The organism is Chelativorans sp. YIM 93263, from assembly GCF_028767125.1.
GTDB lineage: Bacteria > Pseudomonadota > Alphaproteobacteria > Rhizobiales > Rhizobiaceae > Chelativorans.
Genome location: NZ_JAKCWP010000007.1, coordinates 115,034 through 172,704 on the forward strand (window position 1 = coordinate 115,034; position 57,671 = coordinate 172,704).

50 protein-coding genes and 1 pseudogene (2 of these 51 running past the window's edge) are annotated in these 57,671 nt (G+C 61.2%); 21 read left to right on the plus strand and 30 right to left on the minus strand.

Annotated elements, in window-relative coordinates; genetic code table 11:
• The 6 genes from LY631_RS14865 to LY631_RS14890 form a co-directional block, all read left to right on the plus strand.
• Positions 1-1,288, plus strand: partial view of an ABC transporter substrate-binding protein gene (locus LY631_RS14865; protein WP_445082896.1) — the 3' portion only. 344 nt of this gene lie to the left of the window's left edge; the window shows 1,288 of its 1,632 coding nt (coding positions 345-1,632); its start codon lies off the left edge, out of view; it ends in the stop codon at positions 1,286-1,288.
• 114 nt (positions 1,289-1,402) lie between these two features.
• Entirely contained in the window at positions 1,403-2,344 is a 942-nt protein-coding gene (locus LY631_RS14870) for an ABC transporter permease (protein ID WP_274426370.1), read from the plus strand.
• The gene (locus LY631_RS14875) at positions 2,344-3,228 is read left to right on the plus strand and encodes an ABC transporter permease (protein WP_274426371.1); all 885 of its coding nucleotides are present in this window, start codon (positions 2,344-2,346) and stop codon (positions 3,226-3,228) included. The genes LY631_RS14870 and LY631_RS14875 overlap by 1 nt, the downstream gene beginning before the upstream one ends.
• A gap of 2 nt (positions 3,229-3,230) precedes the next feature.
• Positions 3,231-4,892, plus strand: a complete 1,662-nt coding sequence (locus LY631_RS14880; RefSeq protein WP_274426372.1) for an ABC transporter ATP-binding protein — start codon at positions 3,231-3,233, stop codon at positions 4,890-4,892.
• A gap of 30 nt (positions 4,893-4,922) precedes the next feature.
• Positions 4,923-6,086 (plus strand): M20 aminoacylase family protein, encoded by a 1,164-nt coding sequence (locus tag LY631_RS14885; RefSeq protein WP_274426373.1) that lies wholly within the window; start codon positions 4,923-4,925, stop codon positions 6,084-6,086.
• 28 nt (positions 6,087-6,114) lie between these two features.
• Positions 6,115-7,245 carry a M20/M25/M40 family metallo-hydrolase gene (locus LY631_RS14890; RefSeq protein WP_274426374.1) on the plus strand — a complete coding sequence of 377 codons (1,131 nt, stop codon included), beginning with the start codon at positions 6,115-6,117 and terminating at the stop codon, positions 7,243-7,245.
• A gap of 75 nt (positions 7,246-7,320) precedes the next feature.
• On the opposite strand, the gene purU is transcribed toward LY631_RS14890, so the two are convergent.
• The gene (purU, locus tag LY631_RS14895; protein ID WP_274426375.1) at positions 7,321-8,169 is read right to left on the minus strand and encodes a formyltetrahydrofolate deformylase; all 849 of its coding nucleotides are present in this window, start codon (positions 8,167-8,169) and stop codon (positions 7,321-7,323) included.
• A 440-nt stretch (positions 8,170-8,609) separates the two neighbouring features.
• Here purU and LY631_RS14900 point away from each other — a divergent pair, with 440 nt between their 5' ends.
• The 6 genes from LY631_RS14900 (at position 8,610) to LY631_RS14925 (ending at position 15,079) form a co-directional block, all read left to right on the plus strand.
• The gene (locus tag LY631_RS14900; protein ID WP_274426376.1) at positions 8,610-9,950 is read left to right on the plus strand and encodes a substrate-binding protein; all 1,341 of its coding nucleotides are present in this window, start codon (positions 8,610-8,612) and stop codon (positions 9,948-9,950) included.
• Between the two features lie 105 nt (positions 9,951-10,055).
• On the plus strand, positions 10,056-11,081 hold the full coding sequence (locus tag LY631_RS14905; protein ID WP_274426377.1) for a branched-chain amino acid ABC transporter permease: 1,026 nt from the start codon (positions 10,056-10,058) through the stop codon (positions 11,079-11,081).
• 1 nt (position 11,082) lies between these two features.
• Positions 11,083-12,222 carry a branched-chain amino acid ABC transporter permease gene (locus LY631_RS14910; protein WP_445082893.1) on the plus strand — a complete coding sequence of 380 codons (1,140 nt, stop codon included), beginning with the start codon at positions 11,083-11,085 and terminating at the stop codon, positions 12,220-12,222.
• Between the two features lie 14 nt (positions 12,223-12,236).
• Entirely contained in the window at positions 12,237-12,995 is a 759-nt protein-coding gene (locus LY631_RS14915) for an ABC transporter ATP-binding protein (protein ID WP_274426378.1), read from the plus strand.
• The gene (locus LY631_RS14920) at positions 12,995-13,762 is read left to right on the plus strand and encodes an ABC transporter ATP-binding protein (RefSeq protein WP_274426379.1); all 768 of its coding nucleotides are present in this window, start codon (positions 12,995-12,997) and stop codon (positions 13,760-13,762) included. The genes LY631_RS14915 and LY631_RS14920 overlap by 1 nt, the downstream gene beginning before the upstream one ends.
• A 279-nt stretch (positions 13,763-14,041) precedes the next feature.
• Positions 14,042-15,079, plus strand: coding sequence for an SGNH/GDSL hydrolase family protein (locus LY631_RS14925; protein WP_274426380.1), 1,038 nt, complete (start codon positions 14,042-14,044; stop codon positions 15,077-15,079).
• Positions 15,080-15,117: 38 nt separating this feature from the next.
• Here LY631_RS14925 and LY631_RS14930 read toward each other — a convergent pair whose 3' ends face one another.
• Both LY631_RS14930 and LY631_RS14935 read right to left on the minus strand, forming a co-directional pair.
• Positions 15,118-16,437, minus strand: a complete 1,320-nt coding sequence (locus LY631_RS14930) for a sensor histidine kinase (RefSeq protein WP_274426381.1) — start codon at positions 16,435-16,437, stop codon at positions 15,118-15,120.
• On the minus strand, positions 16,434-16,979 hold the full coding sequence (locus LY631_RS14935; protein ID WP_274426382.1) for a molybdopterin-dependent oxidoreductase: 546 nt from the start codon (positions 16,977-16,979) through the stop codon (positions 16,434-16,436). The genes LY631_RS14930 and LY631_RS14935 overlap by 4 nt, the downstream gene beginning before the upstream one ends.
• 146 nt (positions 16,980-17,125) lie before the next feature.
• Between LY631_RS14935 and LY631_RS14940 the strand changes: the two genes are divergently transcribed.
• Positions 17,126-17,896: an SH3 domain-containing protein gene (locus LY631_RS14940; protein WP_274426383.1), complete on the plus strand. Its 771-nt coding sequence runs from the start codon at positions 17,126-17,128 to the stop codon at positions 17,894-17,896.
• Positions 17,897-17,949: 53 nt separating this feature from the next.
• On the opposite strand, the gene LY631_RS14945 is transcribed toward LY631_RS14940, so the two are convergent.
• Together LY631_RS14945 and LY631_RS14950 are read right to left on the minus strand one after the other, a co-directional pair.
• Positions 17,950-20,229, minus strand: coding sequence for a vWA domain-containing protein (locus tag LY631_RS14945; protein ID WP_274426384.1), 2,280 nt, complete (start codon positions 20,227-20,229; stop codon positions 17,950-17,952).
• A gap of 48 nt (positions 20,230-20,277) precedes the next feature.
• Positions 20,278-21,270, minus strand: coding sequence for a hypothetical protein (locus LY631_RS14950; RefSeq protein WP_274426385.1), 993 nt, complete (start codon positions 21,268-21,270; stop codon positions 20,278-20,280).
• Between the two features lie 179 nt (positions 21,271-21,449).
• Here LY631_RS14950 and LY631_RS14955 point away from each other — a divergent pair, with 179 nt between their 5' ends.
• The 4 genes from LY631_RS14955 to LY631_RS14970 all read left to right on the plus strand — a co-directional run bounded on the left by LY631_RS14955 (position 21,450) and on the right by LY631_RS14970 (position 26,104).
• A complete protein-coding gene (locus LY631_RS14955; protein WP_274426386.1) occupies positions 21,450-22,526 on the plus strand; it encodes a response regulator in 1,077 nt (358 codons plus the stop codon).
• Positions 22,527-22,829: 303 nt separating this feature from the next.
• Positions 22,830-23,333 carry a hypothetical protein gene (locus LY631_RS14960; protein ID WP_274426387.1) on the plus strand — a complete coding sequence of 168 codons (504 nt, stop codon included), beginning with the start codon at positions 22,830-22,832 and terminating at the stop codon, positions 23,331-23,333.
• 57 nt (positions 23,334-23,390) lie between these two features.
• Positions 23,391-24,395 (plus strand): hypothetical protein, encoded by a 1,005-nt coding sequence (locus LY631_RS14965; protein ID WP_274426388.1) that lies wholly within the window; start codon positions 23,391-23,393, stop codon positions 24,393-24,395.
• Between the two features lie 143 nt (positions 24,396-24,538).
• A complete protein-coding gene (locus LY631_RS14970) occupies positions 24,539-26,104 on the plus strand; it encodes a FumA C-terminus/TtdB family hydratase beta subunit (protein ID WP_274426389.1) in 1,566 nt (521 codons plus the stop codon).
• 29 nt (positions 26,105-26,133) lie between these two features.
• On the opposite strand, the gene LY631_RS14975 is transcribed toward LY631_RS14970, so the two are convergent.
• On the minus strand, positions 26,134-27,045 hold the full coding sequence (locus LY631_RS14975) for a LysR substrate-binding domain-containing protein (protein WP_274426390.1): 912 nt from the start codon (positions 27,043-27,045) through the stop codon (positions 26,134-26,136).
• Between the two features lie 240 nt (positions 27,046-27,285).
• On the opposite strand from LY631_RS14975, the gene LY631_RS14980 reads away from it, so the two are divergent.
• The gene (locus LY631_RS14980; RefSeq protein WP_274426391.1) at positions 27,286-28,455 is read left to right on the plus strand and encodes a mandelate racemase/muconate lactonizing enzyme family protein; all 1,170 of its coding nucleotides are present in this window, start codon (positions 27,286-27,288) and stop codon (positions 28,453-28,455) included.
• 24 nt (positions 28,456-28,479) lie between these two features.
• Here the strand turns inward: LY631_RS14980 and LY631_RS14985 are convergent, their stop codons facing one another.
• From LY631_RS14985 to LY631_RS15040, 12 genes are all read right to left on the minus strand, one after another.
• Positions 28,480-29,379: a DMT family transporter gene (locus LY631_RS14985; protein ID WP_274426392.1), complete on the minus strand. Its 900-nt coding sequence runs from the start codon at positions 29,377-29,379 to the stop codon at positions 28,480-28,482.
• A gap of 3 nt (positions 29,380-29,382) precedes the next feature.
• On the minus strand, positions 29,383-30,582 hold the full coding sequence (locus LY631_RS14990; protein WP_274426393.1) for a mandelate racemase/muconate lactonizing enzyme family protein: 1,200 nt from the start codon (positions 30,580-30,582) through the stop codon (positions 29,383-29,385).
• Positions 30,583-30,639: 57 nt separating this feature from the next.
• Positions 30,640-31,647, minus strand: coding sequence for a TRAP transporter substrate-binding protein (locus tag LY631_RS14995; protein WP_274426394.1), 1,008 nt, complete (start codon positions 31,645-31,647; stop codon positions 30,640-30,642).
• A gap of 47 nt (positions 31,648-31,694) precedes the next feature.
• Entirely contained in the window at positions 31,695-32,972 is a 1,278-nt protein-coding gene (locus tag LY631_RS15000; protein ID WP_274426395.1) for a TRAP transporter large permease, read from the minus strand.
• Complete coding sequence (locus LY631_RS15005; RefSeq protein WP_274426396.1) at positions 32,969-33,499, minus strand: TRAP transporter small permease; 531 nt, start codon at positions 33,497-33,499, stop codon at positions 32,969-32,971. Before LY631_RS15005 ends, LY631_RS15000 begins: the two co-directional genes overlap by 4 nt.
• A gap of 3 nt (positions 33,500-33,502) precedes the next feature.
• Complete coding sequence (locus LY631_RS15010; RefSeq protein ID WP_274426397.1) at positions 33,503-34,228, minus strand: FadR/GntR family transcriptional regulator; 726 nt, start codon at positions 34,226-34,228, stop codon at positions 33,503-33,505.
• Between the two features lie 120 nt (positions 34,229-34,348).
• Positions 34,349-35,656 carry a TRAP transporter large permease gene (locus LY631_RS15015; protein WP_274426398.1) on the minus strand — a complete coding sequence of 436 codons (1,308 nt, stop codon included), beginning with the start codon at positions 35,654-35,656 and terminating at the stop codon, positions 34,349-34,351.
• Positions 35,653-36,201 carry a TRAP transporter small permease gene (locus LY631_RS15020; protein ID WP_274426399.1) on the minus strand — a complete coding sequence of 183 codons (549 nt, stop codon included), beginning with the start codon at positions 36,199-36,201 and terminating at the stop codon, positions 35,653-35,655. The genes LY631_RS15015 and LY631_RS15020 overlap by 4 nt, the downstream gene beginning before the upstream one ends.
• A 59-nt stretch (positions 36,202-36,260) precedes the next feature.
• Positions 36,261-37,382 carry a C4-dicarboxylate TRAP transporter substrate-binding protein gene (locus LY631_RS15025; protein ID WP_274426400.1) on the minus strand — a complete coding sequence of 374 codons (1,122 nt, stop codon included), beginning with the start codon at positions 37,380-37,382 and terminating at the stop codon, positions 36,261-36,263.
• Between the two features lie 68 nt (positions 37,383-37,450).
• Positions 37,451-38,320, minus strand: coding sequence for an amidohydrolase family protein (locus LY631_RS15030; protein WP_274426401.1), 870 nt, complete (start codon positions 38,318-38,320; stop codon positions 37,451-37,453).
• Complete coding sequence (locus LY631_RS15035; RefSeq protein WP_274426402.1) at positions 38,313-38,819, minus strand: MarR family winged helix-turn-helix transcriptional regulator; 507 nt, start codon at positions 38,817-38,819, stop codon at positions 38,313-38,315. Before LY631_RS15035 ends, LY631_RS15030 begins: the two co-directional genes overlap by 8 nt.
• Complete coding sequence (locus LY631_RS15040) at positions 38,816-39,604, minus strand: crotonase/enoyl-CoA hydratase family protein (protein WP_274426403.1); 789 nt, start codon at positions 39,602-39,604, stop codon at positions 38,816-38,818. Before LY631_RS15040 ends, LY631_RS15035 begins: the two co-directional genes overlap by 4 nt.
• A 136-nt stretch (positions 39,605-39,740) precedes the next feature.
• Between LY631_RS15040 and LY631_RS15045 the strand changes: the two genes are divergently transcribed.
• Complete coding sequence (locus LY631_RS15045) at positions 39,741-41,591, plus strand: feruloyl-CoA synthase (RefSeq protein WP_274426404.1); 1,851 nt, start codon at positions 39,741-39,743, stop codon at positions 41,589-41,591.
• A gap of 27 nt (positions 41,592-41,618) precedes the next feature.
• The gene (locus LY631_RS15050) at positions 41,619-42,380 is read left to right on the plus strand and encodes an SDR family NAD(P)-dependent oxidoreductase (RefSeq protein ID WP_274426405.1); all 762 of its coding nucleotides are present in this window, start codon (positions 41,619-41,621) and stop codon (positions 42,378-42,380) included.
• A 24-nt stretch (positions 42,381-42,404) separates the two neighbouring features.
• Here LY631_RS15050 and LY631_RS15055 read toward each other — a convergent pair whose 3' ends face one another.
• From LY631_RS15055 to LY631_RS15070, 4 genes are all read right to left on the minus strand, one after another.
• The gene (locus LY631_RS15055; protein WP_274426406.1) at positions 42,405-43,718 is read right to left on the minus strand and encodes a TRAP transporter large permease; all 1,314 of its coding nucleotides are present in this window, start codon (positions 43,716-43,718) and stop codon (positions 42,405-42,407) included.
• 5 nt (positions 43,719-43,723) lie between these two features.
• Complete coding sequence (locus LY631_RS15060) at positions 43,724-44,248, minus strand: TRAP transporter small permease (RefSeq protein WP_274426407.1); 525 nt, start codon at positions 44,246-44,248, stop codon at positions 43,724-43,726.
• Between the two features lie 64 nt (positions 44,249-44,312).
• Positions 44,313-45,284, minus strand: a complete 972-nt coding sequence (locus LY631_RS15065) for a TRAP transporter substrate-binding protein (RefSeq protein WP_274426408.1) — start codon at positions 45,282-45,284, stop codon at positions 44,313-44,315.
• A gap of 60 nt (positions 45,285-45,344) precedes the next feature.
• Positions 45,345-46,619: an NAD(P)/FAD-dependent oxidoreductase gene (locus LY631_RS15070; RefSeq protein WP_274426409.1), complete on the minus strand. Its 1,275-nt coding sequence runs from the start codon at positions 46,617-46,619 to the stop codon at positions 45,345-45,347.
• 234 nt (positions 46,620-46,853) lie between these two features.
• Here LY631_RS15070 and LY631_RS15075 point away from each other — a divergent pair, with 234 nt between their 5' ends.
• On the plus strand, positions 46,854-47,567 hold the full coding sequence (locus LY631_RS15075) for an aspartate/glutamate racemase family protein (protein ID WP_274426410.1): 714 nt from the start codon (positions 46,854-46,856) through the stop codon (positions 47,565-47,567).
• Here LY631_RS15075 and cysG read toward each other — a convergent pair.
• The 8 genes and pseudogenes from cysG to LY631_RS15115 form a co-directional block, all read right to left on the minus strand.
• Complete coding sequence (cysG, locus tag LY631_RS15080) at positions 47,558-49,015, minus strand: siroheme synthase CysG (RefSeq protein ID WP_274426411.1); 1,458 nt, start codon at positions 49,013-49,015, stop codon at positions 47,558-47,560. The genes LY631_RS15075 and cysG overlap by 10 nt on opposite strands.
• Positions 48,984-51,695 (minus strand): nitrate reductase, encoded by a 2,712-nt coding sequence (locus LY631_RS15085; RefSeq protein WP_274426412.1) that lies wholly within the window; start codon positions 51,693-51,695, stop codon positions 48,984-48,986. Before LY631_RS15085 ends, cysG begins: the two co-directional genes overlap by 32 nt.
• Before the next feature lie 19 nt (positions 51,696-51,714).
• Positions 51,715-51,825, minus strand: a pseudogene (locus LY631_RS15090) (formate/nitrite transporter family protein); the annotation flags it as partial.
• Between the two features lie 55 nt (positions 51,826-51,880).
• Positions 51,881-52,216, minus strand: a complete 336-nt coding sequence (gene nirD, locus LY631_RS15095) for a nitrite reductase small subunit NirD (RefSeq protein ID WP_274426413.1) — start codon at positions 52,214-52,216, stop codon at positions 51,881-51,883.
• Between the two features lie 5 nt (positions 52,217-52,221).
• Positions 52,222-54,669 carry a nitrite reductase large subunit NirB gene (gene nirB, locus LY631_RS15100; protein ID WP_274426414.1) on the minus strand — a complete coding sequence of 816 codons (2,448 nt, stop codon included), beginning with the start codon at positions 54,667-54,669 and terminating at the stop codon, positions 52,222-52,224.
• A gap of 28 nt (positions 54,670-54,697) precedes the next feature.
• Complete coding sequence (locus tag LY631_RS15105; protein WP_274426415.1) at positions 54,698-55,975, minus strand: MFS transporter; 1,278 nt, start codon at positions 55,973-55,975, stop codon at positions 54,698-54,700.
• A gap of 384 nt (positions 55,976-56,359) precedes the next feature.
• Positions 56,360-57,592: a CmpA/NrtA family ABC transporter substrate-binding protein gene (locus LY631_RS15110; RefSeq protein ID WP_274426416.1), complete on the minus strand. Its 1,233-nt coding sequence runs from the start codon at positions 57,590-57,592 to the stop codon at positions 56,360-56,362.
• An 8-nt stretch (positions 57,593-57,600) separates the two neighbouring features.
• On the minus strand, positions 57,601-57,671 hold the 3' portion of the coding sequence (locus LY631_RS15115; protein ID WP_274426417.1) for an ANTAR domain-containing response regulator. Its footprint extends 520 nt past the window's final position; the window shows 71 of its 591 coding nt (coding positions 521-591); the start codon falls outside the window, past its right edge; it ends in the stop codon at positions 57,601-57,603.

Consider the following 57,671-nt stretch of genomic DNA (forward strand, 5'->3'; position numbering starts at 1 on the left):
CGATGGTGAGCCGGTGACAGCAGCGGATGCCGTGGCCTCGCTCAATCGCTGGGGCGAGCGCGATTCCGGCGGTCAGCTCATCTTCGATGTTACCGAAAGCCTTGAGGCGACCGACGACAAGACAATCGTCTGGACGCTGGAGAAGCCCTTCCCGGCTCTTCTCGATACAATCGGCAAGCAATCGGCGATCCCGCCCTTCATCATGCCCGAGCGTGTGGCGAGCGGTTCGGCGGACGAAGCGATCACCGACTACACCGGTTCCGGCCCCTTTGTCTTCGTCGAGGAAGAGTACGAACCCGGTGTCAGCGTCACCTACGAAAAGTTTGAGGACTATGTGCCGCGCGACGAAGAGCCGAGCTGGATGGCCGGTGGCAAGGACGTCAAGGTCGACCGCGTGGAATGGGTGACCATGCCCGACGCGCAAACGACGATCAACGCGCTGATTTCCGGCGAGATCGACTATATCGAGCAGGTGCAGGTCGACCTCCTTCCGCTTCTCGAAACCAGCCAGGACGTGGTCGTGGAGACGCGTGACGATCTTGGCTACCAGACGATAGGCCGGATGAACTTCCTCTACCCGCCCTTTGACGATGTGAAGATCCGTCAGGCAGCCATGATGGCCCTGAGCCAGGAAGACGTTCTGGGAACGCTGATCGGCAATCCCGAGTATTACACGACCTGCGGCGCAATCTTCGGCTGCGGTACGCCACTGGCCGACGAAACCGGCTCCGAAACGCTGACGAGCGGCGGCGACGTGGAAGGCGCCAAACAGCTTCTGGAGGAAGCCGGCTATGACAACACGCCAGTCGTGCTGATGCAGCCTACTGATGTCGTCAGCCTGACCGCCCAGCCGGTCGTCGCTGCACAGGCACTGCGGGAGGCCGGCTTCAACGTGGATATGCAGGCCATGGACTGGCAGACGCTGGTGACACGGCGCGCAAGCCAGGCCGAGCCCTCAGAAGGCGGCTGGAATCTCTTCTTCACCAACTGGATGGTGCCCGAGATCAACTCGCCGCTTATCAGCCCGATGCTCAATGGCCGCGGTGACGAGGCCTGGTTCGGCTGGCCGACAGACGAGAAGATCGAGGAGCTGCGCGCAGAGTTCATCGCCGCGGACACGCCGGAGAAGCAGAAGGAAGTCGCGGCGAAGATCCAGGCCCACAACATGGAGAATGTGAACTACATTCCCCTCGGCCAGTACATCATGCCTCAGGCGCGCCGGGATAATATCACCGGCATGATCCCCTCCCCCGTTCCGGTTTTCTGGAACGTGGAGAAAAGCGAGTAACAATGCCATTGGCGGACGGCTTGCCGTCCGTCATCATCGTCAGGGCGTGCGGGCCATCTGCGGTCCGCACGCCCGACTGTCGGGCACATTTCTCAACCGAGGTCTCTGCGCGCGATGCTAGGCTATATCATCCGCCGAATTCTGGCCGTCATTCCTGTGATGACGATCGTTGCTGTCTTCGTATTTCTTCTTCTGCGGCTTACGCCGGGCGACCCTGCGGCCATCATCGCCGGCGACATGGCCACGCCCGCTCAGCTCGATCGCATACGTGACTCGCTCGGGCTTAACGACCCGCTTTATGTCCAGTTCATCACGTGGGTCGGGAATCTGCTCCAGGGTGATCTCGGCACGTCGATCATTTCCAATACATCAGTGACCGGAATGATCAGCGAGCGCATCTGGCCTACGGTCAATATCGCCCTGCTCACGATCATAATTTCGGTTCTGCTGGCGGTGCCAATGGGCGTGGTGGCCGCGTGGCGGCACAAGAGCTGGATCGATTACGGCGTGATGAGCTTCTCCGTGCTCGGCTTTTCGATTCCCGTTTTCGTGATCGGCTACATCTTTATCCAGATCTTCTCGAACGAGCTGCGATGGCTGCCCGTTCAAGGCTATATACCGCCATCAGAGAGCATTGGCGGCTTTCTGGCGAGGGCGATCCTGCCCTGCCTGACACTGGCGACCATCTACGTGGCGCTGATCGCGCGCATGACGCGCGCAAGCATGCTGGAAGTGCTGGGCGAGGACTACATCCGCACCGCCCGGGCAAAGGGCGTGAAGGAGGATATCGTTCTCTTCCGACACGCACTGCGCAATGCCGCCGTGCCGATCATGACGATTATCGGAACGGGTTTCGCGCTTCTGATCGGCGGTGTGGTGGTGACGGAAAGCGTTTTCAACATACCGGGGATCGGGCGGCTCACCGTCGACGCCATCCTGGCGCGCGATTATCCCGTGATCCAGGGCATGATTCTGCTGACGAGCGGCATTTATGTTCTCATCAACCTCCTCATCGACCTTTCCTACACCTTCATCGATCCGAGGATCCGCTACTGATGTCCGTCGCTCCGCAACCCGCTTCCCGCCTCCAATGGGTGCTCGGCGCGATCGCGCTGCCGAAACGCTGGCGCATTGGTGCCGGGCCGATCGTCGCCGCCCTCGTACTGGCGGCCATCGTCATCGTCACACTTCTTTCGCCGGTAATTTCACCCCACAGTCCGATGGCCATGGATGCGCTCGAGCGCCTGAAAGGGCCAAGCGAGACCTATCCCCTGGGCACTGACGCCTATGGACGGGACGTGCTGTCGCGTGTCATCACCGGCGGCCGCGTGTCACTCTTCATAGGCATCGGCGCGGCGGTCGTCAGTGTGCTGATCGGGCTCCTCATCGGGCTCGTCTCCGGCTTCTTCCGGCTGGCGGATGCCATCATCATGCGCATCATGGACAGCCTGATGGCGATCCCCGCCATCCTGCTCGCCATCGCGCTTGTGGCGCTCAACGGACCCAGCATCTGGTCCGTCCTTTTCGCCATCACCATCCCGGAAATCCCTCGCGTGGTCAGGCTGGTGCGCTCTGTCGTGCTTTCGGCGCGTGAGGAGCCTTACGTCGAGGCGGCGATCACACTGGGCTCCTCAATGCCGAAAATCCTTTGGCAGCACCTGATGCCGAACACGCTGGCGCCTCTGATCGTTCAAGGCACCTATATCTGCGCTTCGGCCATTCTGACCGAGGCGATCCTGTCCTTCCTTGGTGCCGGTGTGAGCACGGAAATCCCCACTTGGGGCAATATCATGGCCGAGGGCCGGGTCTACTTCCAGCTGAAACCCTCGCTCATCTTCTGGCCCGGCCTGATGCTGTCGTTGTGCATCCTGTCCATCAATCTGCTCGGCGATACGGCGCGAGACATGCTCGATCCGCGCCTGAAGAAGCGGGAGGCGTAACCATGGCGTTCAAGAATCGCAGCTTTGACGATGCGTCGACCGTACTTGATATCCGCGACCTAACCGTGCGCCTCCTGGACCGCCCGGAAGCCGCCCCCATTCTCGATCGCATCTCCCTGTCCATTCGCAGCGGAGAGACCGCCTGCCTCGTCGGCGAAAGCGGCTCGGGGAAATCCGTCACGTCGCTTGCGGTCATGGGTCTTCTTCCAAAGGAGGCGCTGGCGGCCACGGGCGGAACGATCGACATGGAGGGGCAGAACCTTCTGAAACTGGGAGCGCAGAAAATGCGCGAGCTTCGCGCCAGCCGCATCTCCATGATCTTTCAGGAACCGATGACGGCGCTCAACCCCGTGATGCGCGTGGGCGACCAGATCGAGGAAGTGCTGGACACGCACGCCAAATTTTCCGCACAGGAGAAGAAGCGGCGGGTCATCGATATCATGAATCAGGTGCACCTGCCCGATGTCGAGCGCATCTACCGCTCCTATCCGCACCAGCTTTCCGGTGGTCAGCGCCAGCGCATCATGATCGCCATGGCGATCATCCTCGAGCCGCAGCTTTTGATCGCCGACGAGCCAACCACTGCGCTCGACGTGACGACGCAAAAGCAGATCCTGAGCCTGATTGCGGAACTGCAGGAGAAGCACGGAACGGCCGTGCTCTTCATCACCCACGATATGGGCGTGGTGGCCGAGATCGCCGATACAGTACACGTCATGCATCACGGCGAGATCGTTGAGCAGGCGCCGGTGGGAGAGCTTCTGCGCACCCCCAGGAAAGACTATACGAAAAGGCTGTTGAAGGCCGTCCCCAGTCTCGTCCCTCAACCAGCGCGCCCGGACGAGAAACGCGGCGAGGCACTTGTGGTCGAGGGCCTGGAAAAGATCTATGGCGGCCAGGGCTTCCTTGTTAAGCGCGAATCGACGCTTGCCGCCACGAATGTCAGCTTTTCCATCCCGCGGGGAAGGACACTCGGCATTGTCGGCGAATCCGGCTCCGGCAAGTCAACCGTGGCGCGCTGCATCCTGCGCCTGATCGACCCGACCGAGGGCGAAGTGCGGGTTGCAAACACGGAGATCGCGCGGCTTTCGCGGCGTGCGCTGCGCCCCCATCGCCGACACATCCAGATCGTTTTCCAGGATCCCTTTCGCTCGCTCAATCCGCGATGGACCATCGGCGAAAGCCTGATCGAGGGACCGCTCAATACGGGCGAGGACCGCACGAAGGCGATGAAACGCGCCCAGGAGCTCTTGTCGCTCGTCGGCCTGCCGGAAGACGCGGTGAGCCGCTATCCGCACCAGTTCTCCGGCGGCCAGCGCCAGCGCATCGCCATCGCCCGGGCCATTGCCATGGAGCCGGACGTGCTGGTGGCCGACGAGGCCGTCTCGGCGCTCGACGTTTCCGTCCAGGCGCAGGTGCTGAAGCTGCTAGCCGATCTGCAGAAGAAGCTCGGCATCGCCCTTCTCTTCATCACCCACGACCTACGGGTGGCGGCACAGATTTGCGACGAGGTGATCGTCATGCAGCATGGCCGTGTGGTCGAGCACGACACCGCCGCCAATGTTCTTTCCAATCCGCAGCACGCCTATACGCGCGCGCTCATCGAAGCCGCGCCCGGGCGTAACTGGGATTTCGCCAATTTCTGCGAGTTGCCGGCCGCTTGAGCCGGCTTGGGACGTCAGGAGGTCTTGTCCATGCCCGTATTGCCGAAGATTGCCGATTACGCCGAGGAACTGACGGCGATCCGCCGCGATTTCCACGCCAATCCGGAAATCGGATTCGAGGAGGAGCGGACGTCCGGCATCGTCGCTGATCTTCTGAAATCCTGGGGTGTGGACGAGGTGCACACCGGTATTGGCAAGACCGGCGTCGTCGGCGTGATCAAGGGTAAGGGTGAGAACGGCCGCACGATCGGGCTGCGCGCCGACATGGACGCGCTGCCGATGGACGAGCTCACAAATCTTCCCTACGCCTCGAAGAACCCCGGCCGCTTTCACGGCTGCGGGCATGACGGCCACACGACCATGCTTCTCGGCGCGGCGCGGTATCTTGCCGAGACAAAGGATTTCGCCGGGCGCGCCGTGGTGATCTTCCAGCCTGCTGAAGAGGGACTCGGCGGCGCGCGCGCCATGCTGGCCGAGAATTTGTTCGAAAAATTCCCGTGCGACGAAATCTACGGCATGCACAACAATCCGATGGCGGAACCGAATCAAGTGGGGGTGAAACCTGGTGCGGCCATGGCTGGCGCCACCATGTTCGACATCACGATTCAGGGCGTGGGCAGCCACGGCGCCATGCCGCATTTCTCGAAGGATCCGATTGTTATCGGAACGGCGCTGGTGCAGAACCTGCAATCGGTGGTCAGCCGGAATGTCGAGGCGACAAAGCCGGCCGTCGTTTCGGTTACGCAATTCCATTCCGGTTCGGCCTACAATGTCGTGCCGGACAGAGCCGAACTCTCCGGTACGATCCGCTATTTCGAAGATGAGGTGAAGGAGCGGATTCACGATCGTGTCCGCAATCTTTGCGCTGGTTTTGCGCAGGCGCACGAGGTCGAAATCGACGTCGACCTGCGCGATGTCTTTACCGTTCTCATGAACGACCCGGCCTGCTCGCAGGCCTATATCGATGCCGCCGCCGAAATCGTCGGACCGGAAAACGCTTCTGAGAAGGACGAACTCGTCACCGGCAGCGAGGACTTTGCCGACATGCTTCAGGCCGTACCGGGTGCTTACTGCACCATTGGACACAAGGGGTCCGTGCCGTTGCACAATCCCGGCTTCGTACTCGACGACGACATGCTGCCGGTCGGGGCGAGCGTTTTGGCACGCATCGTCGAAAAACGCCTGCCGCTATAAACAACGCGCTTTAATCTTCGAGGTCCCGATGAATGCTTTGAACCTGCCCTTCGAAACCGATTCCATGCTTGCCGGGCTGAAGCCCTGGGTGGAATGCGAGAGCCCGACGTTCGATGCCGCTGCGGTCGACCGCATGATGGACCTTGCCGCCTACGATCTTGCGGCGGCAGGGGCCGAGATCGAGCGCATTCCCGGCCGCATGGGCTATGGCGGCTCGGTTCGTGCGCGCTTTCCGCACAGGGACCAGGGCAAGCCCGGAGTTCTCATCTCCGGCCATCTCGATACGGTGCATCCCATCGGCACGCTGGAGACAAACCCCTGGCGTGTCGAGCATGGCCGCTGCTACGGGCCCGGCATTCAGGACATGAAGGGCGGCAACTATGTCTGCCTGGAAGCCATTCGTCAGCTTGCACTCGCCGGCATCGAGACAGCCCTGCCCGTGACGGTCCTTTTCACGCCCGACGAAGAGGTCGGCACGCCTTCCACGCGCGAGCTTATCGAGATGGAAGCGCGCAAGAACAAGTACGTTCTGGTGCCGGAGCCGGCGCGCGCTGACGGCGGCGCAGTGACGGGCCGCTATGCCATCGCGCGGTTCAACGTGAGGACCTTTGGAAAGCCAAGCCATGCCGGCTGGGCGCTGAAAGACGGGCGTTCGGCCATTGCGGCAATGGCGAAAAAGATTCTCGATATCGAAGCCATGACGACGGATGATTGCACATTCAGCGTCGGTGTCGTGCATGCCGGCCAATGGGTGAATTGCGTCTCTTCATCCTGCAATGCGGAAGTTCTCAGCATGGCCAAGCGGCAGGAGGACCTAGACCACGGCGTGGAGAGAATGCTGGCTCTTTCCGGCGAGGAAAACGGTGTGACGGTGGAGGTGACACGTGGTGTCACCCGGCCGGTGTGGGAACCGGACGAAGGCACGATGGCTGTTTACGAGACCGCGCGCAGCATTGCCTCCGAGCTCGGCTTCGGACTTACCCACGACAGCGCCGGCGGCGGCTCGGATGGCAACTTCACCGGTGCGCTGGGGATACCGACGCTGGACTCAATCGGCGTGCGCGGCGCCGGACTGCACACGCTCGACGAGCATATCGAGATCGACAGCCTGGTCGAGCGTGCTCAGCTTGCCGCGGGACTTCTGACGCGGCTGAAATAATCCGCATGCCGCGTTTTATGTCTTATATCTGACAACAGATATTAGATACGGGCCTTAGGACCTTGCAGTGTTCAGCTATCGGGCGAACACCACCGTCTTGCGTCCATTGAGCAGGACCCGGGCCTCCAGGTGCCAGGCGACGGCACGGGCGAGCACCCGCCTCTCTATATCCCGGCCCTTGCGCACCAGATCTTCCGGCGTGTCGGCATGGCTGACCGGCTCGACATCCTGTGCCACGATCGGCCCCTCGTCCAGATCGCTGGTGACGTAGTGGGCGGTCGCGCCGATCATTTTCACGCCGCGCTCGTACGCCTGGTGATAGGGCTTGGCGCCCTTGAACCCGGGCAGGAAGCTGTGATGGATGTTGATGCAACGGCCGGTGAGATAGGCCGAAAAGGCGTCTGACAGAACCTGCATGTATCGGGCCAGCACAACCAGTTCAGCACCCGTTTCCTCGATCACCGCCCGGATCTGCGCCTCCTGCTGGGGCTTGGTTTCCTTTGTGATGGGGAAATGATGAAAGGGAATGCCGGAATCCACCGTCAGGTTTAGCGCCTCGCGCGGATGGTTGGACACAATGGCGACCACATCCATGTCCAACTCGCCGATGCGCGTCCGGTAGAGCAGGTCGCCGAGACAATGGTCGAATTTCGATACGAGAATAAGCACCCTCCGGCGCTGTCCCGCCGGGCGCAGCGCCCATTCGAAGCCGAAGCGTTCGGCCTCGGGGCGAAGCGCGGCTTCGAAATGCTCTATAGAATTCTCCATGGCGAAAGCGACACGCATGAAGAACTTGCCCGTCTGGCTGTCGTCGAACTGATGGGCTTCCGTGATGTTACCGCCGTTTTCCGCGAGATGGCCCGCGACGGCGGCCACGATGCCGGGGCGGTTATCGCAGCGAAGGGTCAGGATGTAGTTCGTCATTGAAAACCTACTGTCGAATCAAACGGGCGGACGACGGATGAATGCGGGCCTTATCTGCACTCATTCGTTGCGGTGCGCCAGGTCCTGTTGGTCGCACCGGTGTGCATCTCTTTCTGTATACATCCTCTTCGAGGCCAGAGCGCGAATAAGCGTTACTTTACTCATTCTCTTTCTCTTCGATTCTGCACGAAGATTCGCGCAGCGCAATCCATAATGAATACCTATGGTATACTGAATGCGAGTGAGACGGTGAAGCTTCCGAACCGCCGCAGGGGCTTCGAGATTGAGTGCGGCAGGCGCTGTTTCATCAGATATGGCCCTGATCCTAAACTAAAGACGAATTGAGAAGCGGTTTCACCAAGTGGCAGGGTGTGCACCGGTGGTCCGTTCGGGCCTGCGAGGCTTTTTTGCCCTCGTTCGATCGTTAGGGAGGAAAATTTATGAAGCTGTTCAATGTAAATCGCCGCCGCTTCCTGCGCGGAAGCGTAGCGGCCGGCGCGGGCCTTGCGTTGCCGACCATCTTCACCAGCGCTTCGCGGGCGCAGGGATACTGCAATGAACCTACGGGATCGAGCGTGGTGCTCGGCTTCAATGTTCCGCAGACGGGACCCTATGCTGATGAGGGTGCCGACGAGCTTCGCGCTCTGCAACTCGCGGCGAAGCACCTCAACGGCGAGGGCGATGGCGGCATGCTGAACACCTTCACCGGTTCGCAACTCCAAGGCAACGGCATTCTGGGCAAGAAGGTCGAGTACGTCACCGGCGACACCCAGACGAAGTCCGACGCCGCGCGCGCCTCCGCGAGACGCATGATCGAGAAGGACGGCGCGCTCATGATCACCGGCGGCTCGTCTTCCGGCGTTGCCGTCGCCGTGCAGTCACTCTGCCAGGAAGCCGGTGTGATCTTCATGGCCGGTCTTACGCACTCCAACGATACGACCGGCAAAGACAAGAGGCGTAACGGTTTCCGGCATTTCTTCAACGCTTATATGTCCGGCCAGGCACTGGGGCCGGTGCTTGCCGAAAGCTATGGCAATGACCGCAGGGCCTACCACCTGACCGCCGATTACACCTGGGGCTGGACGCAGGAAGAGTCCATCAAGGCGACGACGGAGCAGCTCGGCTGGGAAACTGTCGAAACCGTGCGCACGCCGCTCGGCGCCGGCGACTTCTCGCAGTACATCACGCCAGTCGTCAACTCGGGTGCCGATGTGCTGATCTTGAACCACTACGGCAAGGACATGGTCAATTCCCTGACCCAGGCCGTCCAGTTCGGACTTCGCGAACGGGAGGCGAACGGCAAGGATTTCCAGATCGTCGTGCCGCTGTTCTCCGAACTGATGGCGCAGGGTGCGGGCGAGGCCATCAAGGGAATTTACGGCACGGCCAACTGGGATTGGAAGCTGGAGAACGACGGCACTCAGGCCTTCACCAAATCCTTTGGCCAGGAATATGGTCAGCCGCCATCCCAGGCCGCACATACGTGTTATGTGCAGGCGCTGCTCTACGCGAATGCCGTTGAAACGGCCGGTACGTTCAACCCCGAGGGCGTGGTGGAAGCGCTCGAGGATCTCGAGTTCGACGGTCTCGGAAACGGCCCGACACTTTATCGCGGCGCCGACCACCAGTGCTTTAAACCGGTTCTGGTGGTGCAGGGCAAAGAGGAGCCGCAGGACAAGTTCGACCTGCTTGAGGTCGTCCGAGAAGTCCCGACCGAGCAGGTCACGTATGATCCGTCCATCTTCGGCGGCGAGCTTGGTGACGTGAACGGCCAGTGCTGAAGGACTGCATAACGGGAGCGGGCGGCGTGCGGCCGCCCGCCTTATCCCGCGTGCGATCCCTCACTGGCTCTAGCTCGCCCCCCCCACGGGCAACGGTGGTTTTGAATGGACGCTTTCATAATTCAGCTACTCAACGGATTGGACAAGGGCGGTGCCTACGCGCTGATCGCGCTGGGCCTCACCCTCGTCTTTGGAACACTGGGCGTGGTGAACTTCGCCCATGGCGCACTCTTCATGCTGGGAGCCTTTGTGGCTGTGGCCGTCCGGCGCATTCTTCAGCTCGAAACGGTGACGGTCGACCCGGACAGGCTCACTCCCTGGGGGTCCCCCATGGAAATCCGAACGCCGCTCGTTCAGGCATGGCTCGGCGATTTCGGCGAGGTCCTGCTACAATATTCCGTTCCGCTTTCCATTCTGGTGGCGATTCCGTTCATGCTGGCCGTCGGGCTGGCGATGGAACGTGGGCTTATCCGTTTTTTCTACCGCCGCACCCATGCCGAGCAAATTCTTGTAACCTTCGGCCTGGCCATCGTGCTTCAGGAGATCATCAAAGCCTTCTTCGGTGCCAACCCTATTCCCGTCAGCGCCCCGGAAGCGCTCGCTGGCAGCGCTAACGTGGGTGCATGGCTGGGGCTGGAATCCGGCGTTTACTACCCTTGGTGGCGCTTGGTCTATCTCGCGTTCTCCATACTGATGGCGGGCCTTGTGATCGCTTTTCTACAGTTCACCACCTGGGGTATGGTCGTGCGCGCCGGGATGCAGGACCGCCAGACGGTCGGCTTTCTCGGCATCAACATACAACGCCGCTTTACTGTCGTATTCGGTATTGCAGCTGCCATCGCCGGGATTGCAGGAGCAATGTACACGCCCATCGTGCCGGCGAACTACCATATGGGTATGGATTTCCTCGTGCTTTCCTTCGTGGTGGTGGTGGTCGGCGGCATGGGCTCGGTTGCCGGGGCGGTCCTCGCAGGCTTCCTGCTCGGTGTGCTGCAGAGCTTCGTATCCATGAATGAAGTCAAGGATCTGGTGCCCGGGATCGACCAGGTGATCATTTACCTCGTCGCGGTCGTGGTGCTGCTGGTCCGCCCCCGCGGCCTTATGGGCCGGCGCGGCGTGATGGAAAACTGAGATGCAGATGACAACGCTTCGCCAAGACTTCCTTTTCCTGGCGCTCTTCGCGATCGCCGTCCTTACAATGCCGATCTGGCTTGATCCGCTGGGCGCGAACTACCCCGATCTGCTCCAGAAATTCGCGATTTACGGTATCTTCGCCATCGGCTTCAACATCCTGTTCGGCCTTACGGGCTATCTCTCCTTCGGACATGCGGCGTTTCTCGGCGTCGGCTCCTACGCCGCTGTCTGGGCCTTCAAGCTGTTCAGCATGAATGTTGTTCCGGCGCTCCTTCTGGCGATGATCGTCGCGGGGCTGTTTTCGGCCGCAATCGGCTATATTTGCCTGCGGCGCGCCGGAATCTATTTCTCCATTCTTACGCTCGCATTCGCCCAGATGTCCTACAATCTCGCCTACTCGGTGCTCACACCCATCACCAATGGCGAGACGGGCCTTCAGCTTTCACTTCAGGATGCGCGAATCCTTGACAGGACGTTCGGCATCGACGCGACGGGAGGCATTCCGTTTCCAAACTTCTTCGGCCTTACGATGGGCGGCTATGGGGGCTTTTACTTTTGTGCGGTCTTGCTGATCGTGTGTTTCTTCATCGCCCTGCGCATCGACCGGTCTCCCTTCGGCATGATGCTTCGGGCGATCAAATCCAACCAGAACCGAATGGCCTACACGGGCTTCAACACGCGGCCTTATGCGATGACCGCTTTCATTATATCGGGCATGTACGCCGGTCTGGCAGGCGCGCTGCTGGCGGCAACAGACCCTCTCGCGGGGGCCGAGCGCATGCAGTGGACCGCCTCGGGCGAGGTCGTGCTCATGACCATTCTGGGCGGGGCCGGCACCTTGGTCGGGCCGATCGTCGGAGCGGGTGTGATCAAGTATTTCGAGAACATCTTCTCCGCCTACAATGAGGGCCGGCTGCACGCCATCTTCTCGTTCCTGCCAGACGGGCTCGAAAACTTCTTCGTCACCGTCACCACGCCTTTTGTTGGCGAGGGCTGGCACCTGACGCTCGGCATCGCCTTCATGCTTGTCGTGATCTTCCTGCCCGGCGGTCTGATGGAGGGTGTGCGCCGAATTCGTTCCCTCTTCAGCCGACGGAAATCCAAACCCGAGCAAGCCGAACTCGCACCGGCCGAATGAGGACCACCGTGCCCATGGAGAACACCGTTTTGCACATCGCCGATGTCGACAAGCGTTTCGGCGGCTTGCACGCGCTTTCCGACATCGATCTGGACGTGAAGGAGGGAACGACCCACGCTATCATCGGACCCAATGGCGCCGGCAAGTCAACCCTGCTCAACGTCTGCATCGGCCGCCTTGCCCCCGATAGCGGAGCGGTCGTCTTCGACGGTAAAACGATTACCGGAAAGCGGCCCTACGAAATAAACCAAATGGGGATTGCCCGCGTGTTCCAGACAGCAGAGATCTTTCCCGATCTCACACTGCTACAGAACACGATGATCCCCGCCTTTGCCAAACGTGACGGCGCCTTCCGCCTGAATGCCTGGCCGATGGTTTCGAGGCAGAGGGAAATCCAGGAGGAGGCGGAGCACTGGCTGCAGGACGTCGGCCTGATCGAGTACAAGGACCGCCTTGCCTCCAGCCTTTCCCGTGGCGACAAGCGCCGGCTGGAACTTGCCATGGGTTTGGTGCAGCATCCGCGGCTTCTGCTCCTGGACGAGCCGACAGCGGGCATGTCGCGCCACGATACAAACGCCACCATTGATCTGTTGATGAAGATCAAGGAACGGGGCATGACCAAGGTCATCATCGAGCACGACATGCACGTGGTGTTCTCGCTGGCCGACCGCATTACCGTTCTTGCCCAGGGCCGGATCATCGCCGACGGAAAGCCGGAGGACGTGAAGGGCAACCCTGTTGTACAGGAAGCCTATCTCGGAGGGACACATTGATGAATGCCGTAACCATGCCCGATGCCGAGAGAGCGACCGAAGCACCGAAGACAAGCAAAGCAAACGCCTTTTTCCGCGTGAACGACATCCACGCCTATTACGGCGAAAGCTACATCGTGCAGGGCGTCAGTTTTGAAATCAACGAAGGCGACATCGTAGCCCTGCTGGGGCGAAACGGCGCCGGCAAGACCTCCACGCTACGCACCCTGGCGCGGGCGGGCGACCCGGAACTCAAGGGCGGTGAAATCTGGCTGAACGACACGGCGGTGCACGCCTGCCGGGACTTTCAGGCGGCGGTCGCCGGCATTCAACTCGTTCAGGAAGATCGCAGGATCATTCCCGGCCTGACTGTCGAGGAGAACATCCTCCTGGCCCAGATCGCCGAGCCGAAGGGCTGGCCGGTGGAGAAGATATACGAGCATTTTCCCCGCTTGGCGGAGCGGCGCAAGCAGGAAGGCGTGACGCTTTCGGGCGGCGAGCAGCAGATGCTGGCCGTGGCCCGGGCGCTCGCCCGCGACATCAAGCTGTTGTTGCTCGACGAACCCTATGAGGGGCTCGCACCCGTGATCGTGAAGGAGATCGAGCAGATCGTCGAGCGCATCAAAGCGCTTGGCATCACCACGATCATCGTCGAGCAGAATGCAGTCGCCGCGCTGGAACTCGCCAACCGTGCACTCATCCTGGATATGGGCCAGATCGTCTTCGACGGCTCGGCCAAGGCCGTGCTTGAGAATGAAGATCTGCGAAACGATTACCTGGCGATTTAGAGCCAGGACCTATTAATCTGGTCGAAATGGTGTGGGGCTATTTGTTTTGATGGGAGGACTGAAGGCACAGGAATTGTTGGCCATTTTCTCTTCGCCGTTCCAGCGCCATTTCGATCACATCAAAAGGTCCTGGCCCTAGACTATCAGGTGGATGGATCCGCCGTTCTTTTCGACAAAAGCGGTACTCCTCGACCCAAAACCCAACTTGCTCGGATCAATTTGACGCGACAGCATGGGCCGAAGCGCGATTTTTCGCGCGTAGCTTATCGGGCAGTGCCTATGCGCTATCAACTCGGGCTGATGGCCGCCGTGCCGGTTGTGGCGGTTCTCCTGTTGGAGGCTGGCCTAAGCCATTTTACTGGCTTGGGCGATCCACCGCTCTTTCAGGCCGATGCGAAGGTCGGCTATCTGATGGCCCCGAACCAGGAAGTCTACCGCCTGGGCAATCGCATCGCCATCAACGGCTTTCACCAGCGCTCGGAGGAGATCTCCGTGCAGCCGGCACCCGGAATCGAGCGCATCTTGTTCCTCGGGGATTCCATCACCTTTGGCATTGCCGCGCTCGACCAGACGCAGACATTCCCCGAGCGTGTGGCATCCCTGCTGAGGGAATCCGGACGGCCCTCCGAAAGCATCAATGCGTCGGCGGTCTCGTGGGGGCTTGGCAACGAGCGGGCTTATGTCGAGTGCTTCGGCACATTCGGCAGCCAGATTGCGATCCTGCAGGTCGGGTCCGCGGATCTTCTCCAACCCGCGAGTACCGGAGAAAAGGTGGGTGTCAGCCCGGCTCATCCGGACCGCAAACCCGCAAGCGCCATCACGGAGGCCATGCAGCGCGTCGCGCTTCCACGCCTGACAAGCATGCTCGGCCTAGTCACCGATTCCACGGACGAGCCTGTCACACGGGAAGTGCGCAAAGCGCAGTTCGCGAGGAACATGACTCATTTCGCCCGTCTGGTAGCGCTCGTCCAGGAACAGGGGACAACTCCGATTGTGCTTCTTGTACCCGGCTTACCTGAACTGACGACGGAGAATCGCCTCACGCGCTATTCTCCATATCGGGAGCGTTTTCGGACACTAGTAGAGGAGCTTTCCATCCCGCTGATAGACCTCTCTGAGGAGTGGGAGGGCAATTCAGATATTCAAGGCTACTATGTGGATGGGACGCACCTGACCGCAGAGGGCAATCTCGTGGTCGCGGCCAGGATATTTCAGGCATTGGACAATTTGCGCGGAAATGCACGGGTAAAAACGGTGCACGCCGCAAACGCCAAGGTGCAGCCGATTTCGGCCGCTGCGGACCGCGAGTGTGGCTGAACGCGGCGACGGCAGCTTGTGCGACAAGGCATGGTCTGTCAAAGCGGCAGCTCAAGCGTAAACGTGGAGCCGAAGCCGCGCTTGCTTTCGAACGTCAAGTCGCCCCCGAGCATGTGGGCGAGCCGCCGCGAGAGATGCAATCCCATGCCGACACCATGCACCTCCTTCGTCGTGCTGGCTCTAAAGAAGGGCTGAAAAAGCATCTGTTTCTCCTCTTCCGGGATTCCGATCCCGCGATCCACGACAGCGATGCGCAGCTGATTGTTGCCTGCGCGCACGCGAATTGTGACGGGCTCGGTCTGCGGGGAATATGTAAGGGCATTTGCTAGAAGATTCCCGATGATCTGCTGAAAGAGAATCGGATCCGTGGTGATGCGCGCGGGGACTTCGTCGCCCGTATCTATACGCACTGTCCGTCCGGGCCGCGCTTCGAGCTGCCGCTCCCGCGCTGTTTCCAGCTCGGCGGTAATGTCACATTCGGCACGGTTTATGTCGATCTGACCGGCGTCCAGCTTCATGGAATCGAGTGTGGCCTGCATCAGATCGGTCAGGCTCTTCACCGTCGCGCGCACACGGCGCGCCCGCTCGCTGATTTCCGCGGGTTGTATTGTTTCGCCCTTACGCAGGATGCGCTGCATGGAGGCGTCAATGACGGAAAGCGGGGTTCGGAACTGATGGGATACGAGCGCGACAAAGCTGCGATAAGCCTCGCGGATTTCCTGTTCGCGCAAGAGCGACATCTGTGCCCGTTGCTCGGCGTCAAACGCGGCGAGCATGCGCCAGGATATGAAGGCGCCGATTGCCAGGATGATCATCACTGTCGCGATGACCTGCAGGATTGCGCTGTGCTGCTGGTCAAGTTGGGCGCCCGTTTCGTCCCATTGCGCGACCATGGCGCGATTGGCTGCGCGGCCGATCTCGCTGGCGAGTTCGGCAAGCAACTCGTGAAGCGCTTCTGCCTCGCCCCCGGCACGCGCGTCAGCGGAGAGGAAGGCATCCTCTTGCGCGTAGACCTGTTCCGCGAGCGCGTGTATCGGCTCAAAATGGCCGAGATCGGCGAGATGGCGCCGCTGCGGTCCATCCTCAAGCAGCGTGAGACGGCTGAGAAGCACATCGTAGCGCAGCCCCAAGATGTCGGCGTCCGCTTCCTCAAGACGCGCTTGGGCCAATGCGATATCTAGCTGCTGGGTAGCCACCTGAGCCTGCGCGATCGCCCAGAGCATATTGTCGCCCGCCTGCGTGCGCAGTGCCGCTTCCGTATTCCACAGGCGCCACAGGGCAAAGACAAGGAGGCAGGTGAAAATTAGGATGGCGGCAAGACTGAAGGGATACGCGAGGACACCGCGCCGCAGTCTCATCGGATCTCCAGACGATTGAGCTGCCAGACCCAGCGATAGTCGTAGCGCAAATCCCGCAGCTCAGCATGATCATCTCGCGGATAGACGATCCAGAGTGGTCCCTTGTCGCGCGGCTCCAGCCGCTCGCCATTCATATGGGTAGCAACAACGACATCGAAGCGGGTGAAATCCTCGGCCGGAATGTCGATCACATAGTCGTTGATGGCGCTGGCCGTGACGGTCTCGCCATTTGCTCCGACAAGCTCCAGCAGGTCGCGCATGTAAAAGCCGTCGAAGCGCTGAATGCCATCTGTGACTACCGTGGTTGTCTCCAGCGTCGCCGGCGGCAGCTCCTCGAGGAGGGCACGGTCAAAGACCGCCTTCTCACCGCGGTTCGTGTGTTCAATCTCCCCTACCACTTCCAGCAGGATATCACCGGTCGGCTCGCCAAGCACGCTTTCCCCGGCGTGCGCAGCGGGTATTGGGTCTGCTGCGTAGACAATAAGTGCCAGCACGACGAAAGCACTTAAGGAACGGATTTTACCACCGCCCTTACCCATCATATGTTTCCCCCATATTTAGTGCGCATTCTGCGCGTCTTTAGCCCCCGCCCGAGGCTATACAGCCCATCCATTCAGACGGGGAGCGCGGTTATTCTATTGTGCTAGCCTTACGATTCAAAGACCAATGAGATGGGGGAACCAGGACTATGCTCGGCTTCAGGCAAAGGCGCTCTATTCGGACGAGTTGCGCTGCCAGTTTCGTATTCCTGCTCGCAGCATCCGGTACGACATGGGCGGAGGCCGATGGCCCGGACGCCTGGCGCGTTGTCGATGTCGCGTCCAACGACACGCTTAATGCGCGCATGGGCCCAGGCACTAATTATCCGGTCATCGGACAGTTTGCGCATGATGCGCGCGGCCTTACCCAGGTTACATGCGTCCCGCTCGTCACGGCCGGACAATGGTTCGAGATGAGCGAGGCTGAACGCACCAACCTGCCGCCGCGCTGGTGCCTCATGCAAAGTGCCGATTACAGTCTCAAGGGTTGGGTCGCGCAGCGCTATCTCGCGGAGGATCATGTGGCCGCAACACCGGCCGCGTCTGAGACGGGGGACGTGGTGGAGATGGCGGAGCGGCTTGTCCGCAGACTATACAATGACCATCTTCAGGCCAAGTCCGGCGGCTTCACCAGCCCGCTAAACCCTTCGCGCGCCGGCGATTTCTTCACCGCGCCGCTCGCAGAGTCAATTGCCCGCGGCGAGCTTCAGGCCGATCCGCTCTTCGATGCGCAAGATAGTGATATAACGGATCTCCACATCTCGCTCGATGAAGAACGTCCGATGTTTCGCGGGCTGATCACGGTTAACGCCGATTTCCGCAACTTCGGCCATCCGCGCCGGGCAGTGGTGCGCCTGCGGGTTGAAGACGGCGAACCGCGCATCATCCGTATCGAGCATGAGGGCTGGAGCTTCGGATAAACCCGCTACCGGCTGAATCCCGCCGGCCGTTGGAGCGACCGGCGGGATTGCTATTACTCTACTCTGATCGTCACGCGGCTGAGCACCTTGCGCTCGGTAATATCGAGCAGACGGAACTCGTAGAAACCCCGCTCCTCGGGCAGCGTAAAGGTCAGCGGACCCTCGGCAGCCTTTTGCGCATCGATCCAGGTGAAGTCCGCCTGATCGGCGCCGGCCAAGGCTATACGCCGAGCGTTTTCGCCGCCATCGGCCGTCCAGTTCACCTTCACCGTCTCGCCCGGGGAGCCCGTTTCCGGCGCTTCGAGTGCACCGCCGTCGTTGAGCGCTGCCGTCTCCGCCACCACCTCGATCGTGTGGCGGGCGAGAATACGCTTGTCCTCTTCAAGCACATAGCGCAGCTCATAGAGCCCCGTCTCCTCGGGCGCGTCGAGGGTGGCCTCGTCGAAGTTGCCGACGCGGGCATAATCGCCATGGCTGCCCTGTTCGGCCCCCATCGGCACAACCGTCACATAATCCTGCGGATGGGGTGCCGTGCCGAACCACACGACCTCGATTTCCGATCCCGCGCGCACCGTCTCGGGCCCGGAGAGTTCTATGTCGGCCTCAATGATCTCGATTTCTTGAGAGGCCAGCGTCTTACGGCCTTCCTGGAGAACGTAGCGCACCTCGTAGAGCCCTGGCTCGGCTGGCGCCCTGAGGCTGCCTTCGCTCTTGTCAGAGACCCGAGCATAGTCGCCGTAGTCACCTTCCTTGGCCCCCATGGGCACGATCGTCACGAAGTCGCGTGGGTGGATACCTCTCGACCACTGCACCTGAAAGGGGGACCCGACCACGGCAGTATCGGGAGCCCGCACCGAAGCTTTAGCCTCGACGATCTCGATCTCGGCTGATGCGAGTGTCTTGCGGCCTTCCTGGAGTACATAACGCACTTCATAAAGGCCAGGTTCGGCCGGCGCCTGGAGCGTGCCCTCGGTTTTGTCGCTCACCCGTGCATAGTCACCGTATTCACCTTCGTCCGCACCCATCGGCACGATAGTAACGTAGTCTTGGGGGTGAATTCCCTCCGACCATGAGACGGAAAAGCGCTCGCCTGCTGTCGCGGTTTCCGGGGCCTCCACCGAAGCTGTTGCATCAACGATCTCGATATCAGTCGAGGCCAGCGTTTTGCGGCCTTCCTGGAGCACATAGCGCACCTCGTAAAGCCCCGACTCGGCCGGTGCCCGGAGATCTCCCTCGTTCTTGTCGGACACCCGCGTGTAGTCGCCATATTCGCCCTCGGCCGTACCGGCGGGTACGATCGTCACGTAGTCTTGAGGGTGAACCGCGCCCGACCAGGAAACGGAGAAGCTTTCGCCAGCTGTAGCGCTCTCGGGTGCCTCAACCGAAGCAGAGGCTTCGACGATTTCGATCTCGGCAGAACCCAATGTCCTGCGATCCTCCTGCCGAACGTAGCGCACCTCATAAAGGCCCGTTTCGGCGGGCGCGCGGAGACTGCCTTCAGTGTCGTCCTTGACGCGCGTGTAGTCGCCGTGCTCGCCTTCATCGGTGCCCATCGGCACGATGGTGACGTAGTCACGCGGCTGCTGATCGGGTGCCTCCCACGACACCTCGAAAGCAGAACCTATGATGGCGCTGTCCGGGCCTTCCAGCGCCACGCCGGGCGCGGGTTCGGCTTCAGGTTCAGGTGCCGCCTCGGGTTCCGGTTCAGGCGCCTCGGCCACCACCGTACCCACTTCGCTCAGAGCGGAGCTCAGCTCGTCAGCATTGTTGGCGGCGACAAACCGCCCCCCGGTGCGCTCGGCCATGCAGGCCACCGCCGCCTGCTCCTCGCCCTCAAGGTCAAAACCAACGACATGGGCAGTGAAGCCCACGCCCATTTGCTCCAGCTCCTCGGCGAGGGCGCAGGGGTCTCGCTGACAGCTCTCGATCCCGTCGGTGATCAGCACCACGGTGGCCGGATTATCCCGATAGGCCAGGCCTTCGGCGGCCTGCTCGACAGCGCTCGTCAGCGGCGTCTTACCTTTCGGCGAGATGCCCCTGATCTGTCCCATGAAGTCCTCGCGATCAAAAGGACCCGGCGCAATCATCGTCTCGATGTCATTGCAGTCGCCCTCGCGGCGATGGCCATAAGCCATAAGGCCGACATTGGTGCCTTCCGTCCAGTCACCGACGAGGCGTTCCATCGCCTCACGGGCGACCTCGATCTTGGCGGTTCCGTCGATCTGCCCCCACATGGAGTTGGACCCATCGAAGACCACCATAACGTCGTCTGCAGCGATAGCGCTTCCGGTCCACATAACCGCACTAGCAAGGAGATATCCGCCCTTACGCATTCTCAACCCCTCTCCGATCTTTTCGTTGTTTTTGCTTCGCCGCCGAGGTCAGTTGATAGCACCGCCGACGGGTATTGGACCGGCGGGTTCGGGAGTTTCACCGCCGACGGCCGCCTTTTCCTTGAGCTTGCGGAACTTGGCCGACAGATTCCCCAACTTGGCATCCCAAGCCGGATCCGGAGTCTGGCCTTCTATGGTCTTGAAATAGACCTGCATCATGCAGGTGATGGCAAACGGCTCCAGCAGCGCGACCTTTACGCTCCAGGCGAAGAGCAGCGCGAAGATCATACCGCCAGCCGACCACGCGCCGGGGATCATGTAGACGGCGAGCCCCGCCGGCGCCAGCATGATGAGGAAGACGACGAAGGACAGGCCGTAGACGAACAGCGCCAGCCAGGCGGCGTTCTTGAGCATCGGCTTGTAGTTCTGCCCGTAAAGAACGAGGCCCGTGCGCGCCGACTCCCAGGCGTTGGTGGAGCGTGTGCGAATGGCATAGGCCAAAATCACCTCATCGACGAAACCGACCGCGATGCGCAGGAAAGCATGAATGACACTGACGAGCTGCCGCGCGCCGGGGATGGGCAGCACCGTCATCAGACCGCGCACAAGCCCGGTGACAGCCCGGAGCACGCCTTTAATGAGTTGATCGACGGCAAACAACACACTGGTTTGCGCGAAGCGCTGCGTCACTTCTTTGCGCGCATGGGCGATCTGAGAGCGGCCCTCCGGCATCGGCTTCCCGTCGAGGAGCTCGACCAGAACGGCGATATGACCCGCTTTGACGACATAGAGGATGTATTCGCGCAGGAAGTACATGACGGCGCCGACGATGGTGAAGCCGGCTACGCCGCCCCAGAAGGTTGCCCCCGCGCGAAAGCCGTCGTCGCCGAAACCGCCGATACCCCAGCCGACACCGGCTCCAACCCCCGTCATCAGGACATAAGCGACAGCAACGCCGAAATAGACGGCGATGCGCAGCAGCAGGAAAGGCAAAGTGCGCATCATGAGCCCAAGGGCTCGATTGATCGAGAAATCCCACATGACCGGAAAACCCTCCGCAATCGTTTGCTCAAGTAGTCCTGCCCCCTACCGCAGTCCAATCTTACCGTCCCCCTTCAAATAAAGGGGGCCAGCACGTATGAACGGCTTTTTTGAAGCGCGATACGGCGTTGCGTCCCCACACTTTATCTGCACAATTAGGGGTACGGGGGAATGCGGAAATGACAACAATGCATATGCCGAGCGACGGCAGGAACTTGATCCTCTGCGTGGAGGATGAAAAGGATTTACGCGAGGACATTATCGAGGAGTTGCGCTCATCCGGGCATGACGCAATCGGGGCCGGGAATGGTCGAGAGGCTCTGGATGCCTTGGAATCCGTGCGGCCAGATCTGATCCTCTGCGACATCTCGATGCCGGAGATGAACGGCTATGACCTGCTCGAGACCGTGCGCAAAGAGCGAATGGATATGGACGATGTGCCATTCTTGTTCCTCACCGCGCTCGATGAACGCAATGAGATTATTTCTGGTAAACGCGCCGGCGCCGACGATTACCTCGTAAAACCGATCGACTTCGATCTCATGCTCGCCAGCATCGAAGCGCGCCTGGCACAAACACGTCGCATGCGCGCGCTGCACCGGCGGGACGCTGGCGCCGTCCAGAACGCTTTTCGTCACCTCGCCGATCCCTCGCAACGGGGGGTTGCGGGGGTTACCACGGAGGTACTCGACATTCTCGGTTTCGGTGTCGTGCTCGCCGAAGCGCGGGGAGCCGTTGTCTTTGCCAATGCTTTCGCAAAGGCACTCAGCACCGAAACCGAAGGATTTTCCCTCCACAGCCGCCTGCGCGCGGCAACACCGGAACTGACACGGCAACTCCAGAAGCGAGTGGCGGAGGTTGCGGGTGCCGCAGAACGTGGCGAGGATCTCATGCGCGGACTGGCTCTGCCGCGATCGGAGGGCAGCGGTGACCTTATGCTGGTGATCTGCTCGTTGCCCAGCGGCAAAGCCGACGGCAGAAGCTCGCCACTGGCTGCCATTTTCATCTCTAATCCAGGACGGCGGCCAGCACCGCCGGAACATATGCTCGCGTCGCTTTTCGGGCTGACGCCCGCGGAAGCCCAGGTCGCGCACGGCCTTGTCAGCGGTCAGCGCAGCGCCGACATTGCCCGCCAACTGAAGATCAGTCAGACAACGGTGGCGTTTCACCTGCGCAACCTGTTCGAGAAGACGGGAACGCATCGGCAGGTCGATCTGGTCGCTCTTATTCTCAGCACGCTCGCCGCGGTGAGATAGAGCGGCCGCAGATCCATTCTCCCGCCCGCCGGCGGCTTCCATCCTGCAGCGCCCCGTTCGATTGAACGGGGCAATTCTGTTCTCACCGCCATATTGAGCTAGAGGGTTCTGGTACAATCAGAGGGCGGAATGGAGAACGATTCGGAAGCGGGTTCAAACAGCTCGCGTTGGATAGCAAAAGGGTGGCTTAAGAGGAACAGACTGCAGAAACCGTTCAGGGGCTGGGCTTCACCCGCGGCTCTCGCCACTCTCGTCCTTGCCTTTGGTGCTGCAAGCGCAAATGCGCAGCAATCCGTCTGCGGCATGAACACCGAAGCCGACGTGAAGCAACTCCAGGAGGAGATCGTCGGCTTCTGGCAATCCCAGGACGGTCCCGGATACATGAGCATTCAGGGCGGAATGACAATGCCGGTGGGGAGCAGCGAGACCGAGCATATCCGCATGTGGATCGATGACGGTGTTCTCATCGGGTCGAATGCCGGCGGACCCGCGGATTACGACGTGATCTTCGAGGCTGCCACTGAGGATCCGGCCTGGCGCTTCCGCAGCCGCGAACAGGGCGGCGAGGTCCTGAGCCCCACACTGACGGATCAGGAGTTGGAAGTGGTGATGGACTGCGCGCTCGAGGATCTTCCGAGGCTCGTCGGGCGTGCGGATATCGCCGTTCCCACCGGTGTCATGCATCTGACGTTACGGCTCGTGTATCTCGGCGACATCGGGATGTATGGCATTGGTGAATGGGAGACGGTTGCTCACGGCCGTAAGGCGATCATTCGCAAACCCGTCTCGATGAGCAAAGAGCAATGATCCGTTCTTTGGAAATCAAACGCATCCATAGGGACGATCGGCTATCAAGGATAATTCATGAAGGATAAATTCACGCGCCCAGCGCTGAGCGATCGGTTCGACCAACTGTCGTATCTGCTCAAGCATACCGTAACGATCATCGGCCGTGACCGGGATATCCTGGGACCTCCCATTCGCATGGCTATCTATTCGCTCCTGCCGGCCATCGCATTTTTCGCGATGATTTGGGCCTTCCTCATCGACAGGGATGGGAGTGGAATGGCCCTTCTGGCGCTATCCGTGTTCCTCTTTGTCTACAAGTTCTTCTATTATAACCGCCAAGAGCTGGCATTAAGCTGGCTCGTCTATGAGACGGCAGCGGGACGTGATCGCGACGGAGCAGAAGCGGCGAAGCACGTCTCCACACTCAAAAGTCAGGCGCGCCTCCTGGCGCTGCTCGACATGGGCGCGGCTTGGATCGCGCGGCAGCGCCGGCGCCGCAACAAGGGATTTATCAATCGGCTTCTTCTTTCGGCGCTGACCGAGGGATGGGACATGGTCAACCACTTCCTCCTGCCGGCCTTCGCGATTGAAGGGGTGGGTTTTCGCGAGGGAATGAGCCGGTTGAAAGCAACTCGCGAGAACGTGCCCGAGACTCTGATGGGCGTCTTCGGTATCGATATTCTAGGCCGGCTCGTGGCCTCCATAGCAGCTCCGCTTTACGCGATAATGGCGGTGTTCGGCATCGTTGCCGGAACCGTAGTGGCACCAGCGCTGCCGGCGGCATTCGGGGCGGGAGAGTTCGGCGACCTATTCCCTCCAGAAGTGTTGCAATATCTTCCGATCACGGCCGAGACGCAGTTTAATTGGCTGCCGCTGTTCATCGGCATTCTCCTCGGAACGCTCGTTTCAGCGGTCTTCGAGCGGCTTGTGACGACGCTCAAGGTGATCTATTTCACGCTGTTTTACGCACGGACCCTGCATGCTGACAGCCTGGACGAGGATATTCGCGCGGAGCTCGATGCTTACCTGCGTTTTTCCGATGACGGGCAGGCGGGAGCCGCCACCCCCTATCCGGCTTAGCGAAGCGTTTGCGACTTGTGAGATCGCCGCCATCAACGGCGGCGCTTCTTCATACTGGCGTATTTTATAGCTTCCCTATAGTCTGAGGCGCTGAGATCGTCAGACGATGAGCCGACAAACCGGACGGGAAGACGCGGAGAGAGATGAGTAGCGAATTTCTTCATCTCGGCACCGAAGGCGTCGGTGTAGAAGAACTCGGCGGGCGGCGCTTTCTGACTGTTCAACCTGACGCCGTGCGCCGGCTGACGGAACAGGCTTTTGCCGATGTCTCGCATCTCCATCGCCGCTCCCACCTGCAGCAGCTAGCGGACATCCTCAAGGATCCCGAAGCCTCGCGGAACGATCGTTTCGTGGCGCTTGAGCTTTTGAAGAACGCGGTCATCTCGTCAGCCGGGCAATTCCCAAGTTGCCAGGATACGGGCACCGCCATCGTCATGGGCAGAAAGGGACAGCAGGTCCTCGTCGAAGGTTCGCTACGCGGCGCAATCGAAGAGGGGATTGCCGCCACCTGGCAGTCACGCAACCTGCGTTTCAGCCAGATGGCTCCGCTGACCATGTACGTGGAGCGCAACACTGGAACCAATCTTCCCGCGCAGATCGACATGGAAGCGGACGAGGGTGACGCGCTGGATCTCCTTTACGTTGCCAAGGGCGGCGGGTCGGCGAACAAGACATTCCTGTTCCAGGAAACGCGCCGTGTGTTGCAGCCCGAGCGACTGCGCGCCTTTTTGGACGAAAAGATCAGGACTTTGGGAGCGGCCGCCTGCCCCCCATACCACCTCGCCCTGGTCGTCGGCGGCCTCTCGGCGGAGCAGACGCTGAAGATCGTCAAGCTCGCGTCCACCCGCGCCCTCGACGATTTGCCGACGACCGGAGATGAGACCGGTCGCGCATTCCGCGACAAGACGCTTGAAACCGAAGTACTGGAACTGACCCGGCAAATGAGCCTGGGGGCTCAGTTCGGCGGAAAGTATTTCTGCCATGATGTGCGCGTGATCCGCCTTCCGCGTCATGGCGGCAGCCTGCCCATCGGGATGGGTGTGAGTTGCTCGGCTGACCGCCAGATCAAGGCACGGATCGACGCGGACGGGCTTTGGCTTGAAAGACTGGAGCGGGATCCCTCGCGTTTTCTTCCCGATCTGGACGACGATGGCGCGAGACCCGTTCCCATCGACCTCGACCGGCCCATGGATGCTATCCGGGATGAGTTGTCCAAGCTGCCAGTTTCGACACCTGTCTCCATGAGTGGAACGATGATCGTCGCGCGGGATCTCGTCCATGCAGAGCTCTCCGAGAGGCTGTCACGCGGGGAGCGCCTGCCCGCCTACATGATGGACCATCCGATCTACTACGCCGGTCCTGCCAAAACGCCCGAAGGGTACGCTTCGGGCTCTTTCGGTCCAACCACCGCCGCGCGCATGGACCCTTACATTCCCGAGTTTCAGGCTGCCGGGGGCAGCCTGGTCACGATTGCGAAGGGCAACCGCTCGCGGCAGGTCACCCAATCCTGCAAGCAGCACGGCGGCTTTTATCTGGGTTCCATCGGTGGTGCGGCGGCCAGCCTGGGACGCGACGTCATCAAATCGGTCGAGGTCCTCGATTTCGAAGGGTTCGGGATGGAGGCTGTCTGGCGCATTCGCGTGGAGAACTTCCCCGCCTTTGTCATCATCGATGACAAAGGTAACGACTTCTATGCCGCACGGACCTGAACTCACGTCGATGCGGTGCACCGTCGCCGTCACATTGAAACAGCCGCCGCATCCGAAGCTTGACTCCACAGCTCCTCAACGCGCTCCATCTGGCGAGAACGCGGCCGGAAGAGGCGAATCTCCATCGGCACCTGCCACTCCGGACCACCGCCCAGGGCGACACTTCCGTTCGCCAGCTCGGTCTCGACGAGGCTTTTCGGCGACCAGGTGATACCGCGCCCTTCCCTTGCAAACTGTTTCAGCACAATGGCCAGGTGAGATGCGAAAACCGGCTTGAGCCAAATCTGTTGCGGCTGTCGCGCCCAGGCAGCAGCGAGTATTCGCCCCATTCCTGATTCCTCGTTGAAGCCCAAATAGGGCAGCGGGTTATCGGCGGATCCCGGCAGACTATAGCGCGGCCGGCCATTTTCGTCCGGGGCCGAAATGGGGATCAGCACGTCCTCGCCAAGCACACAGGAAACGAATTCATCCGAATCAAGCCGGCTTAACGCGGCAGGGTGGTGATGACACAACACGAAATGCGCCTCGCCTTGCATCATCGTGCGCTCGCAACCATGCATGCTGTCGGCAATCAGCCGCACAGTGGTGGAAGCGATCGCGGCCTCATGTCGACGCAGCCACGACGGGAAGAAGGTCAGCGAAAGCGCGTGTGTGGAAGCAAAGCGGAGAGAGGAGGCGGAACTGGCTGCGTCTATCGCTTCCTGGCGTCCCAGGTGAAGTCGCCGCGAAATATCCTCGCAGACCTCGAGAAACCTGATGCCCGCTGCCGTCAACTCGAGGCGATGGGTGCGGCGATCGGCAAGCTCCGTGCCGACCCATTTCTCGAGCGTGCGGATACGACGGCTGAATGCGGGCTGGGTAACCCCACGGCTGTCTGCGGCGCGCGAGAAGTTCTTATACTCCGCCAGAGCCTTGAAGTCCTCCAGCAAAGAGATGTCCATGGCCGCCTCACATGCTTATGCACGAACGGTATAGCTCAGGAAGAGAACTTTGAGAAATGGAGGCGGTATTTACCCAAAAACCCTCCCCGGCTCTGCCGCAAGCTGTGACAACCGGTATACCCGATGTGCATGGTAACATGCGCCGCAAGCCCTCGTTTTGCGCATGAATGCTCCTTATTCTCGCCGGCAAGACTGAAATCAAAATGGATTAGCGTCCGTCCTAACGCCGGGAGATCGCGAATGCGCATCATCGATATTGCAGAGACCACCGCCTCCATCGCATCCGACATCCGCAACGCCTATATCGATTTTTCCAAGATGGACGTTTCAGTGGTCAAGATCACAACCGACGTGATGCGCCAGGGCGAGCCCGTCGTCGGCTATGGGTTCAACTCCAACGGCCGGTACTCGGCTTCAGGCATTCTGCGCGATCGGATCATTCCACGCCTTCGTGAAGCCGGACCCGATGCGTTGAAAGACCCAGCGCGGGAAAACCTGGATCCGTTCCGCGCCTGGGACCTGATGATGAAAAACGAAAAGCCGGGCGGACATGGCGAGCGGTCCGTTGCCGTCGGTGTCATCGATATGGCTTTGTGGGATATCGTCGCCAAGATCGAAGAAAAGCCGCTTCATCAGTTGCTGGCCGAGCGCTTCAATGACGGGAAGGCGTCCGATCACACGTTCGTCTATGCGGCGGGTGGCTATTATTACCCCGGCAAGGAGATTACCGGGCTGCAGGATGAGATGCGCAGCTATCTCGACATGGGATATTCGACGGTCAAGATGAAGATCGGCGGCGCCTCGCTGAAGGACGATCTGGCGCGCATCGAGGCGGTCATTGATATCCTGGACGGAGATGCAAGCCGGCTTGCCGTGGATGCCAATGGCCGGTTCGATCTGAATACAGCGCTCGCCTATGCGCGCGCGCTGGAGCCGTTGGGTCTGCGCTGGTACGAGGAAGCGGGAGATCCGCTTGATTATGCACTGCAAGCGGTTCTGGGGGAGATCTACAAAGGTCCCTTGGCGACCGGCGAGAATCTCTTTTCTCATCAGGATGCCCGTAACCTGCTTCGCTACGGCGGCATGCGGCCCGACCGCGACATCCTTCAATTCGATCCGGCGCTCTCTTATGGGCTGGTGGAATATCTGCGGACTCTCGATGTCATGAGACAGGCCGGCTGGTCGCCTTCCCGCTGCATTCCCCATGGCGGCCATCAGTTCGCTCTTTCGATCGCCGCCGGGCTGGGGCTCGGCGGAAACGAATCCTACCCCGGCATTTTTGCGCCTTTCGGCGGATTCACCGATACCGCCACGGTGGAGGACAGTCAGATCCCACTGCCGGCCACTCCGGGTATAGGTTTTGAGGAAAAAAGCAGACTCATGGCTCTCTATCGCGATCTATTCGGCTGAGACGCTATGTCGGCGTGATCCGTCTCACGAGACCACTTCCTGCGCCCGCTTGCGCTCGCGGAAAAACAGGAACAGGCCCGAAACAACGATGATCAGCGAGCCGAGGATCATCGCCGGGCGCGGCACGTCGCCGAAGACGAGATAGCCGAACAGGGCTGCCCAGATCAGCATCGTATATTGCAGCGGCGCGACGGTCGCTGCATCCGCGAGCTTGAAGGCGCGGGTTACGCAGATATGGGCAAGCATTGCCAAAAGGCCGAGAATTCCAAGGAGGAAGAAGTCGGCCAGGCTGGGCGTTGCCCAGCCGAATGGCGCCAAGACGGCCCCGCCGATTAGTGCTGCGGCCGTCTGCCAGAACGAGAGCGTCTTGTCCGGGGTGCCGCGTAGCGACCGCGCTGTCAGCATCATGAGCGCGAAGGCCAGACTGCCGCCTATGGCTATGAATGCTGGCGCGGTGAAGCTTTCACGCGATGGCTGCAGAACGATCAAGACGCCGATGAAGCCGACGATGATGGCCGTCCAGCGCCGCCAGCCCACTTGCTCGCGAAGCAGCAGCGGCGACAGCGCGGCCACGTAAAGCGGTGCGGCCAGCCAGAACGCCATAGTGTCGGCTAAGGGAAGATACATGACCGCGCCGTAGAACGCGATCACCTCGACCGTCGCCAGGATGGCCCTGAGGGCCTGCATGACGGGTTTTTCCGCACGGAGTGCCTGCCGCACACCCTCGCCGCGCATAATGAGCACCAGCACAAGGAGCGCCACCGCGGAGCGCATGAACAGCACCTGCCCGATGGCGAAGCTCTGCACGAGCCACTTGCCGAGCGTGTCGTTGACCACGAAAACGAAGATGCCAAAGAGCATTACCAGAACGCCGAGCGTCGCGGCGTTCTCCCGTCCGTACCGCATTGCCTGCATTGCTGTCATGGCTTACTCCGCTTTCGACCGGCGCACGCGAGCATCGGCGCGTTTCTCCAGCCCCGGCTGGAGTTCCGTGCCGATGCCCGGCTTGTCCGAAAGCGTGATCTCGCCATTGCTGACGTTCGGCAGCTCGGTCACGAGCTCCGTGTACCAGCCCGTATAGAAAGCGCGCACAGATTCCTGGATGAGCGTGTTGCGCGCGTGCAGCGAAAACTGGCAGGAGGCGGTGAAGACCACGGGACCGGTGCAGTCATGCGGCGCAACGGGGATGTGGTGCGCCTCCGCCATGCCGGCAATCTTGCGCGCTTCTGAGACACCGCCGCACCAGGACAGATCGAGCATGGCGACACCGGCCACTCCCGTGGCCAGATAGTCGCGGAAGGCGTGGGGATAGGCGAGCGTCTCGGAGGCGCAGATCATGGCGTCGCTGTGTTGCGCATAGGCTTTCAGCTTATCCAGGCTGTCCATGCGCACGGGATCTTCATGCCAATAGGTGTCGAATTCCTTCAGAGCCCGCGCGATGCGCTGGGCCGGTGGAAGCTCCCACAGGGAGTGGAACTCGACCATGATGTCCATGTCGCGCCCGACGGCGCTACGGATCTTACGGAACGGTTCCAGCGCCTCGTCGAGCTCGGTCGGCGAGATATCGAGGCCGTGGCTGCGCTCGGCGGCCGGATCGAAGGGCCAGATCTTCATGGCCGTAATACCCTCATCAAGGAGCGAGTGGGCGAGTTCGTCGGCACGGGTCATGAATGCGTCGAGATCCTCGTAGGGTCCGCTGTCCTCTCCACGGCCCCAATTGGCAACCTTCTGCGCCCGCGCATCACGAATGTAGCGGTAGCCGGCACAGGTGTTGTAAGTCCGGATCGACTGACGCGCCCGCCCGCCGAGGGCAACCGCGAGCGGCAGGCCGGCGGCCTTACCGAAGATATCCCACAGGGCAATGTCGACGGCCGAGTTGCCGCGCGTTTCCACGCCGGCGCCTCGCCAGCCTAGATAGCCGGTCAGGTCACGGTTAAGCGCCTCGATCTGTAGCGGGTCACGGGCAAGCAGAGTTGGTGCGGCTGTCTCATGGATATAGGCCTCCACGGCGGCCGCCCCCATGAAGGTTTCGCCGAGACCGACGAGGCCTTCGTCGGTATGCAGCCTGACCCAAATGATATTGGGAAACTCGCCCAGACGGATCGTCTCGACTTCGGTAATCTTCATCGCTCGCCCTGAAAAACAAGAGGCGGCGCCGAAGCCCCGCCCCTTTAATGCTTGCCTTTACTGGTTTCGCATTTCCTCAAGCGCGGTCTGCATGCGCTCCACAACCTCAGGGCCGATATTCTCGGCGTGGCGTTCATAGACTTCAGCAACCTGCTCGCGAATGCGCTCCTGCTCCTCTTCAGAGAGCTCATTGACCTGCATTCCGGATTCACGGAGCTTTGCCAGCGACTGGTCGGACAACTCGCGGCTTACGCGACGTTGTTCGTCGCGACCCTGCTCTGCGCAGGTGACAAGGATATTCTGTTCCTCTTCCGAATAGGTGTCCCAAACTGGCTTGGAGAAAAGAAACATGAAAGGCGTGTAGGCATGCCGCGTCACGGAGAGATAGTCCTGCACCTCGTAGAACTGCGAGGTGTCGATCGTCACGAAGGGGTTCTCCTGCGCGTCGATCGCGCCCGTTTCCAGCGCGGTGAAGACCTCACCGAATGCCATCGGCGTGGCGTTTGCCCCGAGCGTTTCGAAGGTGTCCAGGAAGATGTTGTTCTGCATGACACGCACGCGCATACCATTCAGGTCTTCCACGCTCTCCACCGGCCGCACGGAGTTGGTCAGGTTGCGGAAGCCGTTCTCCCACCAGGCCAGATTGACCAGGTTATGCTCGGGCATCATGTCCGAGACATAGTCGCCGAACTCACCGTCCAGGATAGCATCGGCCTCCTCCTCATTGGCGAAAAGGAAGGGCAGATCGAAGACGCCAAGCGCCGGCTCGATACCGACCAGCGGCGAGGTCGAGGTGATGACCGCCTCCAACGTTCCCGAGCGAAGCTGCTGCGTCGCATCGAGATCGTCGCCGAGCGAAGAGCCCCAGAAGGCGTTTACTGTCCAGGCGCCGTCGGTGGCTTCGTCAACGCAGGCCTTGAACGCATCTACGCCGTCACCGACCGGATGGTCTTCGTTGACGCCATTGGAGATGCGGATCGTACGCTCCTCGACCTGGGCCAGAGCCGGCATCGCGGTGCTCAGCGCAAAGGCCGCAGCCATGGAAGTCAATAGTGCTTTTCTCATCAGGTTCCTCCCTTGGGTTTGGGTACTTTCGGTTTCTCGTCGCTCCCTCACCTCAGATAAGCGAGGGGAACGGTGACGAGCTCGGGGAATATGACCAGCAGCAGAAGCACGACGACCTGGGCGGCGAGGAAGGGCAAAACGCCCCAGATCACCTTGCCCAGTGGGACGCGCGAAACGCCGCTGACCACATTAAGAACGATGCCGACCGGGGGTGTTATCAACCCGATGCATGTGTTCAAAACGAACATCACACCGAAATAGACGGGATCGATACCTGCCTCACGGATGATCGGCATAAGGACCGGCGACAGGATGAGAATGGTGGGCGCGAGATCGAGCGCGGTGCCCACCACGAGCACCAGAGCCATGATCACCAGCATGAGCAGCCGCGGCCTGTCGATGAGAGGCTGAATATAGCCACCGATCTCATTGGGAATATTGGCGCTGGTGATCAGCCACGCGGAGACGAGCGCCGCCGCGACGAGAAACAGCACAACGGAGGTGGTCTTCGCCGCGTTCAAAAACACCCGGTAGAGATCGGACAGTTTCAGTTCGCGATATATGAACATGCCGACGAGCAGGGCATAAACTGCTGCGACGACGGCCGCTTCCGTCGGTGTGAAGACCCCGAAGCGGATCCCTCCTAAGATGATGACCGGCATGAACAGCGCCCAGCCGGCGCGGCCGGTTGCGGCCAGCCGCTCGGCGCCGGAGCGCTTCGGTAACGGCTCGACATTTTCGCGCCGGGCGATCAGCATCCACGTGCCGACCAGCGCGAGCGCCATCATCAGCCCCGGCACGATGCCGCCCATGAACAACCCCGTGATGGAGACGTTTGCCGCGACGCCGAAGATGATGAACGCGATCGAGGGCGGGATAACCGGTGCTATGATGCCGCCGGCGGCCATCAGACCGGCAGAGCGCGGCACGTCGTGACCCGAATCCCGCATCATCGGGATGAGGATGGCGGCAAGCGCAGCGGTATCGGCGGCGGCGGAGCCTGATAGCGAGGCCATGATGACGGCAGCGAAAACCGCAACGATACCGAGGCCGCCTTTGACATGGCCGACACAGGCGATGGCGAAATCGACGATGCGCCTGGAGAGGCCACCGGCATTCATCAATTCGCCCGCCAGAAGGAAGAACGGGATAGCCAGCAGTGTAAACGTGTTGGCGCCGGTGATCAGCCTTTGCGAGACAATGGAGGCATTGAAGATGTCCATGTAGTACATCAGGACGATGCCGCTGAAGAGCAGCGCAAAAGCGACCGGCACGCCAATGGCCATGGCCGAAAGCAGAGAGGAGAGGAAAACGACGAGGGTCATCCCGCCTGCTCCCGAACACTGGCCTCGTGCTCGCCGGCAAAGGCACCCAGCTCCTCCTCCGAGATGTCGCCCGTCAGGAGGCGGATGATGCGTACTACGGCAATAAGGCCAATACCGAGGGACGTGAAGTAGCCGATGCCGAAGACCCAGATCATTGGAATGCCTATGACGGCGCCAGTCATGGAAGCGTTGATGTCATGCTGCAACCACGTTCCCCAGAAGAACACGCCGGCGCCGAACAGAATGATGAGATTGGTGAGAAGCATGCATACCTGCCGGCCGGTGCGCCCGAACAGCCGCACCACCGTCTCGACGCCCAAATGCGCGTTGTCCCGGAAGGTGACTACGGCGCCGGTGAAGGTCAGCCAGACGAAGAAGTAGCGTGACATCTCCTCCGACCAGGTGATTCCGGAATTGAACCCGTAGCGCAGCACGACATTGCCAAACACCATGATGGCCATGCCCGCCAGCAGAACCACGATGGCGAATTCCAGGATTTTAAAAATGAAATCCACGAGCCTTTGCATGGCTCAGCTCCTCCCGCTTCCCCCAGCTCCGTTCAGGACCAAAAAGATGTCGCCGCGCGCGGACTCGATCAGGGTCGTCAGTGCCTCGCTCGCCCGCTCCGGTGCGCGCGCGGCAATTGCCTCGGCCACGGCCTTATGCATGGGCAACGACGCGCGGGCGCTGTCCATGCTGAAGACCGACAGATGAAAAGACAGCCGCAACGCGTTTGCGATCAGCGGCGCCAAATGGTGGATGAAGGCATTCTTGGTGCCGGTAAGAATCGTCTGGTGGAAATCGAGATCGGCCGCGTAATAGTCGCTATAAGCGCCGTCACTTTCCGTGGCCGCGACCATGTGCTCATAGGCCGCCTGCAGATCGTCCGTAGGGAAATCCGACCGTTGCGCTGCCAGCTGGCCAGCGAACGGTTCTATGGCAAGCCGGAAGTCGATCAGATCGTTCGCCAGATCGTGTGAAATTCCCGAACGCATGCGCCACTCGATCACCTGCGGATCGAAAAGATGCCAGTCCTCCTGCGGACGCACCGCAGTGCCATGGCGCGGCCGCGCCCTCACCAGACCCTTGGCCGAGAGAGTGCGGATCGCTTCGCGCACGACCGTCCGGCTGACACCGAGTTCGGCACCAACCTCGGCCTCCGTTGGCAACGTACCAGCCTCCGAAAAGCGCCCGGCTATGATCCAGTCGGCGATCCTCTCGACGGCGTCTTGATGGCGGCTCTTGTGCAACTGCATAAGCAATGATCATACATATGATAAATCGTTGCGAAAGAGACCAACGATGCTGCAGCGCACCATTTCTTTAAATGGCGAGCCGCCTGCTGCTATCGTGCGCCACACGCACGCCTCCACTTCTCAGCGCGCAAGGAGATCGGAAAAGGTCAGCACCATTTCGGGGAAAGCGATCAGCAGGGCAATGATCACGACATCGGCCAGGAGAAACAGCATCACGCCGCGAAAAATATCGCCGAGGCTTGCATATTTTGAAGCGACGTTTCGAATGACAAATACGTTCATGCCAAGCGGCGGCGTGATCATGCCGACCTCCAGCAACTTCACGAGCAGCACGCCGAACCAGACGAGGCTGATGGATGCCTCATTGAGCAGCGGTAATAGTATCGGAAGGGTGATCAGCATTGCCCCGAAGGGCTCCATGAACATGCCGAGGATGACATAGAGGACCACGATGAGGACCATCAACTCCAGATAGCCGAGGTCCCAACCGTTGACCGCCGTGCTGATGAAACCGGCGGTGCCACTCAAGCCCAGGAAGCGCGTAAACATCACCGCTCCCACGCCGATGATGAAGAGTGTCACCGAGGTACCGACCGTTTCGAGCAGAGCTGTGCGAAAGCGGTTCCACGTCAACGTTCCGGTGACGGTAGCAATTACAATCGCTCCGGCTGCACCGACTGCCCCGGCTTCGGTAGCCGTAAACACACCGCTGAAAAGTCCGCCGAAGACGAGAAAGATGAGGGCCAGCAACGGCCAGATGGCCCTTAGAAGACTTACATCCGAAGCTGCCGGACCTGGCTCCGGGGACGGAGGAATGATTTCAGGACGCAGCTTCGCGACCGCGAAAATCAGCAGGCAGTAAACCACCGCTGTCAAAACGCCGACGGAAATACCGCCGAGAAAGACCTTGGTCACCGAGGTCTCGGCAAAAACGCCATAGATGATCATCAGGATCGAGGGTGGAATGAGCGCGCCTATCGTGCCGCCCGCTGCGAGTGTGCCCGTCGCGAAACTCGGCTTGTATCCCGCCCGAATCATCTCGGGAATGGCGATCCGCCCCATTGCCGCGGCGCAGGCGAGGCTCGATCCGCTCACGGATGCGAACCCGGTACAGGCAAGTATAGCTGCCATGCCCAATCCACCCGGCAGCCGCCGCAACCCCCTGTCCGCAGCGGAGAAAAGATTTGTGGTAAGCCCTGCATGAAAGGCAACGAAACCCATGAGGAGAAACATCGGCACGGCCGAAAGCGTCCAACTCGCCACGAAATCATACGGCGTCGTGGTGAGAATGCCGACCGCCGGCTGGAAGCCCAGCATCAGCCAGATCCCGCCGAAGGCGACAAGGATCAGCGCAACGGCAACCGGTACGCGGAGGGCGAGCAGAACCAGAAGGACGGCAATGCCCGCAAGACCCATGGAGACGCTCACGAGTCAGATCCTCCATCGTGGGACTCGGAAAAGGCAAGACTGTCCGGGTCATTCTCGCTGGCAGTCAAGCACAGATAAAGCTTCAGGAGGGAGATGAGACTGGCGAGGGCAAAGCCAAGCGGCAGAATGAAGTACCCTGGCCAGATCGGAACGGCGACACTGAGCGAGAGGACAAAGCTCCCTGACCCATATTCCCTGATCGCGGCAAACCAGGTCGTATAGGCGAGAAAGGCAAAGGCAGCGAGACTCAAGGCATGCACGAAAACCTTGTTGATGCGATCGAAAGGCCCCCTGAAAATGCTCGAGAACACATCCACCGCGATCATCTCATTGCGCCTCTCGGCCCAGGCCAGAGGGAGAAAGGCTATCAGAACCATGTAGTAGCGCGACGCGATCTCGACCGTGGCCGGGATTGGCCGCGCGAAAAGCTGCCGGCTGATGACGTCTGCGGTCACGTGAACGAGCAGTGCAAGCACGCCCGCGGCACCGAGGAGGGCCAACAGGTCGGTGAGGTTTCGCAGCAGAACGAGAACGCGGGAGCGCATTGCGATCCCCCTTTTTCGAGAGAAACCGGCCGCGCGATCACCCGCGCGGCCGGTGGCGATCACATGCCATAGGTTTCGTAGTCTACGTTGTCCCAGATTTCCTTCTGGGTCGCCTCGGCGATCGCATCTGGATCGTGACCGACCCCGTCAATGATGCCGGTCCACTTCTCAACAAGCTCCTGGAAGCGTTCAATCTTGGCTTCCGCATCGGCGATACCGTACTGGTTCTCGGCGATACCGACCACAGCCTCAAGGTCTTCCTCAAGGAAGGCATCGGTTATGTCGAAAAGCTCCTGATCCGGCTCAATGAACTCCAACCCCGCCTCCTCGGCTTCCTGGCGGGCAATGTCGGAGCGCTCATAGCCCCAGGATTGCGTGAAGGCGGCGTTCGCCTTGTTGGCGGCGCGCATGAAGCCACGGCGCTCGTCCGGAGACATTGAGCGCCAGGCATCGGAATTCACCGCGAAGTTGACAGTCGCGTGATAGGTCCCCAGCGGAAGATCGATTACGTACTCAGCAAGGTCGACCAACCGATAGGAAGTCAGGTCTGCCGCCGATCCCATCGTGCCGTCGATCACGCCCTGAGACATGGCTTCAAACGTATCGCCGACCGGAACGTTGACCGGTGAGGCGCCAACATATTCCGCCCAACGGGCAAAGGGCGAACCGCCGCTCCGCAAGCGCAAACCTTTGAGATCTTCCGGTGTGCGGACCGGTTTCGTCGTGAGCAGAACATAGACATCGGAAGATCCGGCCCCCGCGAAGGCGGCTCCAAGCTGGTCGAACTCGGCCTGGCAATCCTCGCAGGTGACCACGTATTCGGTCATGGCTGCCCCCATCACATGCGGATCGCGGCCGAGAAAAGCGAGATCGCCCATGAGCGCGGCGTTCGGTAGATCGCCGGGAAAATAGAGTGGCAGCAGATTGCCGACCTGGACCACGCCCGATTGGAGCGCTCCCTTCATATTGCCGACGCTGGCAACTTCGGGTCCCAGAATGCGCCCAGTCAAGGCATCGCCTGTTTCCTTCGGCAATTCCTCTGTCAGGGTGGAATAGAGCGGCGTATGGGCCGGATGGGTTGGCGGCGCGCCAGGCCCCAGCCTCAGTTCCTCCGCTTCAAGTGCTCCGGCAGACAGGTAAAGACCTGCAGCCAGGCCAAGGGCAACAGTAAATGGTTTCATTGGTTTCTCCTCCTCCTTTGCGTGTTGCTCCACGCATGCATGTCGTCCGGCCACCCTCCGCAAGACGCTTAAATATTCAACAGACGCCTCGCGTTCTCCTTGAGGATGAGCGGCTTGACCTCTTCCTTGATTTCAAGCTTTTCAAAATCCTTGAGCCACCGATCGGGCGTGATTGCCGGCCAGTCCGAGCCAAAGAGGACCCTGTGCTTCAGCAGCGAATTGGCATATTTGACCAGGATCGGTGGAAAATATTTTGGCGACCAGCCTGACAGGTCGATCCAGACATTGTGTTTATGGGTTGCGACGGCCAGCGCCTCCTCCTGCCAGGGGAAGGAAGGATGCGCCATCACGATCTGCATATCCGGAAATTCGGCGGCCACATCGTCCAGATAGAGGGGATTGGAGTATTTAAGCCGCATATCGTTGCCGCCGCGCATTCCGGCGCCGACGCCAGTCTGCCCAGTATGGAAGAGCGCCGGCACGCCCGCTTCGGCGATCGCCTCGTAAAGCACATAGGCGCTTCTGTCGTTTGGATAAAACCCCTGCATCGTGGGGTGAAACTTGAAGCCGCGAATCCCGAAATGCTCGACCAGACGCCGTGCCTCGCGCGCACCCATCTTGCCCTTGGCCGGGTCGATCGAGGCAAAGGGAATGAGCACATCGCTATGCTCGGCGGCCAGCTCGGCCATTTCCTCGTTGTTATAGCGCCGAAACCCGGTCTCCCGTTCGGAGTCGACAGGAAAGATCACGGCCCCGATCTTGCGCTCACGGAAGTAGGCGGCCGTCTCCGGCAGTGTAGGCGGGTACTCGGACGGCGCGCCGAAATACTTGGCCATTGCAGCTTGAAACTCCGGATAGCCGTCATCCACATGGGTTCCGCACGGCTCCTCCGCATGTGTGTGGAAATCGATGGCGATAAAGGCGTCCGGATCAAACATCACGGCCTCCCGTTGTTAGCGACGGCCATCCCGAAACTTTTCTGAGCAGCGCCAGCAACTGAACGCATTCCTCGTTCGAGAGCATGGAAAGTGCCTTCCTGTCGGCTTCTTCCATGAGCGGTGTGAAGCCCTCGATGAAATTGCGCCCCCCCTGCGTCACATGCAACTCGATCGAGCGGCGATCGTGCGGGGGTACGATACGTTCCACCAGACCGCGCTCCTCAAGGGAGCGGACCAGCTTGGTCATATTCGACCACTTGATCTTGAGCACATCCGCTATGACCCCTTGGCGCACGCCCGGGTTCTCGAAGATTGCAAGCAGAATGGTGAATTCGCCGATCTTGACGTCCCGGCGCTGCAACTCGACGAAAGTGCGCTCGAACACCGTCAGCTGAGCGATGCGAAGAAGAAAGCCGATCGATTCCTCGATCGGACCGAAAGACAAGCCGGCCTTGGGATCGCGATCCGGAGAAACATCGGCCTCGACGGCTGCGCTCATTCTCTGATCTCCCTACCATTGGGAGCGGAGATGGGGGCCGACTTCTTTTCCAAAAACGCGCGAAGCCGCTCGCGCGCCTCGGGTGTTTCCTGGGTCAGCGAAGCAGCCACGGACTCGAAGAAGAGCCCCTCGTCATAGCCGCTGTCGTGAATGCGCTGGAGAGCGTTGATGATGAGGTAATTGGAGAGCGGCGCATTGCCCGCGGCAACACGCGCAAGTTCCATCGCTTTGTCGAACGCCTTTCCGGGCGCAGCCAGATAATTCACGATTCCGAAGCGCTCCGCCTCTTCGACGGAGAGGACTCGGCCTGTCAGCATCATGTCCATAACGCGGGGCACACCCATCAACCGCGTGACGTTTACCGAGCCGCCGCCGCCGAGAAAGATGCCTCTTTGTCCTTCGGGTAATGCGAAATAGGTATCCGGCGCCGCGACGCGCACATGCCCTACGGACGCGAGCTCAAGGCCGCCGCCGATCACCGCTCCGCTCAGCGCAACAAAGTACGGAACTGTGCCGCGCTGGATTCGACTGAAAACCGCGTGCCATTTGCGAGAACCTGAAACCCCGTCCATGAGGGATTTCTCGGCATGCTCGGCAAGGTCGAGCCCCGCGCAGAAGTGTTTTCCTTCCGCCCGCAACACTGCGGCCTTCGCCTCGTCGGCCGCGCGATCCACGGCAGCACCAAGATCGGCGAGCATCGTATCGCACATCGCATTGCGCTTTTCCGGACGATTGAGCGTAAGCACAGCGATATCGCCAATGGTTTCGTATTCAACGAACGGCATGCATTCTCCGACCTATGCGCCAACGATCGCGTTTGACACTATACACTTTTGAATTATTAATTATTGAACGAACTTGTTTATGGGAGTCAAGGAGCTTCTGCGAGAGAAAAACGCGTGGCTTCTTAGGGAGGATCTGATGAGGCATGCCGTTCCAGGCGCCAAAGGCCAGGCGCCCGTTCGTCCAGTGCGATGCTGGACGCCGAAGATCGATGTCCGCCACGGGCAGAACGGCAGCATCTATATCGAGCAATCTGATCCGCTGCCGGACTATCCTGAACGTATTGCCGACATGCTCCAGCATTGGGCGCGGCACGCGCCTGACAGGACGTTGTTTGCCGATCGCGGCCCTGATGGAGAATGGCGCCGGCTGAGCTATGTCGATGCGCTTGAAAAGGCACGGCGGCTTGGCCAATTTCTGATGGACTGCGGGCTTTCGTCGTCCGCGCCACTTGCCATCCTTTCGGGAAACGATCTGGAGCACGCACTGCTGAGCCTGGCGGCCGTCTATATCGGCATTCCTTATGCAGCTATCTCGCCTGCCTATTCACTGCTTTCGGACGATTTCACGCGGCTGCGCGAAACCTTCGGCGCCATCCGCCCCGGACTGGTTTTTGCCAGTGATGCGGAACGTTTTGGGCCGGCGATCGACACGGTGGCGCCGGAAATCGCGCGCCTTTACACGAAGGGTGCGCGCACTCCTGAGGAGAATTTCAGCCAGGCGCTTGCAACTGATCCCTCGCCGGCCGTTGACGAGGCCTGCCGGGCCGTCACGGGCGATACGATCGCAAAATTCCTGTTCACATCCGGCTCGACGGGATCGCCGAAGGCTGTCATCAACTCCAACCGCATGATCTGCTCAAACCAGACCATGGTTCGGGAGACTTATACCTACTTCAAGGATGAGCCCCCGATGCTCGTCGACTGGGCCCCTTGGCATCACACAGCTGGCGGCAACAAGCTTTTCTACATGCCACTTTTCAATGGCGGAACGCTCTACATCGATGACGGGCGGCCGACACGAAAGGACATTGAAATGACGGTACGCAATCTGAAGGAAATCGCCCCGACCTGGTACTTCAATGTCCCAAAGGGTTATGAAGTCCTGATCCCGCATCTGGAAGCAGATGCCGAACTCCGGAAAAACTTCTTCAAGGATCTCAAAATGCTCTGGTACGCGGGGGCGGGTATGGCCCAACATACCTGGGACGCGCTTGAGCGGCTGGCCGCCGAGACGACCGGCGAACGGGTGCTGCTCGGCACAGGCCTCGGTGCAACAGAGACGGCGCCGGCCGCGCTGATGTGCACTTGGCCGCAGGAGCAGGCAGGGAATATCGGACTGCCCTGCAAAGGAGTCTCGCTCAAGCTGGTACCCTTTGACGGAAAGCTGGACACCCGTCTCAAAGGCCCGAACATAACGCCGAGCTACTGGAATGCTCCGGAGGTCACTGTCGAAGCCTTCGATGAGGAGGGCTATTATCGTCTCGGTGACGCGCTGCGTTTCGCGGATCCTGACGACCTGACAGCCGGGTTCTTCTTTGACGGGCGTACGGCGGAAAACTTCAAGCTGGATACCGGCACCTGGGTCAGCACGGGAGCGCTGAGAACCGGGTTCATCAACTACTTTGGCGAGGTGGTGCGGGAAGTGGCAATCGCGGGCGCGGATCGGCCCTATATTGGCGCACTGGTGTTTCCGGATACCGATCGTCTTTCGCAGCTTGCCGGTGTCGATTCCGCACAGGATCCCAACGCCCTTTTCACCCACCCTGCCGTGCGTGCGCATTTCCAGGAAAAGCTGAAAGGTCTCGCGGCCAACAATACCGGCTCTTCCACACGGATAAAGCGCATGATTTTCGTTGATCCGCCTCCATCGATGGATCGGGGCGAGATGACCGATAAGGGTTCGGTCAATCAGCGTGCAGTCCTGCGCAACCGGCATGAATGGGTGGAAGAGCTCTATACAGGTTCGGATCGCGTCATTGAGATCTGACCTGCGGCGAAGGAACGGAGAGAAAATATGAAGCCGGAAGGCATTGTGGCGGTGGTAACCGGAGGCGGCTCTGGATTGGGCGAGGCGACCGCCCGTGCCCTTGGCCGCCGCGGCGCGCGCGTGGCGATCATCGATCTCGATGCCGACCGCGCAGAAGCGGTGGCTGCCGATCTCGGCGGGCTTGCGATTGCCTGCGACATCTCGGATGGCGAGCAGGGCGAGGCCGCTTTTGAAAGCATTTCGACGGAACTCGGAACGCCGCGCGTTCTGGTAAATTGCGCAGGCATTGCGACGGCCGGGCGCACTGTCGGTAAGGAGGGCGCACATTCGCTCGCGCTTTTTCGCAGAACGATTGAGGTCAATCTGATCGGCACCTTTAATATGATCCGCCTCTTCGCGGCCCTCGCTCAGGAGGGCGAGCCGGAGGAAGGCGGCGAGCGCGGCGTGATCGTCAACACCGCCTCGGTGGCCGCCTTCGACGGGCAGATCGGGCAGGCCGCTTATTCGGCGAGCAAGGGCGGTATCGTGGGAATGACACTCCCGATTGCGCGCGATCTGTCTCGGGCAGGCATCCGCGTTGTCAGCATTGCCCCCGGAATCTTCCGCACTCCCATGCTCGATAATCTGCCGGCCGAAGCACAAGAATCGCTCGGAGCACAAGTGCCGTTCCCCTCGCGTCTGGGCGAACCGAAGGAATATGCGGCGCTGGCGTGCCATATCGTGGAGAACCAGATGCTCAATGGCGAGACGATCCGGCTCGATGGAGCCATCAGGATGGCACCGAAGTAGCCGAGTTCAGACGCGGCAGACGGTTCAACCCCCGCCCACCTGCCGCATATTATCCGGCAGCCATGTTGCGATGTCCGGAACGGCGATAAGCAGAAACACCATCGCGATCATCATAACGAACATCGGCAGAGCGGCGCGGGCGATGTAATTCATTTCGTGCCCCGTCATGCCCTGGAGCACGAAAAGGTTGAAACCGATGGGCGGCGTGATCTGCGCCATCTCGACAACCACGACAATGAATATGCCGAACCAGATGATGTCGATGCCCGCCTGGCGGATCATCGGCTCCACCACGGCGATGGTGAGCACGACGGCCGAAATGCCATCGAGGAAGCACCCGATGATGATGTAGAAGACCAGCAGCATCATCAACAATTCGAATCGCGAAAGCCCGAGCGAATCGATCCATTCCGCCGCTGCGCGGGGCAGACCGGTGAAACCCATGGATAGCGACAGGAACGCTGCGCCCGCAAGGATTAGGGCGATCATCGCGGACGTGTGTGTCGCACCGATGAGACTTTCGGTGAAGCTGCGCCAGGTTAGCGAGCCCTGCGCCGCGGCAAGTGCCAATGCGCCCATCACGCCGATGGCGGCCGCCTCCGTCGCCGTTGCCAGCCCGAGATACATCGAGCCGATCACGACAATGATAAGAAGAAGAACCGGGATGAGAAAGCGCGAATTGCGCAAACGCTCGTTAAAGGTCATCGGCGGCTCGGGAAGCGGTCGATAGCTTGGGCGGAACTTGGACATCGCTGCGACATAGAGCATGAAGAGCGCCGCCAGGATAATACCGGGCAGTATCCCGGCGATGAAAAGCTTGGTAATCGATTCGTTGATGGCGACGCCATAGACGATCAGCGTGAGCGAAGGTGGGATCATGAGCCCCAGCGTTGCCGCACCGGCGAGCGTGCCGATAACCATATTTTCCGGATATTTGCGCCGCCGAAGCTCCGGGATGGACATCTTGCCGACGGTCGTCAGCGTCGCGGCGGACGAGCCGGCAACGGCGGCGAATATCGTGGAGCCGACGATATTGGTGTGCAGCAATCCGCCGGGCAATCGCGCCATCCATGGCGCGAGCCCGCGAAACATATCTTCGGACAAGCGCGTACGAAACAGGATTTCGCCCATCCAGATAAACAGCGGCAGGGCCGTGAGCGTCCAGGACGAAGCTGAACGCCAGATGACGGTCGCCATCGCGTCCCCCACGGGCCGAAGCGTGAAAAGTTCCATGCCGACCCAGGCGACGCCGAGCAATGCCAGTCCGACCCAAACGCCGCTGCCGAGCAACAGGAAAAGGACGAACAAAAAGATGGCGATGCCATAGAAGGTTTCCAAAGGTCTTACTCCGCCGCGGTCTGCTCGAACGGTGCCTTCCGGATGTTGTCAGTTCCCGTGAAGATCAGCGTCACGAGATTATCCAGAAAGCAGATCGCGAGCAGAATGGCGCCGATCGCCATGGGCATTTGAGGGATCCAAAGCGGGGTCGCATCCTGTCCCTGGCTGACGTCGCCCAGCCTATAGGACCAGTAGACAGTCTTCACCGTGTACCAGGCGAGATAGGAAGAGATGAGGGTGCCAAGCGCCAAGCCCCATAGCTCGGCCCAGAAGCGCCGCTTGGCGAGCATGGAGATCAACAGGGTGACGCGGATGTGTGCGCCGGTGTTCAGCGCGCTTGCGAACGCAAAAAACGAGGCTGCCGCCATCAGGTAACCGGCGTACTGGGTTGAACCCGGAAATTGCGTTCCAGTCCAGCGCGCCAGCATTTGCAGCACGATGATCAGGAGTATCAGGATGAGGCAGAACGCGGCAATCAGCGCTGCGCCGCGATAGAGCGCGTCCAGCGTGCGCCTGAAGGTAGATATCATGATCCCCTCGAGCTTTACGAACGGACCGGCACGTGCCGGTCCGTCGTCAGATCGCAAACAACTTCTACTCGGCCCGGTAGGCTTCAATGATAGCCTGACCATCCTCGCCAGCTGCTTCGATCCACTCTTCGGTCATGGTTTCACCGAAACCGGCGAACTCTTCCCTGAGCTGATCGGAAGGGTCGCCGACCTCCATCCCGTTTTCCGCCAGGGTCTCAAGATAGCCCGCGGTGAGCTCTGCCGCTTTTGCAGTGCCTTCGGCTCCAGCCTCGGCGCCGCAATCCAAGATGGCTTGCTGGGTGTCGGCGTCAAGCGCCTCGAATGCGTCCTTGTTGGCGAAAACGACATTGCGCGGCAACCACGCCCGGACATCGTAGAAATGAGTCAGGCTCTCCCAGACCTTCGAGTCCACACCGGTGGAGCCGGATGAAATGAAGGCATCGGCAACGCCGGTGGCAAGCGCGTGGCTGAGTTCAGCAGCCTCGATCTGAACGGGCACCATTCCGGCAAGCTCGGCTATCCGGGAGGTGGCGGCGTTGTAAGCGCGGAACTTGATGCCGCTCAAATCCTCGACCGAGTCGACCTCCTTGTTGACATAAAGTCCCTGAGGCGGCCACGGCACTGAATAGATATAGACCAGGTTCTGATCTTCGAGCACCGAGTTGATCGTGTCTTCCGCCACGGCCCAGAGTCTGTCAGAGTCCTCGAAGGAGGTAGCCAGGAATGGCACCGAGTCGATGCCAAACAGCGGGTTTTCGTTAGCGTGCGCGGAGATCAGACGCTCCCCGATCGGCGCCTGCCCTGTCTGCACGGCGCGCTTGATATCGTTGCCGGCAAACAGCGAACCGTTGGCGTGGGTGATGATTTCCAGGCTGTTTTCGGTGGCGTCGGCCACACACTGCGCGAACAGCTCGCCATTCTCGGTGTGATAGTTGCTCGCCGGATAGGCCATCGGCATGTCCCACGTCTCGGCATGGGCTAACGTGGTAGTGCCGGCCATAGCCGTCACGGCGAGAAGCGTTGCAGTGTATCTCATGAGGTCATTCTCCCATTGTTGCAGTGTTCACTGTCAATTGTTCCCCAACGTAGACCCCTCTCATTGAAAACGAGAAGGAGCATAGGGGGCAAGGTCTAGATTGGGCCTTTGCCCAGAAACGAGTTGCGCCAATATCCGCCCTGTCTTTGGTCCACCTGTCAAGCCGACATGGTGGTGCCCGAAGCCGAGAAAAACGCCTTTGACACCGGGAATCTCACCAATTACCGGAATGGAATCCGCCGGCGCGGGCCTGTGCCCCATCCATTCGGTTTCGTGTTTCCAGGTGATGCCCGGCAGTGCAGCCTCTACGCTTCGCATGAGAAGCTTTATCGGCGCGGTGGAAGGCTTTGCCGCCAGGCCGCCGAACTCAACAACCCCGGCCAGGCGTAACCGGCCTTCCATCGGTGTCATGACGAATTTCTCCGCCGCGACCATGCACGGCGCGCGCGGCATCGTGCTCGGCTCCCAAAGCTCCACATGATATCCGCGCTCGCTTTCGAGCGGTACATCGAGGCCCAGCTTCCGGCACAGCGGTTTCGACCATGCACCGGTGGCCAGAACGACGGCGGAACAGCCGAGAGTCTCGCCACCGATGCGCAGGCCGACGATCCCTTCACCGTCCCGCACGAAATCGCTTACCTCACCACGGATCAGATCCCCTCCGTTGGCGAGCACATGGGAAGCAAGGGCCTTAACATACCGGCCGGGATCCGTGATCGTCCCATGTCCGCCCAGCCGTGCGGCGAAGCCGAAGCGGGCGCCGAGCGAGGGATCGTAGGCGTGCAGAGCCTCACGTTCCAGTTCCTCCCAGGAGAAGCCGTGCCTATCTCGCAAGCTCCAGCCAAAGGCATCATTCTTGAATTGTGCGGGACTATCGTAGACAAAAACGTAGTCCGATGGCTTCAGCCATTTCTCCGCCCCGGTGCCATCGGAAAGCGCTTGATGATCGGCGAGGCTGTCACCGACGATCGCCGCAAGGGCGGATGCAATGCGCGATGCCTCCTCCACCGTGCAATGGGAAAGATAGCGCCTCAGCCACGGAGCAAGACGCGGCAGATAAGACCACTTCAGGTATAGAGGCTGGCGGGGAGAAAAAAGCATGCGCGGTGCCTTGCGCACGAGCCCCGGTACGGTGATCGGCACGATGGAAGACGAGGCCAGCACGCCGCCATTGCCGTAGCTTGTCCCTTCACCCGGTTCACCACGGTCGACAAGAACGACCCGATGGCCTTCCCTTTGCAGCCAAATCGCCGCCGAAACGCCGACAATACCCGCGCCGACAACGGCAACAGGCGGCTTCTCTCGACCTTTCGGATTTCTTTTTTCTTTCGGCATTCACCCCTCACCCAACCCATGCCGATACCGGGACAGCTTTGTCAAGCCGATGCGATACGGCGATGAACACCGGTTTTGCCGACGGCTGCATCATGAGATAATAACTTCACGGGGTCGGCGGCACAGATCAATTGACTGCTGCAGCCACAGGATTGGAGTTGCACGGCAACGCTGCGCTATGCTCGCCTATCATGTATGCAAGTATTTGTTATCAATGCCAGCCTGTGAGGAACTATGCGCGTAAGGGGAGGCAAGCCGATCTATGGCGCTGCAGTCGGCATCCTGATGCTGGACGCGCATTTCCCGCGGATTCCTGGCGATATGGGCAATGCCACCACGTGGCCGTTTCCAGTCCACTATAAGGTCGTCAGATCCGCCACGCCAGATCGCGTCGTGCGCAGAGGCGCGGAAGGCCTCCTCGACCACTTTATCTCCGCCGCGCATGAGCTTGTAGCCGACGGTGTCGACGGCGTGACCACAAATTGCGGTTTCCTGTCGCTCTACCAGCGCGAGCTTGCCGATGCCGTCGACGTACCTGTGGCCACGTCTTCCTTGATGCAGGTGGAGATGGTGAACCGGCTTTTGCCGGCGGGCAAACGCGCGGGTATCCTGACGATTTCCGGTTCGACACTGACGCCCCTGCATCTGGAGCGGGCCGGCGTTCCGCCCGGAACGCCGGTGGGCACCACCGAGGGAGGCCGTGAGTTCACAAACGCTATTCTGAACAACGCCGATGAGCTGGATGTCGAGGCTGCCCGCCAGGACAATATCGAAGCCGCACGCGCTCTTGCAGGCAAAAATCCCGATCTTGGCGCAATCGTCCTCGAATGTACCAACATGGTGCCCTATGCCGCCGATATCCGCACTGCGACAGGCCTTCCGGTCTTTTCGATCGAGACGTTCGTGCGCTGGTTTCAGTCGGCACTCGTCCCCCGCACTTATGCATAGGCTTTCTCGGCCCGCGCCTCCTCGGCTGCCTCGAACATTTTTCCAACGCCGATCAGCACCGGCTCACGGGTATCCTCCGGCGCGACCACGTTTCCCAGATCGTGGAGGCGGCAATACCGAATGCGTTGGCCCGGCCGTCCGATAGCGGCGGCAACGACAGCGGACGTTTCGCCTGAAAGCCCGTGCGCCATCAGCCTGACCGCAATGCGACCCGCCGTCCGAGCTCCCATATAGAATATCGTCGTTGCACGAGGATCAGCCATGCGGGCCCAATCAAGATCTTCGGGCAGGCCGCCATTCTTCGAATGACCAGTCACAAAGCATGCGAACCTCGCATGGTCGCGGTGCGTCAACGAAATACCCGCCGCGGCTGCCAGCGCCAGGCCAGCCGTGATGCCGGGCACAACGTCGAAGGAAATACCGTGCGCCTGAAGCGCTGCGATCTCCTCGCCGGCTCGACCGAAGATCATGGGATCGCCCGACTTTAGTCTTACCACCCGCTTGCCTTCTCCGGCGAGACGGACCATGAGCGCGCTGATGTCATGCTGACGGCAACTCGGCCGCCCGGCACGCTTTCCTACGCAAATGCGCCTGGCTTCCCGACGGGCAAACTCCAGAACCTCGTCGCAAACCAGGTCATCGAAAAGAATCACATCGGCCGCCTGCAGCGCGCGCGCCGCCTTGATGGTCAAAAGTTCCGCCTCCCCTGGACCAGCCCCTGCGAAGGTGACATGGCCGGTTTCGCCGGCCTCGTTTGAGACGATTTCATCGACAATCCGCTCCGCCTGCACGGCCTCGGCGTCGCCCGCTGGACCGGCGAAGGCGCGATCCACCAGGGCTTCCCAGAAGGCACGCCGCTGCCGACCCGGCGCGAGCCGGTCAAGCACCTGCGGCCGCAGCCTCTGCGCCAATGCCGCCCACCCGGACAGCCATGAAGGAAGCAGTGTCTCAATCCTGCGTCGAACGGCCTGGCCCAGAATGGGAGCCGCTCCCGATGTCGATATCCCGACGACGAGCGGAGAACGATTTACGATCGAGCCGAACTGGAAGGAACAGAAGTCCGGACGGTCGATAACATTGCAGGGTACACCCGCCCGAACGGCAGCCGTGGCGAAACGCGCGGCTTCTGCGCCGTCGGCCGCGTCTGCGATTGCCAGCGCCATTCCGTCGAAGGTTTCGCCCGACCATTTGCGACGATAATGGACGACTCGTCCATTCGGGTGGCCGGCAAGGCGTTTCATCTCATCCCCGATCTCGCCGCTTGTCGAGAAAACGTGGACCCGGGCACCTGCCGCAACCAACAGTTCCGCTTTCCAGGCCGCTGCGTCGGTACCGCCGGCCACCAGCACCGGCTTTCCGTCGAGTTCGAAGAAAACCGGCAGCACAGAAAGCCGCGCCATGCGCGGTGGCGCGGTCTCACTCGGCGGCCGCTTCAAGGCGATAGGCATCGATCAATCCTTTGATCTCGGCGCGGCATGAGCCGCAGTTGGTGCCGGCTTTCAGCGTCTTGCCGACGGCAGCCAAGCTGGTGCAGCCGGCGCGGACGGCGCCGGCGATCTGGTTGGCGCCGACGCCGAAGCAAGAGCAGACGACGGCGCCGGGGTCTGGCCGGTCGGCCCCTGCCCTGCCAGCGATGACGCGGTTGCGGGAGCGGGGATCGGAGTGTGGTTGGCTTAGCTGCTCGACGGCGAAGCCGCGCGACGCGACGACGGGGGTTCGTGAAAGGTAGAGGGCGCCGAGGAGCCGCTCGCCGTTGAAGGCGGCCATGCGATGGCTGCCTTGGCGCGTGTCGTGATAGGCGATGATCTCTACGCCGCTTGGGGCGAGTGACAGGAGCCGGCGTAGCAGCGCTTCGGGAGCGTCCAGCGGCCTGCCGTCGGCAAGCTCAAGGCGCCAGCCGCCCTTGCTGCGCGCCAGCGCCCAGTAGTCGAGCCTGTCGGTGGCGGGACGCGAAGCGCAGACGGCGAAACCGTAGTATTCGGCTTCGAAACGGGTGAGGCGGACGGCGACGTTTTTTGAGGCGGGTTGGCCGGAAAGAGAATCGGTGACCGGCGGCACCAGCGCGTCAACGCGGCCGCGGGCGGAAAACTGATCGGTCCAGTGCATGGGCACGAAGACGGAGCCGGGGCGCTGGCGGGACGTGACGAGTGCGCGCACGAGGACAGCGCCGTGGCCGCTTGACACCCGCACCAGTTCGGCCTCGCGGATACGCAAGCGCGCGGCGTCGTGGGGGTGAATCTCGACATAGGGCTCGGCCATATGGCCAGAGAGCCGGGCGCTCTTGGCCGTTCGGGTCATGGTGTGCCAGTGGTCGCGCACGCGGCCGGTGTTAAGAATCATAGGGTAGTCGCCGTCAGTCACGCGTCGTGCCTGCGGCGAGACGGGGATGAAGCGGGCGCGGCGGTCGGGGGTGTAGAAGTTGCCATTGGCGAAGAAGCGGGAGGTGCTTTCTTCGCTGAGCTTTGCCGAAGGGCCGAGGGGGTTGGTGGTGATGGGCGCTGGCCATTGAAACGGCTGCAAGTTCGCGTATGCGCGCGCATCGACCCCTGCATAGGCGCTGATATCGAAGTCGCGCGTGCCGTCGTTTTCCAATGCCGAGAGCGCGGCGTGCTCGCGGAAGATCTCGGCCGTGTCCGCATAGGCGAAGGCTTGCGCGAACCCCATGCGCCGCGCCACCTCGACGATCTGCCACCAGTCCGGCCGCGCCTCGCCCGGCGGCGGGAGGAAGGCGCGCTGTCGCGAGATGCGGCGCTCGGAATTCGTTACCGTCCCATCCTTCTCGCCCCAACCCGTGGACGGCAGCTTCACATGAGCATGGCGCAGCGTGTCGGTCTCGGCAGTGATATCGGAGACGACGACCAGGGGGCAAGTCTTGAGCGCCGCCTCCACGGCGTCCGCGTCGGGCAACGAGTCGGCGGGGTTGGTGGCCATGATCCATAGCGCCTTGATGCGCCCGTCGGCGACAGCCTTGAACATGTCGACGGCCTTAAGGCCGGGCTTTTCCGCCATGCGCGGGGCGCGCCAGAAGCGCTGCACAGAATTGCGGTGGAGGCCGTTCTCCAGGTCCATGTGGGCGGCCAGCATGTTGGCGAGCCCGCCGACCTCGCGCCCGCCCATGGCGTTGGGCTGACCTGTGACGGAGAATGGCCCCATCCCCGGCTGGCCGATGCGGCCGGTGGCCAGATGACAGTTGAGGATGGCGTTGACCTTATCGGTGCCGAAAGCGGACTGGTTGACGCCCTGGCTGTAGACGGTGACGGTGCGTTCGCGGTCGATGAAGAGCCGGTAGAACGTCTCGAGTTCGTGCGGCTGGAGGCCGGTGGATACAGCTACTTCTTCTATCGTCAGATGCTCGGCAACGGCCAAGGCCTGTTCAAAACCGGTTGTATGCTTTTCGACGTAATCTCCCTGAACAACACCGTTTTCCGCGATGTAGCGCAACAGGCCGGCGAAGAGCGCCACATCTCCGTCCGGCTCGATTGCCAGGTGCAGGTCGGCGATGTCTGCGGTCATGGTGCGGCGCGGGTCTATGAGGACAACCTCCATCCCGGGGCGATTTTCCTTAGCGGCGGCCAGCCGCTGGTAGAGCACGGGATGGCACCAGGCGAGGTTGGAGCCGGTCAGAACGACCAGATCGGCAAGCTCCAAGTCCTCGTAGGTGCCCGGCACGGTGTCGGAGCCGAAGGCACGGCGATGACCGGCAACGGAAGACGCCATACAGAGGCGCGAGTTGGTGTCGATGTTGGCCGAGCCGATGAACCCTTTCATCAATTTGTTGGCGACGTAATAATCCTCCGTGAGCAACTGGCCCGAGACATAGAAGGCGACCGAATCCGGCCCGTGCTCGGCGATCGCCGCCGCGAACTCCTGCGCCACCAGATTGAGCGCGGTGTCCCAGCCCGCGCGGCGACCTTCAATCTCCGGGTAAAGCAACCTGTCCTCGAGGCCGATGGTTTCGGCGAGCGCCGAGCCTTTCGAGCAGAGTCGGCCGAAATTGGCCGGGTGTTCGGGATCCCCCTTGATCGAGACCGAGCCATCAGGCTGCTGCGTCGCAATCACGCCGCAACCAACCCCACAATAGGGGCAAGCGGTGTTTATGGCGGGATTGGCCGTGTGGTTCACGGTCATATCAACTATTCCGCGGGCGAGCGGCTGCCATGAAGGCCCGGATCAAGGTGTCCCTTGTCGACGTGAGGACCTTCGCCTCACCGGCGTCGATCATCTTGGTAACGAATTCCATGGGTACGATGTCTGCCATTGTCTTTGTCTCCTGGGTTGGAGGAAGTGAAGCCATTCGCGGCACGCGTTCGGGGCTACTCCGCCGCCACGGCCATCATCATGGAGGCGTCCATCAATATCCGTTCGCCGTCACTCTTGAGCGCGAAGGTGCGTACCGCGCCTTCGTCGGCCCCCTGTGCCAGGCCGGTTTCCAGCGAAAACACCCAGTTGTGCAGCGGGCAGGTGACTTGCGCGCCATGAACGATGCCCTGGCTCAAGGGGCCGCCCTGGTGCGGACACCGATCCTCAATAGCGTAAACCTCGTCGGTGCCAGTGCGGAAGACGGCGATCCGCCCCATAGGTGTATTGACGCAGCGCGCCCCGCGCGGCGGGATGTCGTCGAGTTTGCCGATCTCGATCCAGTCGCTCATCGCGTTCACTCCGCTGCCTGTGGGAAGCCCAGTTCGGCCATGGGCTTGAATTCGTGCTTGTCCTTGCCCGAGACGCGTTCGGACCACGGATCGACCTGCGCGAATTTCTGGGAGAACACGAAGCGGTCGTAGTAGGCGTTGCGCTTTTCCTTATTCTCAAGGATCTGGCGGCGAACCTCGTCGTAGCCGATGCGCTTGGCCCATTTGTAGATGCGCTCCAGATAGTGTCCCTGCTCGCGGTACATCTGCGTCAGTGCCACGATCACCTCCAGCGCCTCGTCCTCGGTCTTCACCAGCCCGAGCTTCTCGGTTCCCTTGATGTCAAGGCCGGCGGCACCGGCAAAGTGGATCTCGTAACCGGAGTCCACGCAGATGACGCCGACGTCCTTGCAGGTCGCCTCCGCACAGTTTCGCGGGCAGCCTGAGACCGCCATCTTGACCTTGGCGGGCGTCCACGAACCCCACATGAACTTTTCGATGCGGATGCCGAGACCGGTCGAATCCTGCGTGCCGAAGCGGCACCAATCCGAGCCGACGCAAGTCTTCACCGTGCGCAGGCCCTTGGCATAAGCGTGGCCGGAGACGAAGCCGGCCTTGCCGAGGTCTTCCCAGACCGCCGGCAGGTCCTCTTTCTTGATGCCCAGCATATCGATCCGCTGGCCACCGGTGACCTTGACGGTTCGGATGTTGAACTTGTCGACCACGTCGGCGATGGCGCGCAGTTCTGTCGACGAAGTGACACCGCCCCACATGCGCGGGACAACCGAATACGTACCGTCCTTCTGGATATTGGCGTGCACGCGCTCGTTGATGAAGCGCGACTGGTAGTCGTCTGCGTATTCATCCGGCCAGTCGGCCACGAGATAGTAGTTCAGGGCCGGGCGGCACTTGGCACACCCGCAGGAAGTTTTCCACTCCAGCTCCTGCATGACGGCGGGGATGGTCTTCAGCCCCTTCGCCTTAATAAGGCGGCGCACATCATCATGGCCGAGATCCGTGCAACCGCACATCGGCTGGACAGCGGCGGGGTTATAGGTATCGCCGAGTGTTAGCGCCATGAGCTGTTCGACCAGCCCGGTGCAGGTGCCGCAGGAATTGGAAGCCTTTGTGTGGGCGCGCACGTCATCGAGTGACGTCAGGCCTTTCTCGGTGATCGTGCCGACGATCTTTCCCTTGCATACGCCGTTACAGCCGCAGATCTCTGCATCATCCGACAAGGCTGCAACGGCCGCCATAGGGTCCAGCTGACCCCCTCCCTGATAGGCCTGGCCGAAAATGAGGGTGTCGCGCATCTCGGCAACGTCAGTGCCCTTCTTGAGCATGTCGAAAAACCAGGAGCCGTCGGTGGTCTCGCCGTAGAGGACGGCGCCGAGAATGCGGTTTTCTTTCAAAACGAGGCGCTTGTAGATACCTGCGCTCGCATCGCGCAGCACGATCTCCTCGCGGTCTTCCGCCTCGGCAAAGTCGCCGGCGGAGTATAGATTGACGCCGGTCACCTTGAGCTGCGTCGCCGTCTCCACCGGGCGGAAAGCCGCGTCCTGCTTGACGAGAGTCTTCGCCGCGACCTTGGCCATGTCGTAGAGCGGCGCGACGAGGCCGTAGCAGACATTTTCATGTTCGACGCACTCCCCGACAGACAGAATATCCGGGTCGGAGGTCACCATCTGGTCGTTGATGACGATGCCGCGCTCCACATAGAGCCCGGAATCAACCGCGATGCGGGTCTCCGGCCGAATGCCAACGGCCATGACCACGAGGTCAGCCGGATAGATTGTGCCGTCTTCGAGCAGCACTGCTTCGGCGCGATTTTCGCCAAGGATCGCCTTGGTCTGCGCCTTGCAATGGATCTTTATCCCACGGCCTTCCAATTCCTTCTGCAGGAGATAGCCGGCGGCGGGGTCGAGCTGGCGCTCCATCAGGTGACCCATCAGGTGCAGCACCACCACCTCCATGCCGCGCGAGCGTAAGGCGGCCGCCGCCTCCAAGCCCAACAGGCCGCCGCCTATGACAACTGCCTTGGCGCCGGGGCTCCCGGCAGCCGCCGTCATGGCGTTGACGTCGTCAAGGTCGCGAAAGGCCATGACGCCGGGCAGATCCTTGCCGGCGACGGGGATAATGAAGGGCGCGGAGCCGGTGGCGATCACCAGCTTGTCGTAGGACATCTCGCCCTCGGCCGAGGAGACCGTCTTGGCTTTGCGGTCGATCTTCGTCACCGTTTCGCCGAAGCGGCAGTCGACGCCGTTCGCCGCGTACCAATCGGCATTGTGGGTAACGATCTCGTCATAGGTCTTTTCGCCGGCCAGCACTGGCGAGAGCATAATGCGGTTGTAGTTGCCACGCGGTTCGGCACCGTAGAGGGTTACGTCGAAGGCAGCGGGAGCGGCCTCGAACAGGTGCTCGAGCATGCGCCCAGAGGCCATTCCGGCACCGATGACGACGAGTTTCTGGGTCATGAGTGTCGTTTCCTTTCTCAGACAGCTTTCAGGCCGGCTGCATTTCGGCGCGCCGCTCCATCCGGCGGATGGCGAGGTGCATCCAGGCGAGCGACACAGCGATAATGACGAACAGCGCCATGAAACAGCTCGTCCACAGGCCGGTGACGTCGTTGAGGTAGCCGAAGAGCAACGGCAGGATGAAACCGCCGAGCCCGCCGATCATGCCCACGAGACCGCCCACAGCGCCCACATTTTCTGGGTAGTAGACGGGGATGTGCTTATAGACGGCGGCCTTGCCGAGGCTCATGAAGAAGCCGAGCACGAAGATGAGAACGACGAAAGCCCAAGGCCCCACCTCGAAATGGAAGGTCTTGGGACCGTCAATGCCCTGCACCACATAGTCGGCCGCCGGGATCGACAGGATAGCCGTGCAGACAGCCGAGACCGCGAAGGTGCAGTACATGACCGTGCGCGCGCCGGCCTTATCCGACAGCGCGCCGCCATAGGCGCGGAAGACGGAGGCGGGAATGGAATAGGCGGCGCCAATCATGCCGGCGGTGGCAATGTCGAAGCCGTAGGCGCCGATGAGATAGCGCGGCAGCCACAGGGCAAGCGCAACGAAGGCGCCGAAGACGAAGAAGTAGTAGAGCGCGAAGCGCCACACCTGGAGGTTTTTTAGCGGTTCGAACTCCGAGGCGAAGCTGCGGCGGCGCATCCGGCCGGAGCGCTGGGCTCGGATCACCGGATCGTCGCCGGTGGTGAACCAGAAGACGACGGCCATGACGACGAGCGCGGCCGCCCAGACCTGCGCCACAGCTTCCCAGCCCCAGGCTACGAGCACCAGGGGGGCGAGGAACTTAGTCACCGCCGCGCCGACATTGCCGACGCCGAAGATGCCGAGCGCGGTGCCCTGCTTCTCAGCCCCATAGAAGCGTGAGACATAGGCCACGCCCACAGCGAAGGAACCACCGGCGATGCCCACGCCGAGGGCGGCGACGAGCATCATTACATAGGTGTGCGCGAAGGAGAGAAGGAAGGTAGCGAGGGCCGAGGCCAGCATGGTGGCAGTGTAGACGAGGCGACCACCGTTGCGGTCGGTCCAGATGCCGAGCGCCAAGCGCACCAGCGACCCGGTAAGGATCGGCGTGCCGACGAGCAGCCCGAACTGGGTCTCCGAGAGCCCCAGGTCGTCCTTGATGCGCACGCCAATGATGGAGAAGATCGTCCACACGGCGAAGCAGACCGTGAAGGCGACGGTGGACATGGTAAGCGCCCGGCCCGGCGTGGTGTCTTGCGTTGGTGCGGCTGGCTGTGATGCGGTCATCGGCTACTCCATTCCAACTGCTCGTGCATCGCGCGAAGTTTCGTTGCTGCAAAAAGAAAAGCTGCCGGCCAGTTATCGCCCGCCCGCGGTCACGGCGGCGATCTCTGATCGGCAGCTTTGCCCGAGCGCCCTTCATTGGACGCTTTCTGTTGGTGTCCCCTCTGGACCCGCTATAACCAATGCATGTTGCGTGCCAACTTAGCAGAGGGAATTAAAATCCTTTTATTTCAATGGGTTGAAAAAGAGTTGCGGAGCGAGGCTGCGGCATGGCCGGTAGGGTCGCTGTCTAATGTTGCAGCGCAGCGTATAATTTTTAGGCAACTATCGCACTTGCCTGAATTTTAGGCGATATGCCGACGAACCCTCTTAGCGCCGCGTCGACAATCAGTCCCCGGTGCCAGCAGACCTCTGGCCGGCGATATAGCTGTCCAGTTCTGTCGGGTCGAACACGGCGCCGTCAAAGAAGCCGTCGGGGCCGAGGATCAGCCGGCCGGAGGTCGCGCCGACGGGTGTCGGTGCCTTCAATGCGCCTTCCACCTTCATACTGGCGGAGGGCAGTGCTGCGCCGAGGGGCCCGAGGGCGGTGCGGTAAATGTCGGGGCGGAAGGAGGCCCGCGCCTTCTCCGCGTTCGCCTCGCCGTGGGGAACCTGCCCCCAGCGGACCATCTGCGAGTAAAACCACAGCGCATGGCTCTGCCATGGGAAGGTCGCCGCCTTCTCCACCGGCAGGAAGAAATCGGCGAAGCGGTGGATACCATTCCCCGTCTCCAATCGCCCGTCAAGCGCGCCGAGGAGGAGCTTCGCCGGCTGTCCGAGATAGGCTTCGGCGGAAAGGATCACGGCCATTTCCTCGTGGTTCTCCGCCTGACCGCACCAGGCGGCCGCGCGGTAGAGCGCGCGCAGCAGGCGGGCGAGCGTCTCGCTGTGCGCGGCGGCCCAGTCGGCGCGGACGCCAAGCACCTTTTCCGGGCTCGATCTCCAGATGGCCGCCTTGACCGTGGCTATGCGGGCGTGGCCTGCCGCCACGGCCACGCTGTTCCACGGCTCGCCGACGCAGAAGCCGTCGATGCGGCCGGCGGCCATCGCGTCGGCCGTCAGCGGCGGCGGCACGACCGTGATGTCGACGTCGCGCTCGGGATCGATGCCGCACGCGGCGAGCCAGTAGCGCAGCTCGAAATTGTGCCCCGAATGGGGGTGGACGACGCCGAAGCGCAGCCGGTCGCTCCCCCGCCCTCGCCGGTCTTCGATGACGTTCCTGAGCGCGATCCCCACTGCCGCCGGATTGTCCGGACCTTTCGCGCCGGTTCTCTCCATCGCCTGCCACAGGGCGTTGCTAACGGTGACGGCATTGCCGCCGAGGCCGAGCGCCAGTGGTGCAATGAGGTCGAGCCGCATCGGCGTCAGGCGGAGATTGGCGGCGATGGGCATGGGCGCCAGCATGTGTGCCACCTCGAAATGGCCGACGGCGATGCGATCCCGGATGCTCGCCCAGGAGCTTTCGCGCACCAGCGTCAGGTCGACGCCCTCGGCCGCCGCAAACCCCTTCTCGCGCGCCGCCACCAGGATGGCACTGTCAGTGAGCGGCAAGAAACCGGCGGTGATGTGATGTTCGCTCATTACGCGCCTCACTCGTCGAGCAGCCCGGACGCCAGGATCAGGCTCTGGGCGATTTCCGATATCTTGCGGTTCTGGTTCA

What these genes read in the sequence shown, in the direction of transcription:
- LY631_RS14870 (WP_274426370.1), top strand. Translation starts at nt 1,403, where the DNA reads ATGCTAGGCTATATCATCCGCCGAATTCTGGCCGTCATTCCTGTGATG.
- LY631_RS14875 (WP_274426371.1), top strand. Translation starts at nt 2,344, where the DNA reads ATGTCCGTCGCTCCGCAACCCGCTTCCCGCCTCCAATGGGTGCTCGGC.
- LY631_RS14880 (WP_274426372.1), top strand. Translation starts at nt 3,231, where the DNA reads ATGGCGTTCAAGAATCGCAGCTTTGACGATGCGTCGACCGTACTTGAT.
- LY631_RS14885 (WP_274426373.1), top strand. Translation starts at nt 4,923, where the DNA reads ATGCCCGTATTGCCGAAGATTGCCGATTACGCCGAGGAACTGACGGCG.
- LY631_RS14890 (WP_274426374.1), top strand. Translation starts at nt 6,115, where the DNA reads ATGAATGCTTTGAACCTGCCCTTCGAAACCGATTCCATGCTTGCCGGG.
- purU (WP_274426375.1), bottom strand. Translation starts at nt 8,169, where the DNA reads ATGACGAACTACATCCTGACCCTTCGCTGCGATAACCGCCCCGGCATC.
- LY631_RS14900 (WP_274426376.1), top strand. Translation starts at nt 8,610, where the DNA reads ATGAAGCTGTTCAATGTAAATCGCCGCCGCTTCCTGCGCGGAAGCGTA.
- LY631_RS14905 (WP_274426377.1), top strand. Translation starts at nt 10,056, where the DNA reads ATGGACGCTTTCATAATTCAGCTACTCAACGGATTGGACAAGGGCGGT.
- LY631_RS14910 (WP_445082893.1), top strand. Translation starts at nt 11,083, where the DNA reads ATGCAGATGACAACGCTTCGCCAAGACTTCCTTTTCCTGGCGCTCTTC.
- LY631_RS14915 (WP_274426378.1), top strand. Translation starts at nt 12,237, where the DNA reads ATGGAGAACACCGTTTTGCACATCGCCGATGTCGACAAGCGTTTCGGC.
- LY631_RS14920 (WP_274426379.1), top strand. Translation starts at nt 12,995, where the DNA reads ATGAATGCCGTAACCATGCCCGATGCCGAGAGAGCGACCGAAGCACCG.
- LY631_RS14925 (WP_274426380.1), top strand. Translation starts at nt 14,042, where the DNA reads ATGCGCTATCAACTCGGGCTGATGGCCGCCGTGCCGGTTGTGGCGGTT.
- LY631_RS14930 (WP_274426381.1), bottom strand. Translation starts at nt 16,437, where the DNA reads ATGAGACTGCGGCGCGGTGTCCTCGCGTATCCCTTCAGTCTTGCCGCC.
- LY631_RS14935 (WP_274426382.1), bottom strand. Translation starts at nt 16,979, where the DNA reads ATGATGGGTAAGGGCGGTGGTAAAATCCGTTCCTTAAGTGCTTTCGTC.
- LY631_RS14940 (WP_274426383.1), top strand. Translation starts at nt 17,126, where the DNA reads ATGCTCGGCTTCAGGCAAAGGCGCTCTATTCGGACGAGTTGCGCTGCC.
- LY631_RS14945 (WP_274426384.1), bottom strand. Translation starts at nt 20,229, where the DNA reads ATGCGTAAGGGCGGATATCTCCTTGCTAGTGCGGTTATGTGGACCGGA.
- LY631_RS14950 (WP_274426385.1), bottom strand. Translation starts at nt 21,270, where the DNA reads ATGTGGGATTTCTCGATCAATCGAGCCCTTGGGCTCATGATGCGCACT.
- LY631_RS14955 (WP_274426386.1), top strand. Translation starts at nt 21,450, where the DNA reads ATGACAACAATGCATATGCCGAGCGACGGCAGGAACTTGATCCTCTGC.
- LY631_RS14960 (WP_274426387.1), top strand. Translation starts at nt 22,830, where the DNA reads ATGAACACCGAAGCCGACGTGAAGCAACTCCAGGAGGAGATCGTCGGC.
- LY631_RS14965 (WP_274426388.1), top strand. Translation starts at nt 23,391, where the DNA reads ATGAAGGATAAATTCACGCGCCCAGCGCTGAGCGATCGGTTCGACCAA.
- LY631_RS14970 (WP_274426389.1), top strand. Translation starts at nt 24,539, where the DNA reads ATGAGTAGCGAATTTCTTCATCTCGGCACCGAAGGCGTCGGTGTAGAA.
- LY631_RS14975 (WP_274426390.1), bottom strand. Translation starts at nt 27,045, where the DNA reads ATGGACATCTCTTTGCTGGAGGACTTCAAGGCTCTGGCGGAGTATAAG.
- LY631_RS14980 (WP_274426391.1), top strand. Translation starts at nt 27,286, where the DNA reads ATGCGCATCATCGATATTGCAGAGACCACCGCCTCCATCGCATCCGAC.
- LY631_RS14985 (WP_274426392.1), bottom strand. Translation starts at nt 29,379, where the DNA reads ATGACAGCAATGCAGGCAATGCGGTACGGACGGGAGAACGCCGCGACG.
- LY631_RS14990 (WP_274426393.1), bottom strand. Translation starts at nt 30,582, where the DNA reads ATGAAGATTACCGAAGTCGAGACGATCCGTCTGGGCGAGTTTCCCAAT.
- LY631_RS14995 (WP_274426394.1), bottom strand. Translation starts at nt 31,647, where the DNA reads ATGAGAAAAGCACTATTGACTTCCATGGCTGCGGCCTTTGCGCTGAGC.
- LY631_RS15000 (WP_274426395.1), bottom strand. Translation starts at nt 32,972, where the DNA reads ATGACCCTCGTCGTTTTCCTCTCCTCTCTGCTTTCGGCCATGGCCATT.
- LY631_RS15005 (WP_274426396.1), bottom strand. Translation starts at nt 33,499, where the DNA reads ATGCAAAGGCTCGTGGATTTCATTTTTAAAATCCTGGAATTCGCCATC.
- LY631_RS15010 (WP_274426397.1), bottom strand. Translation starts at nt 34,228, where the DNA reads ATGCAGTTGCACAAGAGCCGCCATCAAGACGCCGTCGAGAGGATCGCC.
- LY631_RS15020 (WP_274426399.1), bottom strand. Translation starts at nt 36,201, where the DNA reads ATGCGCTCCCGCGTTCTCGTTCTGCTGCGAAACCTCACCGACCTGTTG.
- LY631_RS15025 (WP_274426400.1), bottom strand. Translation starts at nt 37,382, where the DNA reads ATGAAACCATTTACTGTTGCCCTTGGCCTGGCTGCAGGTCTTTACCTG.
- LY631_RS15030 (WP_274426401.1), bottom strand. Translation starts at nt 38,320, where the DNA reads ATGTTTGATCCGGACGCCTTTATCGCCATCGATTTCCACACACATGCG.
- LY631_RS15035 (WP_274426402.1), bottom strand. Translation starts at nt 38,819, where the DNA reads ATGAGCGCAGCCGTCGAGGCCGATGTTTCTCCGGATCGCGATCCCAAG.
- LY631_RS15040 (WP_274426403.1), bottom strand. Translation starts at nt 39,604, where the DNA reads ATGCCGTTCGTTGAATACGAAACCATTGGCGATATCGCTGTGCTTACG.
- LY631_RS15045 (WP_274426404.1), top strand. Translation starts at nt 39,741, where the DNA reads ATGAGGCATGCCGTTCCAGGCGCCAAAGGCCAGGCGCCCGTTCGTCCA.
- LY631_RS15050 (WP_274426405.1), top strand. Translation starts at nt 41,619, where the DNA reads ATGAAGCCGGAAGGCATTGTGGCGGTGGTAACCGGAGGCGGCTCTGGA.
- LY631_RS15060 (WP_274426407.1), bottom strand. Translation starts at nt 44,248, where the DNA reads ATGATATCTACCTTCAGGCGCACGCTGGACGCGCTCTATCGCGGCGCA.
- LY631_RS15065 (WP_274426408.1), bottom strand. Translation starts at nt 45,284, where the DNA reads ATGAGATACACTGCAACGCTTCTCGCCGTGACGGCTATGGCCGGCACT.
- LY631_RS15070 (WP_274426409.1), bottom strand. Translation starts at nt 46,619, where the DNA reads ATGCCGAAAGAAAAAAGAAATCCGAAAGGTCGAGAGAAGCCGCCTGTT.
- LY631_RS15075 (WP_274426410.1), top strand. Translation starts at nt 46,854, where the DNA reads ATGCGCGTAAGGGGAGGCAAGCCGATCTATGGCGCTGCAGTCGGCATC.
- cysG (WP_274426411.1), bottom strand. Translation starts at nt 49,015, where the DNA reads ATGCCTATCGCCTTGAAGCGGCCGCCGAGTGAGACCGCGCCACCGCGC.
- LY631_RS15085 (WP_274426412.1), bottom strand. Translation starts at nt 51,695, where the DNA reads ATGACCGTGAACCACACGGCCAATCCCGCCATAAACACCGCTTGCCCC.
- nirD (WP_274426413.1), bottom strand. Translation starts at nt 52,216, where the DNA reads ATGAGCGACTGGATCGAGATCGGCAAACTCGACGACATCCCGCCGCGC.
- nirB (WP_274426414.1), bottom strand. Translation starts at nt 54,669, where the DNA reads ATGACCCAGAAACTCGTCGTCATCGGTGCCGGAATGGCCTCTGGGCGC.
- LY631_RS15105 (WP_274426415.1), bottom strand. Translation starts at nt 55,975, where the DNA reads ATGACCGCATCACAGCCAGCCGCACCAACGCAAGACACCACGCCGGGC.
- LY631_RS15110 (WP_274426416.1), bottom strand. Translation starts at nt 57,592, where the DNA reads ATGAGCGAACATCACATCACCGCCGGTTTCTTGCCGCTCACTGACAGT.